Consider the following 56199-nt stretch of genomic DNA (forward strand, 5'->3'; position numbering starts at 1 on the left):
ACTGCCTGAGTCGACTGCGCCCGTCTCGACCTCTCGACGCGGGACCTCCACGACGTACCGGTCCCCCTCGTCGCGGATATCGGCACTGAACAGACACAGCAGTTGATCCGAGATTTCCAATGTGATAGACCTCCGTTCGGCCACAAAACGGCCCATTATTAAAGAACTGCCGGAGCGAGCGATCGCTGTCGTTCAAACTGCGAGGCGACGACGAGCAGCGATGGTGTTTCCCGCCTGTACCAACCGGGCTCCGCGTGGCCCAACTCGCGGCAGTATCCCCGCTTCGAGTGAGGGAAAACCGCCAGAAGGCGAGCCGTTAACCGTCTGTACCAAATCCAATAAGGGTGTCTCGGTACTGTTGATAACTGTACAATGAGCGCCACCGCACAAACCCCCAACAGTCCGCTCTCGGACAAGCAGCGACGTATTCTGGAGTATCTCCGTTCCAATGCTGACGACCAGACGTATTTCAAATCGCGACTCATCGGCGACGAACTCGGCCTTTCGGCCAAAGAAGTGGGCACGAACATGACCGCCATCGCCGACGGCGACCACGATCTGGCCGTCGAGAAGTGGGGCTACTCTTCCTCGACGACATGGATGGTCGAGGCCTGAACCGGCGCTGACTCCGACGCGGATATATCGGGACTCCCACCTGACCGTCCCCACGGGCCCGTGATGTAGGGCTACGTAGAGAACAGTCGGTGTCGTCGCTCACTCTTCGTTTCAGCCCCTTCACGTTGATTTTTCAGGATATATTGGAAAAACCGAATGTCTATATTGATAACCGTTGAGGCCATAGTCAATCGCATCAATGGGCGAGGCTGGTTCCGCCATCCGGGTGCTTCACGTCGACGACGACCGGCAGTACGCAGAGACGACAGCGGCGTTCCTCAAGCGAGAGCGGGTTGCGTTCGATATCGAGATCGCAACGAGTGCCCGAAAGGGCTTGCGTCTGCTTGAAACGGCAGCAGTCGACTGTATCGTTTCTGACTACGAAATGCCCGGCCAGAACGGTATCGACTTCCTCGAATCTGTCCGCGAAGACTATCCTGACCTCCCGTTTATCCTGTACACAGGCCGTGGTAGCGAAGCTGTCGCCAGTGATGCTATCTCCGCAGGTGTCACTGACTATCTACAGAAAGCGCCCGACACCAGCCACTACGCCCTTCTTTCGAACCGAATCGTCAACGCCGTCAAACAGTACCGGTCACAGCGCGCCCTCGAAGCGAGTAAAGACCGGCTCTCGCTGTTTATCGACCAGTCGCCGCTCGGGTTCGTCGAATATAATCAGGACTTCGAGATCGTCCGCGTCAACGAAACTCTCACAGAGATATTCGGCTACACCGAAACGGAACTGCTCGGGGAAACGTGGGAGATATTCGTGAGCTCGGAGAGCTACGACGATGTCGATGCGGTTACGTCCGCTCTCAGCGAGGCCAGTGGCGGCTACCACAGCGTCAATGAGAACGTCCGGAAAGACGGCGAGCGAATCGTGGTCGAGTGGCACAACCGCCTCGTTACCGACGATTCGGGCGATGTTGTCACCATCTTCTCACACTGTCAGGACGTTACGGAGCGCATTGAGCACGAACAGAACCTTGCCCAGTTACGGGATTTCTTCGCCGAGGCGGAGGAACTCGGCGCCCTCGGCGCTTGGGAGTACGACGAGAGCGGAATGTCGACCTGGACAGCGGGTACCCGCCGCATCCACGAGGTCGACGACGACTTTGACCCGACAGTCGAGGACGGGCTGTCGTTCTACCATCCAGAGGACAGAGAGACAGTTTCGGACGCCGTCGACGCGGCCCTCAATGATGGAGATCCGTACGACCTCGAGGTCAGGCTCATCACCGCCAGAGGAAACCACCGGTGGGTCCGGACCCGCGGCAAACGCGTCGAGGGCGCGGAGAAGCCGACCGTTCGGGGGTTCATTCAGGACATCACCGAACAGAAGGAGCGTGAACGCAGGCTCCGCGTTCAGAACGAGCGGCTGGATTCCTTCGCCAGTGTCGTCAGCCACGACCTGCAGGGACCACTGACAGTCGCACAGGGGCATCTGGAACTGGCCCAGCAGGACGTGGCCAACGACCACCTCGACAGTATCGATGCCGCTCACGAGCGGATGCAGACGCTCATTGACGATATCCTGACGCTGGCACGAGAGGGACGCGAGGCAACGACTACCGAGCCCGTCAACCTACGGACCGCCGCGACTGCGTGCTGGGAGACTATCGAGACGGAGAGTGCGGCTCTGGAGACTGATACCGACAGCGTCGTTCTTGCTGACCCCGGCCGGTTGCAGCGCCTGCTTTCGAACCTGTTTCGGAACTGCGTGGCACACGGGTCAGAATCTGCGCCTTCTCAGGTGCAGCAAGACAGCATGGAGCATGGCCAGATGGGGCAGCCGGGACAGTCCGGCGAGGCTGTCGAGAACGGCGGCGGGGTAACGGTCACTCTCGGAGATATCGACGACGCAAGCGGCTTCTACGTCGCTGATGACGGTCCGGGCATCCCCGAAGACGAACGAAACACAGTGTTCGAGGCCGGCTACTCGACCGCATCCGAAGGCACCGGCTTCGGCCTCGCAATCGTGGCTGATATCGCCGCCGTCCACGGCTGGGATGTCAGTGTGACCGACAGCGAATCGGGTGGTGCCAGGTTTGAAATCACCGGTGTCGACAAAGAAATGTAACGGCGACACAGACCCAAGTGGACCAATAGCGAGCGATCACCGGCGCAAGCGTCACGGATCGTATCGCAGTAGCGAATCGGCCTCGCCGGCCAGCGCGGCAACATCGTCACCGAACGAGTCGGCATACCGGATCAGCAGGGTCAGCACTGTCTCTGGCTCAGTAACTGCGTACCCGTTTTCTCTTGACAGGAGCCCGGCTGACTCCAGGTCAGCGGCGTAGTTGCTCACTGTCGGTCGTGAAACATCAAGTTCGCTTGCCAGTTCCGACGCCGTCACCTCCGGGCGGCGGAGGAGCGTGACGAGCATCCCGCGGGCCGTCGAGCGCCGCAGGTAACCAAGCGCCACCTGTTCGAACTCGGAGAACTGGTCGGCCGGGAAGTACCGTCGGTAGTCGCCGTCTTTCTGTGACGTGACGACGGCCTCGTTTTCCAGTCGGTGGAGGTGGTGCTGGGCCTCACCGGTCCCGAGTTTGAGGTCGTCACGAAGCTTCGAGAAGTGCGTTCCGGGGTGTGCCGAGACGTACCCGGCGATGGCATCGGGTGCATCGCTCTCGCTCCCGCTGTCGCCGAAGCGGGCAAACGGGCTCGCTGCACCGAGGGCGGCAAAGCGACGGAGCGTCGCTCGCTTGTCCTCGTCCACGTCGCCCTCACGTGTCATTGCTACCGAAAAGGTGGGTTGGTAATAAAACGTCTTCGCCTGATTCTCAGTTAATTGTCCTTGTCGACTTCCGACGTTCGCGTCGTGTCGTCTGGACCGCCGGCCACGTCAGTCGTGCCCGGGTCGTCGTCTATCTCGGCGTCCATCTCTTCGATGACGTCGTCAGCGTTGTCGAGGCCACTGTCCTGCCCCTGTTTGATTTTCTGGGCCTCCTCTTCCATCGCCTCGACATCGACCTCAGCTTCTTCATCGATCTGTCCGAGAATCTTCTCAATGTCGTCCAGACCGAGCATTTCGCGGGTCTCGTCGTCGAAGTCAAGCGCTTCCAGCGAGTGGCCGTTCTCCTTGACGTCCGACCCCTGGAGGTGCTTGCCGTAGCGGCCCACCAGCGAGGTGAGTTCCTGCGGGAGGATGAACTTCGTCGACTCGCCCTGCCCGATCTCGGCGAGCGTCTCCATTCCTTTGTCGATAACGGCGCGTTCACCCATCGATTCGGCGGATTTCGCACGCAGGACGGTCGAGATTGCGTCACCCTGGGCTTCCAGAATCTGGCTCTGCTTTTCACCCTGTGCGCGGATGATGTTCGATTGCTTGTCACCTTCCGCCGTCTCGATGGCGGAGCGCCGCTCACCCTGGGCTTCCAGAATCATGGCACGGCGTTTCCGCTCGGCGGAGGTCTGTTGCTCCATGGCCTGCTGGACGTCCTTGGACGGGTTGACCTCGCGGACCTCGACGCTCTCGACGCGGACACCCCACTCGTCGGTGGGTTCGTCGAGCTCTTTTCGGATGCGGGCGTTGATTTCGCCCCGCTTGTTCAGCGTGTCGTCCAGTTCCATGTCACCCAGCACGGCACGGAGGGTCGTCTGGGCGAGGTTGGAGACGGCACGCTCGTAGTTGTCGACTTCAAGGAACGCCTTCTTCGGGTCCATCACCTTGATGTAGACGACGGCGTCGGCGGTCACCGGCGAGTTGTCGCGGGTGATAGCCTCTTGCCGCGGCACGTCAAGCGTCTGGGTACGCATATCGAACCGCGTCACGTCGGAGACGAAGGGATAGATGAAATGAATCCCCTGGTCGAGGACGCCGCGATAGGTACCGAGGACCGTGTAGGCACCTTTCTGGTACGGGCGGATGATCACGACGCTGGAATACACCAGCGCGATGGCGATCAGGAGGAAGATGACGGTAACGAAACCGACGAGTCCTCCCAGACCTTGCAGCGGTGCTGTCGCGGGGAACATGACAATGAGAACTCCGGAGCGCGCAAAGAAAAGGCTTCGGTGTCCCTGTCACAAACTACCGAATTACACACCTACGCCCGCTCGGACTCTCGTTCTGGTTCAGTGTCCGCATCGCTCCGGTTTCGGTCACGTTCGAGCGCGCGGTCGATTTCATCAGCACCCGACTCAACCGCTTCGACTTCCAGAACGTTCCCACCGCCGGGGTCGATGACGATGACCTCCGCTCCCTCTTCGATGGGGTCGCCGGAACTGCGAGCCTGATAGTACGGATTGAACCCGCCGTCTTCCAGTTTGACCTCGCCGTCGCTCCGGGTCACGCGCTCGGTAACGGTTCCGAACTGGCCCGTAAGCGAGTCAGAACTGAGCGTCTGGCCGCGGCCCGGCGCAGCGAAATCGAGCTTTCGATATCCCCAGAGCGTGACCGCTGTCGTTGCAAGCACGACGACAGTAAGGATGAGTGGCGCGAGGATACCCAGGCTTGCAGGGATGAACAGCCCGACTAGCCCCGCCGTCAGCAGGGCCACGCCGAGCACGAAAAAGTGGGTCCCGGGAGCGAGCGCTTCGCCCACGATGAGGCCCGCGCCGGCCAGAAACAGCAGGATGGAGAGCGACATACCTAACAGTGGTTCGGCCTGCAGTGGGGCAACCGTCGCCAGCGGGTTTACCATGCACGGACTTAGTGTCGGAGCAGGATTAAGTGTCGGGGTGGAGAGCGCACCGCTTCCGTCATCGGTACAGCCTCACACGTCGCTCGTCCGGACGAAGAACCCGTACAGAACTGCGGTGCCGAGCGCAACGGACAGGACCACGCCGCCGAGTGTAGACGGCGTGTACATCTCCGCCCCAAGGAACATCCGCCCGAGCGCGAGAATCGCGATGCAGACTCCCAGCGCAACGAAAATCACATTTTCGGGCTTTGGCGCGTCGGGTGTCACCTCAAGATCCGGAGCAAAGGAGCCGGCGACTGCGCCCTCCTCGTCGGCGGCGTCACCGTCGGGGTCGTCTTCGACCTGAATCACGTCGGCGTCCGTCGCCAGTTCGTACTCCTCAGTGAACGTATTACCCGTAGCGGCCGCATCGTCCTGTGCGGCCCCGTCGTCATCCATGTTTCGCGGTACGTGCCGTGACTACAAAAGCGCTGGCGACTGTGGTTACTTGATTCGCGTCCCCAGCGGAGCGTCCTCGTGGGTCGTCAGCAGGTCCGCCTCGTCGCCGGCGGCCAGCACCATCCCGTTGGATTCGATGCCGAACAGCTCGGCTTTCTCCATGTTTGCAAGGAGGATAACGCGCGTTCCGGGAAGCTTCTCGGCGTCGTGGAGCTGTCGCAGGCCGGCGACGACCTGTCGGACCTCGTGGCCGATATCGACTTCCAGGCGCAGGAGCTTGTCCGCGCCCTCGACCGGCTCGGCGCTGCGAATCTCGCCGACGCGCATGTCGACGCCCTCGAAGTCCTCGAAGCTGATGCGGTCCTCGACGAGTGGCTGGAGGTCGGCGGTGTCCACGTCGCCGTCGTCCACTTCGTCTCCGGCGGCTTCGCCGTCTTCATTCGAGGCTTCTGCCGAAGCCTCGCTGGCCTCCTCGACCCGTTCCTGCAGTTCCTCGTTCAGCGCCTCGATGTGGTCGTCTTCGACCTGTTCGAATAGCTCCGCGGGCTCGCCGAACTCGGCCGGCGGCGCTTCGAGCGCGCTGTCGAGGGTCACGTCAGCGACGGAGCCCTGTTCGCCGAGCTGGCCCCAGAGGCGCTCGGCCTTGCCCGGCAGGACGGGCTGCATGAGCACCGCAACGGCCTTTGTTAGCTGGACGCAGTCGCGGATGACCTGTTCGGCGCGGTCGGGGTCGTCGTCGACGAGGTTCCACGGCTCGTTGCGCTGGATGTACTCGTTGCCGTAGTTCGAAAGCTCGATAGCGATTTCGGCCAGTTCGCGGATGTCGTACTCTCGGACGGCTGCCTCGAAGTCCGCAATCGCGTCCTCGATTCGCCCGCGCACGTCGTCGCTGACGGCAGCGTCGGGCGTCCCGTCGTAGTTGCGCTCGGCGAACAGCAGTGATCGGTAGATGAAGTTCCCGACGTTACCGACGAGTTCGCCGTTGACCCGCTCCTGGAAGCGGTCCCACGAGAAGTCCACGTCGGTGTCGATCTGTGCGCCGGTGGCGATGTAGTACCGGAACAGGTCGGGATGGAACCCGGCGTCGAGGTACTCGTCGGCCCAGACGGCGCGGTTACGCGAGGTCGACAGCGCGTTGCCGTCGATGCCGACGAACCCGGTGGCCAGAATCGACCGGGGCTCGTTGTACCCCGCGCCGCGAAGCATCGCGGGCCAGAACACCGCGTGGTGCTGGATGATATCCCGGCCGATGACGTGGATTATCTCGCCGCTGTCGTCGGCCCACTCGTCGTCCCACTCGGTGCCGTGGCGCTCCTCACTGTCGATCTTCCAGACCGCTTCCCAGTCGTACTCGTCGTCACCGACGCGCTCGGTGTACTGTTTCGTCGAGGCGACGTACTCGATTGGCGCGTCGACCCAGACGTACAGCACCAGCTCGTCGCCGCCGTCAACGTCTTCGGGATAGTCCACGCCCCAGTCCATGTCCCGCGTGATACAGAGGTCCTGCAGTTCGCCCTCGATCCACTCGCGGGGCTGATTCTGGGCGTTGTCGGTCCCTTCTAGACGGTCAAGGAAGCCCTGAAGGTACTCCTGGAAGTCAGCAAGCCGGAGGAACTTGTGTTCGCGGGTGCGGTACTCCGCGGGGTTCCCGGTCAGCGTCGATACCGGGGCCTCGATTTCGCCGGGTTCGAGGTGGCGCTGGCACCCTTCGTCGCACTCGTCGCCGCGGGCTTGCTCCCCGCAGTAGGGACAGGTCCCCTCAACGTAGCGGTCGGGGAGGGGCTGGTCCTCCTCAGTGTCCCAGGCGACCTCTATCTCCTTCTCGTGGACGTGGTCGTTTTCGACCCACGAGCGGACGAACTCCTGGGTGAGTTCGACGTTGGTCTCATCGTCGGTGTGTCCGTAGTTGTCGAACTCGATGTTGAACTGCGGGAACGTCTCGGCGTAGGTTTCGTGGAAGTCGAGTGCGAACTCCCGCGGTGCGACGCCCTCTTCGGCGGCGTTGACCGCGACTGGCGTGCCGTGCATGTCCGACCCCGAAACGAACGCCGTCTGCTGGCCGATTCGTCGGAGGGCGCGCGACAGCGCGTCCCCGTCGACGTACGTCCGGAGGTGGCCGACGTGCAAGTCACCGTTCGCGTAAGGCAACCCACAGGTCACGACCGCCGGCTGGTCCGTCGGAAACTCGTCGTTGCTCATACCTGTTCGTGTGCCACCGACGGGTCAAAAGGGGGTTGGTTTCGGCGCGCTCGGCCACGCTCCGGGTTACAGCAATGCCAGCGTGCCACCGGCAAGCCCGAGTGTCACGACAAGCCGCCCGGCACTGCCGAAGAATGTCGCTGCGCCGAACCGATAGTAGTCGCGTTCGAGAACGGTAAACGCGTAAATAGAGATGGTGTCGGGGAAGAAGGGCACACAGAGCGCAAGCGCCAGTCCAACGTAGCCGTACTTCCGTGCAAGCTGTACCGTCTTTCTTTCAGACCACTCGATGAGATTGAACCGTGAGCGCTTGATCCAGCGCACGAGTGGGCCGTACTCCTTTGCCTCCTGACCGATATGGAAGGCAACAAGACTGCCGAACGCCTTCCCGAGACCACTGACGAGGATAATCGCCACCAGATTTCCGTTCGTTGATAGCCCGAGTCGAAGGGTTTCGGCCGGAACCAGTACGACTTCGCTCGGGAGTGGGAGAATAAACGCGATCAAAAACGAGTACACCGCGATAATACCCAGCCCGGTGGGACCGGTGGCCGTACAGACCCCCTCTTCCAGTGGTGACAGTGGTGTGCCGGCGGTTGTACAGTCGCCGAGGAAGGCAATGAACGATGCGGTCGGTACTACCAAGTCCACGCCTGCCTGTAGCAAACAGGCACTTCTAAACCTTCGTATGTCTTCTCGGGAGCGCTCAATACTAGTATGTTCGAGAGCGGAGACCGTGATTCAGTACTAACCGATATCTGCGACTCAGCGCCTGCCGAGGGCAGCGACTCAGTACCAGTCGAGATCCGCGACGAACGACCGTAGCATCGACCGCGTGACGTGGGGCATACACACGACGCGCATCTCGCCGGCACCGGTCTTTGAGACTCGCCAGCCGCGGTCCCTGAGTTCGTCTGTCATCGGCATCGAGAGGTCAGCCGCAACGAGGGGGAGTTCCGGGCCAACAACGTCGTGGCCCCGCGCAGATAGCTGGTCGGCCAGCCAGTCGGCGTTGGCCATTGACGTTTCGTACTGCTGTCTGTAGCCCGCCGGCCACAGCGACTCCATCGCCGCGACAGCCGAGGCCACGCCGGCACCCGACCGCGTGCCTGTCAGCGTAAGCTGGTCCGTCGATTCCAGATACGGCGTTTCGACAGCGAGCTCATCGAGCAGCGTGCGGTCACGAGCGAGTAGTCCGCCGGCAGGAACCGCCGCCTGCCCGACCTTGTGGGGGTCGATGGTCATCGTGTCGATGTCCGCGTGGCCGAAGTGCCAGTCGTGGTCGGTGAAGGGGAGGTAGAAGCCGCCCCACGCGGCGTCAACGTGACAGAGGGCGTCGACCGTCTCGGCGAGGTCGGCGATGGCCGGAATCGGGTCGACGTAGCCGTACTCGGTCGAGCCGGCGACGCCGACGACACACACCGTGTCCTCGTCGACGAGTTCGGCCATCGCCGCCATGTTGGCGCGGTAATCCGTCGCCGGCGCGGTCCGCAGTTCCACACCGAGTACGTCAGCGGCCTTGGTAAAGGAGAAGTGTGCGTGGACGGGCGCAACTATGTTCGGGTCGTCCGTATTGGCGCGGTTACGGGCAATACGTATCGCCTGGAGGTTGGCCTCTGTCCCACCCGAGGCGACGTAGCCCGCGGGGTCCGAGAGGCCGGTGATCTCGCCGAGATAGTCGACGGCCTCGCGTTCCAGATCGGCGATGGTCTCGTACGTGCCCGGGTCTCCGGGGTTCGTCGCGAGGAAGCGTTCCGCCGCTTCGCGTGCCGACGGATGTGGCACGGTACACATCGACGAGAGGACGCGCTCGAAGTCCTGTGGCTCTGCCCGCTGGAGCATCTATCGCGAGTATAGAGGGGGAGCGGTTTAGCCGTTGTGCTCGGGCGTGTCCGTTGTCTGCTGTTTATTCGTCCTGACGGCGAAACGGTGGCCAGAACGGGGGCAGCCATCCGTAGTCGGTCCTGTAGCACTCGTACCGACCGAATTACCAGTTCGACGGCCCGATCTTCTTCGTCGCCTTCGCGCGAAAGCCCGTGGGACCGATCAGCGACTCGAAGACGGTCTGGCGCTCGGTGTCGAGCGCGCCGCCAAAGGAGCCGACTCGCATCGTCCGATACGTCTCGAACCCTTTGTCGTTCGAGTAGAAGTAGACGCTGCCGTGCAGCAGGCCATGGATGAGTTCGTCCGAGCGGACATCGCCCGCGGGTCGATTGAGCTTGACGAAGGCCACGTTCCCCCAGTTGACGACCGCCTCCCGAAGCCCCAGCAGGAACGCGACCTCGTGGTTCTGGGGCAGACCGAACTCCGTCGCCCGTTCGAGGTCGGTCAGGGAATCGACGACGATGAGCGTCTCCGCGGCGTCGCTCACCCGGTCGCTGATATCGGCAAGTAACTTCTCGAACGTCTCCTCGGTGGTCTCTCGCTCCGGCGGCTCGGCGTCGGGCTGTTCGATTTCGTCGTCGCTCCGTCGCGCATCGAACAGCGGCTCCGGAACCGGCAACAGCTCCATGAAACGCTGGGAGAAGTCCGCGACGGTCATGTTGTCCGTGAGCGTGTCGAACTGGTAGCCGTCGAGCACGGCGTCGAGTTCGCTGTAGACGTGTTCGCGGTCGTGCGAGAGCGTGATGTAGGTCACCGAGTCGGGAATCGCCTCGCTGCGCCGGGCAATGCCGTTCGGGACCATCTCGGGGCGGTGTTTCGCGAGCATCAGCGTCGCGAGACTCGTGTAGGTGAACGCATCGCCGCCCGCGTCCGACGCCCCGGCCAGCAGGACCGTGCTCCCGGTCGGAATCCCGCGGACCTGTCCGTCCAGTCCGGGGATACCGAAGGGAATGTAGGAAACACCGGAACTGATACTCTTGGCTTCCGGTGTCGATTCGGGTGCCATACCGCAACGAAGCGAACGGTGCAAAAAAATCTGCTGGCTACGTCAGCCGGCCGCGGCCTCAGCGGACCGATTCGAGCAGCAGCCGCTGCTCGACGCGCTTGACCTCGTGCTGGACGTCGCGGACGGCGTCGATGTTCGGCGAGATGGACGTGACCCCCTCGTCGACGAGGAAGTCGACCATCCGCGGCTTCGAGGCGGCCTGCCCGCAGATGCTCGTGGCGACGTCGTACTCGCGGCAGGTCCCGATGACCTGGCTCATGAGTTCGAGGACGGCCGGGTGCAGTTCGTCGAAGCGGTCGGCGACGTTGCCGTTGTTGCGGTCGACGGCGAGCGTGTACTGGGTGAGGTCGTTCGTCCCGAAGGAGACGAAGTCGATGCCCGTCTCACAGATGTCCTCGATGGAGAGTGCGCTCGCCGGCGTCTCGACCATGACGCCCCAGTCGCGTTTCTCGGGGTCGATGCCGACCTCCTGCATCAGCGCCTTCGCCCGCAGGATGTCCTCGGCGTCGGTGACAAGCGGGAGCATCAGTTCGACGTTGTCGTAGCCGAGGTCGTACAGACGTTCGAACGCCCGGAGTTCGAGCTTGAACTCGCCGGGGCGGTCGAGCGACCGCCGGATGCCACGGTAGCCCAGCATCGGGTTGTGCTCGCTGGGTTCGTCCTCGCCGCCCTGTAACTGGCGGAACTCGTCGGATGGGGCATCGAGGGTCCGGACGCGGACCGGGCGCGGGTAGAACGCCTCGGCAACCGAGCGGACGCCCTCGACGATTTCGTCGACGTAGGCGCGCTCGCCGTGGTCCTCGACGTAGCGCGAGGGCGTCTTGTCCGTCGAGAGAATCATGTGCTCGATGCGCAGGAGGCCTACGCCGTCGGCACCGGTCGCAGCCGCTCGCTCCGCGGCCTCCGGAATGGAGACGTTGACCTTGACTTCCGTTCCGGTCATCGGCTTGACCGGCGAGTGTCCCTCGACCGCCGCGGTGTCGCCCTCGTCCTCGCTCGTCTTCGGGACCTTGGCCCCTTTCTCGACTGTGCCCTTGTCACCGTCGAGCGTGACCGTTTCGCCGTCCCGGAGCTTCTGTGTCGCGTCCTCCGCGCCGACGACGGCCGGGACGCCGAGTTCGCGGGAGACGATGGCCGCGTGGCTTGTCATCCCGCCTTCGTCGGTGATGATGCCGTTTGCCCGTTTCATCGCCGGGACCATGTCCGGCGTGGTCATCTCGGCGACGATAATGTCGCCGTCCTCGACCTTGTCGAGGTTGTCGAGCTTGTCGACGATGCGGACGACGCCGGTGACCCGGCCCGGTGCGGAGCCGATACCGGAGAGCCGAACCGCCTCCGACTGGCTCTCCATCGCTCCACCATCGGCGACACCCGATTTTGCCCCCGGCGGTTGACTCTCGGCTTCGTTGGCCGAGCCAGCGCTTTCTTCAGGGTCGTCGATAGTAGTAATCGGTCGGGACTGTAGCAGATACACCTCGCCCTCGTAGACTGCCCACTCCACGTCCTGTGGGGTGTCGTAGTGGTCCTCAACGCGTTCGCCGACTTCGATGAGGCGGTGAATTTCTTCGTCTGAGAGAACGCGCTCGTTGCGCTTCTCCTCGGGGACGGAGCGCTCGATTGTCTCGCCGTCCTCGCCCCGAACACACATCACCTTCTTGTCGGCGACGGTCACCTCGTCGATAGTGCCCGTTTCGCGGTCGATAATGTAGTTGTCGGGCGAAACCGCACCGGAGACGACCGCTTCACCCAGCCCCCACGCGGCCTCGATGATGGCCGTCGGGCCACCGGTCGAGGGATGACTGGTGAACATGACGCCGGATTTCTCCGCGTCGACCATCTGCTGGACGACGACGGCGATGTCCACGGCGTCGTGGGCGAAGTCGTTCTCGTTGCGGTAGTAGATGGCCCGCTGTGTGAACAGCGACGCCCAGCACTCCTTGACCCGCTGCAGGAGGTCCGCACGCGAGACGTTCAGGTACGTGTCCTGCTGGCCGGCGAAGGAGGCGTCCGGGAGGTCCTCGGCAGTTGCCGAGGACCGCACCGCAACGTCCTCGTCGCCCATCTCGTCGTATGCAGCCAGCAGGTCCTCGCGAACCGACGGCGGGGTGTCGGTTTCCAGAATCAACTCCTGGGCGCGCTCGGCCGCTTCGGCCAGCGCATGCGAGTCGTCGCTGTCGACATCGACGGCCTCAAACAGCGGCTCGTCGATTCCAGTTGCTTCGATGAACGACCGATACGTGTCGGCGGTAACGACGAACGCCGACGGAACGGGCAGGCCCGCTCCGGTCAGTTCTCCGAGAGACGCCGCCTTGCCGCCGACCCGCGCCAGGTCGTCGGCACCGATTTCGTCGAGCCACAGTGTTGGCATGGACTCATTCGTACCATCTTCAACGACAATTAAGGAAGTTCCGGTTGCCATCAGTGAAAAACCGCTCTTCACTCGATTTCGAGTGAATTAGGCAGTCACGCCGCCGGTGCTGTTGTGCGGTCACGCCTCGATGATGTCGTCGTCGTCGACAGCAGGGACGGTCACTGTACCGTCCAGTGCAGTGACGGCGCGCCCGCCGACCCACACCTCGGTCCCGTCGGTATCAACTGACACCGTCCCGGGCCGGTCGCGGAAGTGCCCACCCTCGGCGATGATCTGTTCGATAGTGTCATCGAGCGCCCCGTAGCGACGAACGAACGCCGCGCAGGCCCCCGACGCCGTTGCTGTTACCGGCTCTTCTGCCCGACTCCCCACTCGGAAGGCGCGGCCGTGGAACGTCGACCGGCGCGTCGCGTCGGCACCGACGGTATCGAACGTGAACGGATATACGCCGGCCGCGTCCACGCGGTCACAGAGCGAGTCGACGGCAGCTACGTCCATGGTCAGCCCGCTCAGATGCTCGAAGTAGTTGACCGGGACCATGAGCCACGACTCGCCCACGCCGGCCGTCACGAGCGGGAGGTCAGCACCCACGTCTCTGAGCGTGGCCGCGTTGAGTCCGAGTGCGTCCGCAACATCGCTGTATGGGATATCTACTTCGGTGATGTCGGCCCGTCCTTGCTCGACCCAGACCATCCCGTTCTGTTTCGTCTCGACAGCGACGTCGCCCCTAGCGGTGGCGACCGTCCACTCGCTGTCGTCGATTTCACCACGCTCGTAGAGCGCCGCATGAGCCGCGACTGCGGCCGTCTCCGCCTGTGCCAGTTCCTTTGTTGGCGAGAAACAGCGAAGCCGGCGGTCGGCGTCTTCTGCCGGCAGGACGAACGCCGTCTCGGTGGCCCCCAGTTCGCTGGCGACAGCCTGCATCTGGTCGTCGGTCAGTCCGTCGGCTTCGGGCACGACGCCGGTCGGTGTGCCCGCCGTCGGCTCTGCGGCGAACGCGTCGACAAGCAACGCCTGTCGGGTATCCATGGCACGGAGTTGTGCTGACCCGCAGATAATCTTTTCCGGAGTCGTCGGTGGTGCCCGACGACGAGTTCCGATGAGATACGTGACGTTGACCGGGACACGCCCCTGACGGACGACTTTAGTACAGGGAGGTATCACTGGAACGTATGAGTGAGGACGTCGACCTCCCTGAAAGCCACCCCCGCTACGAGTCGCTTCTGACCCGCCACCGTATCGAAGCGGGCGTCGACCGCGGTATCACCTCCCGGCAGGGCCTCATCGCCCAGGGCCGCGGTGAGGCCTTCGACTACCTGCTGGGTGAGCGTACTATCGACAGCGCCGACGACGCCGAGCGCGCCGCTGCGGCACACCTTCTGTCCGCCGACCACGCCGTTGTCTCGGTCAACGGCAACGCTGCAGCCCTCGTCCCCAGGGAACTCGTCGAACTCGCCGAGGTGACCAGCGCTGACCTCGAAGTGAACCTGTTCAACCGGACCGAGGAGCGAATCGAGGCCATCGCCGAGTACCTCCGCGAGCACGGGGCGACAGACGTGAAGGGGCTCACCGCTGACGGACGCATCCCCGGCCTCGACCACGAGCGCGCCAAGGTCGACGCCGACGGCATCGGCGCGGCGGACGTGGTGCTCGTCCCGCTGGAGGACGGCGACCGCGCCGAGGCGCTGGGCGAGATGGGCAAGACCGAACTCGTCATCGACCTCAACCCTCGAAGCCGCTCGGCTGAGGTGGCAACAGTGCCCATCATCGACAACATCATTCGCGCGATACCGAACATTACCGAGCACGCCCGCGACCTCCGTGGCGACCCGGACGCCCAGCAGGATGCCATCGACACGTTCGACGCCGACAGCGCCCTGACCGCCGCCGAGCGGACGATTCGGGAGGGGGACCTCGAATGAGTCTGCCGCCGTACATCTACGCCGACCGCCGGGTACCCGACGAGGAAACCGTCAGAGAAACCCTTGACCAGCGGACGATGACGGCCTTCGGCGACACCGAGCAACTGGAACGCCTCCATCGGGTGTTCTATCCGGTGTTCAAGGTCGACTACGAGTACGAGACCGGGAAGGGGAAGCTGCTCGGGACGACGACGAAGTCTGAGACAGCGTTTCTCGACGGACTCTGGGCGGACAACGACCGGGCCGTCTCGCAGTACGTCGACGACACCGACGCGGTGGTTCGACGAGCGACCAGCGACTACGATTTCGGCCGCAGCGACCCGGTGCTTGGCCGCTCTGTCCTGCTGCAGTTTCAGGTCACTGACGACGACGCCCGGTCGCTACTGCCCCAGCGCGTTGCGGAGTACCGCGACCAGCAACAGGACGCCGCCTCTGGCACGGCCAACGTATTCCTCCGGAAACTGCGTGAGTCCTACGGCCTGCCCGGAGATTTCGACCCCGACGGGTTCGACGGCGTGACCGGTGTCGACCGCCTGTATCTCCCCTTCTGGCTCGCCGAGTACCACTCGCCCGACAGCACGGACGTCAAGCTCGTCACGTTCCGGGACCCAGACGCCTCGACCGAGGAGCTACAGCGCCACGGCTGGCTCGCGGAGTTTTTGAGCGCCGAACCCCGCCGGCTGGCCGAGTACGGCTACGAGGTCAACCCGGACCGCCTCGAACGGAACATCCGGGAGCGGATCGACCAGTCTGGCGAATCCGGCACGGCCGGGATGGGCGGCGATTCTGGCTCCGACAGCACCGACGGCGCGCCCTCGATAAACCGCGAGCGGCCCTCGGACGACGGGACGGTGGTCCAGCCCGACGGCGTCGACATGGAAGCCGACGGTCTGGTCGACCCGGACCCGTCCCGGAGCTTCGCCGACGTGGGCGGGATGTCCGAGCTACTGGAGACGCTCAACCACAAGGTCGTCCGGCCGTTGCAGGACCCGAGCGCCTTCGAGGAGTACGGCATCGGCGTCGTCAACGGCGTCCTGTTGCACGGCCCGCCCGGCTGTGGGAAGACCCACGTCGCCGGCGCGCTCGCGGGTGAGGTCGACCACGCCTTCATCGAGGTCACACCGGCCGACGTGACGAGCAAGTACATGGGCGAACCCGCACAGAAGGTCGAAGAACTGTTCCAGATTGCCCGCGCGAACGCGCCTTGTATCCTCTTTATCGACGAAATCGATGGCATCGCCGGCGCACGCGACGGTGACAGCAACATGAACAGCAGCGAGCAGCAGTTGGTCAATCAGTTGCTCACCGAACTCGAAGGAATCGCCGACGAGGACGTGGTGGTGCTGGGCGCGACGAACCTCGTCGAAGACGTGGACGACGCCATCCGCCGCTCGGGCCGGTTCGACGAGCGGGTGGAGGTGCCGCCGCCGGACCCGCAAGCTCGCAAGCAGATTCTGGAGATTCACCTCGCTGGCCGACCCACTGCGGACGACATCAACCTTGACCCCGCCGTCGAGGAGACGGCCGGCTTCGCGGCCAGCGACATCGAACTTCTCGCCGAGGACGCCGCCCGAAAGGCATTGCGGGCGGATGCCCCGATCGGGACGGACCATCTGCTGCAGGCTGCCACAGAGACCGACACCAGCATCCCGGACTGGGTGGACCCCGAGATGGTCGCCGAGAATGGCGTCGTCCAGCCCGACGGCGTCGACCTGCAGGCCAGTTCGCTGGTCGAGACTGACCCGGGACGCGACTTCGCCGACGTGGGCGGGATGGGCGAACTGAAGGACCGACTCGAAGACACGGTCCTCGACCCACTGGAGAACGCCGACGCCTACGCCGAGTACGGTATCGACGTGCTCTCCGGGCTGTTGCTGTATGGCCCGCCCGGCTGTGGGAAGACCCATCTCGCCGGCGCGCTCGCGGGTGAACTCGGGCATAGCTTCGTCGAAATCAGCCCCGCGGACGTGACGAGCAAGTGGATGGGCGAGCCGGCCCGCAACGTCGCCGAGGTGTTCGAGGTGGCCCGCGCGAACGCCCCCTGCGTGCTGTTCATCGACGAGATCGACGGTATCGCCGGCTCTCGGCGCGGCTCGATGAACACAAGCGAGCAACAGTTGGTCAATCAGCTGCTCACCGAACTCGAAGGCGCGGCGGCCGACGACATCGTCGTGGTTGCGGCGACGAACTTCGTCGAGGACATCGACACGGCACTACGGCGCTCGGGCCGCTTCGACGAGCGCGTGGAGGTCCCGCCGCCGGATGCCAAGGCTCGCAGGCAGATACTAGAGATCCACCTGCAGGACCGGCCCGTCGCCGGCGACATCGACTGGGATGCCATCGTCGAGCCGACGGCTGGCTACGCCGCCAGCGACCTCGAACTCGTCGCCGAGGACGCGGCTCGCCACGCCTTGCGAGACGGCTCGGAAATCACGCAGGAGCACCTCGAAATCGCCGTCTGGGAGACCCATTCGAGCATTGCCGACTGGGACGACCGCGACCGCTATCAGGGGGCTGAGGGCACCGCGGACCTGGGGCTTGGGTCCTGAGGACGGCTCACTCTAGCTCCTCGTCGAGGGCCACAGCAACCCGCTCGGTGAAGGCCGGTGACTCGACAAGCGCGCCCGCGGCCTCTATGTCCTCGTGGACCGGGCGGTCAGCCGTCAGCTTTGGGACCACCGCGCGGACAGCGTCGTAGGCCTCGGTAGACCCGACGCCCAGTTCGAGGTCGTTGTCGACGAAGTCGGCGGCCTGCGCCCCACAGCACAGCTCGACGCCGAGAATCGCGGCGGCGTTTCGCGCCGTTTTCCGGGCCAGATAGGCCGACTGCGCGCTCATGCTGACGTGGTCCTCCTGATTGCCGCTGACAGGGGTGTTGTCCATCGAGGGCCGGCCGAAGGACCGACATTCGTTCAACAGCGCCGCAGCGGTATACTGGGCAATCATGTAGCCCGAGCGGACGCCGCTTCGCTCGGTGAGAAACGGTGGGAGGTGTGGCTCCTGCAGAGTGGGGTTGAGCATCCGGTCGGTCCGGCGCTCCGAGATGGCTGCGAGTTCGGTGAGCGCGTTCGTCAGATAGTCGAGACGCATAGCGAGTACCGCGCCGTGGAAGTTCCCACCGGACAGCACGCCCGCGCTATCGGAGCCGGAGGCCCGGTCGTCGACGCTCACAACGCCTGCCTCGCGGCCCGCCTCTCGTCGGTCGCTCCCGCTCGCTTGGTTCGAGGACTCACTACGCTCGGCCTCGCGGGGGAACACCAGCGGATTGTCGGTCGCGCTGTTGAGTTCCACCTCGACGGCCTCCCGGAGGTGGGCGACGGCGTCACGGACTGCGCCGTGGACCTGTGGCAGGCAGCGCATCGCATAGGCGTCTTGCACGCGGTCGCAGTTGCAGTGGGACTCGACCACATCGGAGTCGGCCGTCAGCCGCCGGATGTTTCGCGCGCTCGCGGCCTGGCCGGCGTGGGGCCGGACGGCGGTGATGGCTTCGTGGGATGGTGCTGTTGAGGAGAGGGTCACCTCCGTCGTGAGCGCGCCGGCGATGTCGGCGGCAGTGACCAGTCGCTCAGCGTCGTTGAGCAGGAGCGCGGCGACGCCGACGGTCAGTTGCGTCCCGTTGATGAGCGCCAACCCCTCCTTGGCCCGGAGCGTCACCGGTTCGAGGCCGGCCGCGTCGAGCGCCTCGTCGCCGGGGAGTCGGTCCCCTTCGACCTCGGCTTCCCCCTCCCCGATGAGCACCAGCGACATATGTGCGAGCGGGGCGAGGTCACCGCTCGCACCGAGGCTGCCCCGCGACGGGACGACCGGGTGGACACCCGCGTCGAGCATCGCCACTAGCAGATTGACGACGGACTCACGGATGCCTGAATACCCCTTCGCCAGCGTGTTCGCCCGGGTGACCATCATCGCCCGGACTTCCTCGGTCGTCAACTCCCGTCCGACCGCGGCGGCGTGGCTCCGGAGGAGGTTCCGCTGGAGGTCGTCGAGGTCCTCGCGCGGGATGCGCTCGTCGACGAGGTCGCCGAAACCGGTGGTGACGCCGTACACCGCCTCGCCGCTGTCCAGCACGCTCTCGACGCGCTCGCGGGACTCGCGGATTCGCTCGCGGGCGGTGTCGGCAACGGTGACGGTCGCGCCGTTCCGGGCGACGGCGACCACGTCAGCGGGTGTGAGAGATTCGCCGTTGAGGACGACTTCGGCGGTCATGGTTGCACCTCCCGGTCGTATGACTCATGTGTTGGGGTGCTGACGACCGAGCCGTCTTTCAGGACGGCGTCGACGACGTTGGTCCCGTACTGGTAGGGAATGTGGACGTGACTCGGCGCGGCAAGGACTACGGCGTCTCCGGGCGCGCCCTCCCGGAGCGTCCCCAGTCCGTCGGTCCTGTCCAGCGCAAGCGCGGCGTGTTTCGTTCCAGCGATTAGCGCTTCGGCCGGCGTCAGTCCCATCTCGACGCAGGCCAGCGACAGCGCAAAGCCCATGCTGTGGCTGTGGCAGTTCGGATTGAAATCCGTCGCTACCGCGACGGGCGCACCCCGGTCGCGGAACGCCGTCGCGTCCGCGTACGCTGCGCCGAGACCGAAGGCCGTTCCGGGGAGCAACACCGGCGTTACGGCAGCGTCGACAAGCGCGTCAATGTCTTCGCCGGTCGCGTGCAGGAGGTGGTCGGCACTGGCCGCGCCCACGTCCGCCGCCAGCTGCGTCCCGCCGATGTGGGCCAGTTCTTCGGCGTGGACCTTCGGCGTCAGCCCGGCGGCTGCGCCTGCTTCGAGGACCCGTCGGGACTGCGCGACCGAGAAGACCCCCTCCTCACAGAACACGTCGCAGAACTCGGCGATGCCCTGTGACTCGACCGCTGGAACCTGCTCGTCGACGACCGCCGCGGTGTAGTCGTCGGTGTCCCACCCCTCGGGGACCGCGTGTGCGCCCATGAACGTCGGGACCACGTCGACGGGATGGACCGCGTCAGCGCTGTCGATAACTCGGAGCATCTGTAGCTCTGTCTCCGTGTCGAGCCCGTAGCCGGACTTCACCTCGACTGTCGTCGTCCCGTGAGCGAGCATGGTGTCGAGATGGGCCAGCAGGTTCGACAGCAGCGTTTCCTCGTCGGCGTCCCTGACCGCTCGGACCGTTCTGAGAATGCCGCCGCCTTCGGCGAGGATGTCCTGATAGGACTTCCCGCGCAGTTTGGCGGCGAACTCGTCCGAGCGGTCGCCGGCGAACAGCGCGTGGGTGTGGGGGTCGACGAAGCCCGGAACGACGGCCTGACCGCCGGCGTCGACAGCGTGGTTGGCGCTCTCCGGCGGGTATTCGGCAGTCACCTCAGTGGTCGGACCGACAGCGGCGACCGTGCCGTCCACGATGGCGACTGCGCCGTCCTCATAGGTTTCTAGGCGGCGGCCGTCCGCCGCCGGGCCTGCGACGAGTTCGGCCGCGCCGTAGACCACGGCATCGGGGGCTGTCATCGGTCACCTCCCAGGCCGCTGAGGAAGTGCGCGATGGCGCGGGCCCCGACACGCGCGGTCCGGTTCTCAGCGTCAAGCGGCGGCGCGCACTCGACCACCTCAAACCCGGCGACACGGTCGTCGGACGCGATGCGGCCCAGCATCCGGAACAGGTCTCGCGTCGAGAGGCCGCCCGGTGTCGGTGCGCTCACGCCCGGTGCGGCCGCGGCACTGAGCACGTCGAGGTCCAGACTGACATAGACGGCGTCGATGTCGCCGAGCGTGGCAAGCGCATCGTCCACCGCGCCGGCAGGGTCGCCGGCCACCGACGCCGGCGGCAGGACCGTCCCGCCCTGCTCGGCGAGGTAGTCGTGGTACGCTGTCGAGGTTTCGAAGTGGCGCGCGCCGACGACGGCCAGTGCGTCGAGGCCTGCATCGTGGAGCTGTCGGTACGGCGTCCCGCTCGTCGGCTCGTCCCGAACGGCGCGGCAATCGAGGTGGGCGTCGAAGCTGACTGCGCCGACCGTTTCGTGAGCCAACAGTGGCGCGGCGTTCGGGAACGTCAGCGAGTTATCGCCACCGAGAAACACCGGTACTGCGCCCGTTGCGTGAATCTCGGCAGTCATCGAGCGGACAGCGCTCTGGACCCGTTCGACGCCGCCGGCCGGAATCTCGATGTCGCCGAGGTCGGCGACCGAGCGGACCGGTCCGCGTTCGATGTGATGGGTCTTCGTTCCGCCGAGTTCGCGCCGGAGGGCCGTCGGGCCGGCACGCGCGCCCGGCCGTCCGATGACGGCTCCGTCGTACGGCTCGCCCACCAGCACGACGTCGTACTCGTCAGCGGTCACGAGTGTGGCCGTTTCGACGACGTCACCGAACTGCTCGTCGTTCGGGTCGCCGGACGGCCCGGTCCACGGCGACGGGTCTGTCAGGTCGGTCATTGGTTGCGGTTGCGGTCACGCATCGGGACCGCGAGGTCGTTCTCGTCGGCCATCTCCCGTGCGATTTCGTAACCGGCGTCGGCGTGGCGAATGACGCCCATCCCGGGGTCGGTCGTGAACACGCGTCGTGCCTTCTCAGCCGCGAGGTCCGACCCGTCGAGGACGACGTGGTTGTTCGTGTGGAGGGAGTTGCCGATGCCGACGCCGCCGCCGTCGTGGACGCTGACGATGTCCGCGCCGGCGGCGCAGTTCAGCAGGGCGTTCAGAATCGGCCAGTCGGCGACGGCGTCGGTCCCGTCTTTCATCGCCTCGGTTTCGCGGTTCGGCGAGGCCACGCTCCCGGCGTCTAGGTGGTCTCGCGTGACGACGACCGGCGCGGAAATCTCGCCGTCGGCGACGAGTTCGTTGATGCGGAGCGCGAGGCGGGCGCGCTCGGTCAGCCCGTCTTCTGTCGCGTACCCAAGCCAGCACACTCGCGAGGGAAGCCCCTGGAAGGATACCTGCTCCTGGGCGAGGTCTATCCAGCGATGGAGGTCGTCTTTCTCCGGGAACAGCTCCTTGACCGCGTCGTCTGTCCGGTGGATGTCCGCGGGGTCGCCCGAGAGCGCGGCCCAGCGGAACGGTCCTTTGCCCTCACAGAACAGCGGGCGGATGTACGCGGGAACGAACCCCGGGAAGTCGAATGCTGTGTCGAGGTCGCGCTGGTCCTCGACCTGCCCCCGGATGTTGTTGCCGTACTCGAAGGCGATAGCACCCCTCTCCTGCAGTTCGAGAATGCCTTCGACGTGGCGCTTCATCGTATCAAGACTCTCTGCGACGTACGTCTCAGGGTCGCGTTCGCGGAGCCGGTCGGCTTCCTCGACGGTGTAGCCAGCGGGGTAGTACCCTTCGAGTTCGTCGTGCGCACTCGTCTGGTCGGTCACTACATCGGGAACGAACCCCATCTCAAGCATCTCTGCAAGCATATCCGCGGCGTTCATGTGGACGCCGACGCCGTAGGGCTCACCGTTCGCCGCGGCCTCCTGTGCCCGCTCGATAGCCGCTGCGAGGTCGTCGGCCTTCTCCTGACAGTACCCCGTTTCGATACGGCGGTCGATGCGCTCCTCGTCGACTTCGGCCGCGATGCAGACGCCGTGGTTCATGGTCACCGCGAGCGGTTGCGCACCGCCCATTCCCCCGAGGCCGCCGGTGACGACAATCTTCCCGCGGAGGCCGTCGTTGTCGGGGTAGTGTTTCCGGGCAAGCGCGGCCAGCGTCTCGTAGGTCCCCTGGATGATGCCCTGTGTGCCGATGTAGGCCCACGAGCCGGCAGTCATCTGGCCGTACATAATCTTCCCTTTCGCTTCGAGTTCGTGGAAGTGCTCCCAGGTGTCCCACTTGCCGACGAGGTTCGAGTTCGCGATGAGGACGCGCGGGGCCTTCTCGTGGGTCTCGAACCGACCGACTGGCTTGCCGCTCTGGACGAGGAGGGTTTCGGTGTCGCCGAGTTCACGGAGTTCGTCGACGATAGTATCGTAGGCGTCCCACGACCGGGCCGCACGCCCGGTCCCGCCGTACACGACCAGCTCCTCCGGCTTTTCGGCGACTTCGGGGTCGAGGTTGTTGTTCAGCATCCGCAGCGCGGCCTCCTGTCGCCACCCTTCACATTCGATGTCGGTGCCGGTGGGCGCACCCTGGTATTCGCGCCACTGTTCCGAGGGCGTCCCGACGTCGTGGTCGGTGTCTGGGGCAGACTGCTGTGCCATACCCCCCTGTTCGCCCCCCGGCGTGATAGCGGAGACTTTCCGTGCGGAACTGTTTTTATATATGCATGTGAATTGGTTGCTATGTACGAGGCGGTGTTCCGGGTGGCCGGTGACGGGGCCTATGAGGCGGCGACCGACGGAACCGGCACGCGCATCGAACTGTGGTGTACCGACCACAGCGACCTCCTTCACCTCCGCGGTGGGGATGTCGAGCCGGTCATCGAACAGGTCTGCGGGACTGTCGGCGTCGCCGAGCGCCTCGAAACGAATGACGGGCAGGTTCTGGTCACCGAGGCGTGTCTGAAGGCCCACATAGCGGACACCGTCGAGCGCTATTTGGCCGACGAGGGGTGTCTGCTCGTGCCGCCACTTCGGTACGCGGAGGGGCACAAACTCGTTCGGGCGCTGGGGCTCAGTTCCGACGCGCTGTCGGCAGTGTACCGGTCGTTAGCGTCGGATTTCGACGTCACTGTCGAGTCGAAACGCGAGGTTGGGTCAGTGACGCCCGACGCGCCGCTGGTGACTGTTGGAGACGTGGTACCGTCTCTCTCGCCACGCCAGCGCGAGGTGTTCCTGACAGCGCACGAGGAAGGGTACTACGAACTGCCGCGCGGGACGACGACGGCGGCTATCGCGGACCGCGTTGGTGTCCAGCGCCGAACCGCGGAGGACCACCTGCGGCGCGCCGAAAAGAAACTGGCTGACGCGCTGGTAGCGTACCTGTAGCTGCGGTGGTCGTGACTGGTACGCTGCCCTAACAGCACCCAGTTCGGGGCTGGTGTCGATGCCCGCAGTCCGGACACGTCGCACTGAACGCCGTCGCATCATACTCGAACCCGGTGTCACACTGCTGGCAGACGAGTAGCTGTGCCATAGCGAGGACACAGGACTGCGCCCATATGAGTGTCCCGCCGCCGCTGGCGGGGTGTACTTCCGTGTCCGGGCTAAGGGCCGGGTATGGACCTCGACCGCTTTACCGACGAAACACCGGCCGACGACGCACCCGGTGGGGCCCGGGTCTGTGTCGTCGCCGCACAGACGGAGACGTTTGAACGTTGTCGACAGGGCTTCTATCCGTCGCCGGAGTCGTATGACCGAACGACAGAACCGTTCGACTACATGGCGTTCTACCGGACTGCGCCGGTGTCGGCAGTCACGCACTACGCCCCGGTGACTGCCCGAACGGACCAGACCCGTGGCGGTCCGGGGCCGATGGACGCGGATGACTGGGCGGCCCTCATTGACCCGTTCTCGGAGACAGACAACGTCGTGGTGTTCGAACTGGACGACCTCGTGCCGCTCGAAGCTCCTGTCGAAAACGACCAGCACGGCCTCCGAGGCGCGTGGTACTGCGCTATCGACGACCTTCGGACCGCCGATACGCTCTCGGCACTGGCCGCGACCGCGACTACCTGAACAGGGGCCGATAGCCCACGCAGCGTCCCGGTATCGGTGCCGAGGGTTCAAACGGGAAGCGCCCGTACAGATGACGAATGCCGATCTACCCCTCGGTCCGAGATCACGGCGTCTCGCTGTGCGAGCGGGCCGGCTACGATGTGGCGGTACATGACGACAGCGGCGGACCGTCTGCGCTCGCGACGCCGAACGACGACGCGGTCGGCCTCGTAGATGCGACAGACCCGCGGCCAGTCGCTGTCGAACCGCTGACCGAAGCCAACGTCGGCCCCGATGGACTCATCCCCCGGTTTGTCAACGCGGTTCGAGAGGGCCGGGACTGCCTGTTCGTGGTCCCGTCGACGGAGGCGATGGGAACGACACTGACCCAGATGGTCGCCACCGTTCTGGGTGAGCCCGCCTGTCTGGCCGCCGACGGCCCCGACGGGCGACAGTTCTACAACGGCCCCGACCGCGTCCCGCTCTCTGATGGTACATACGCCTGTGCGCGAGCACCGGCAAGTGACCTCCAGTGGCGCGAGGTCAGAGTCGACCAGGGCCGACCCAGACTCGAACTCGGTGTCGGGACGGAGGTGGTCGCCGTTCTCGAACACGTCGACTCGCTCGCCGATGCCGGCCGCCACGCCTTCCAGCACGCCTATCGCCGAGCGGATAACGGGCAGTTCGAGGTGACAGCCGGCGGCGACGTAATCGAACGGTTCCCCGGCCCGACGGCCATGCGGCGCGGCGGCTACCCACCCGTGCCGATGCCGCTGGTCCCTGAGCACCTGTTTCCCGAAGACGCGGACCACTCCCGGTGGGCTGTCTGCCAACCCGATGGCGGCACGGACGTACTGACCGCCAATGGACTGAGCGCCTGGGGCTGACGGCCGTCATTTCTCTGTGATACTGTGCGAACAGCGACTGGTCTCTGCATCAGAACGACTATGTACCACCAGGAGATATTACTAGGTGGTATGAGCGATTCCGATTCATTCGAACAGTTCAGTGATGTCGGCGAAGCAGAGGTCACACGCGCAATCGGACAGGAATGGACCGAGGAGTTCATGGATTTCTCGGACTCCGATGTCATCATCGTCGGCGGTGGCCCATCGGGGCTGATGGCCGCGAAGGAACTCGCCGAGCGCGGTGTGCAGGTGATGGTCGTCGAGAAGAACAACTACCTCGGCGGCGGCTTCTGGCTTGGCGGCTTCCTGATGAACAAGGTTACCGTCCGCGACCCAGCACAGCAGGTGCTGGACGAACTCGAAGTCGACCACAAGCGGTCCAAAGACAGCGAGGGCCTCTACGTCGCTAACGGGCCGGAGGCCTGTTCCGGGCTCATCAAGGCCGCCTGCGACGCCGGCGCGAAGATGCAGAACATGACCGAGTTCACGGATATCGTCATCCGCGAGGACCACCGCGTCGGCGGCATCGTCATGAACTGGACGCCGGTCCATGCGCTACCCCGCGAAATCACCTGCGTCGACCCGATTGCCGTCGAGGCCGACCTCGTCATCGACGCGACGGGCCACGACGCGATGGCGGTCAAGAAACTCGACGAGCGCGGCGTTCTCAATGCGCCGGGCCTCGAAGACGAAGCCAGCGGCATGGACCAGACCGACGACGACACCTACGGCGCGCCCGGCCACGACTCGCCCGGCCACGACTCCATGTGGGTCGGCGAGAGCGAGGACGCTGTCGTCGAACACACCGGTCTCGCCCACGACGGCCTCGTCGTCACCGGCATGGCGACGGCGACCACCTACGGCCTCCCGCGCATGGGCCCGACGTTCGGTGCCATGCTCGTCTCCGGCAAGCGCGCCGCGCAGGTCGCGCTGGATGAACTCGAGGTCGACGCCGAGCCGGTCGACGTCACGAGTCGCGACGCAACCCCCGCTGACGACTGAACTCCTCCCCACATCCCTCTGGTTTTAGTCAACCGCTTTTTACCGCTTTAGCTGCTCATTCAGGCTAGAATATCGCACTAATACAAACAATTATACAAGAGTATGGTGGATATGTTAGTGATTGCCAAACAATGTCCGAAGAGATGCAGCGGAGCGACAACCACAAGTCCGACGAGTCAGTTGGCGGTGAAATTGCGGTCCACCTCTGGAGTCGGCGGCCGGTCTGTGGCCCCCGAACAACAGCCATTGACCGGTTCACCGAACTCGCCGCAACGGGCGTTATCGATGACTTTGATATCCAGACGTGGCCCGAGGAAATTCCCGTGTCCCAGCGAAGCGAGCACGGCGAGGTGCTGGCGACTGTCGACCGGTACGAACAGTGGGCAACGGAGCGCGGGCTGAGTCTCCGACCGCCGTTCGAGACGCGGACCTCGTCGCTACTCGTCGGCGGCAGTACGGAGGTGCTGCGACTCCCGATGATAGCCGTCGCCGTCTACGCGGACGACGACTTGGTCGGGGTGTACCCGTGTACAGACGGCACCACGACGTGGTCCGTCACCGATTGTATCGACGCACTCACGACGGAACCGGCTGGGCTTCCCCACCAGTCCGAGTCCTGACACACCCCTTCGGAAAACACACTCTGTCGCCGATGGCAGCCGATATCGCACTGCTTTGCCGATACCGTCCCTGATTCTGGAGCGCCAGATTGACCCGTCTGTTTTGATTCTCTACTCCGGCGACCTCTCAACAGGGAAGAGTCCCCGAGACACAAATTGTATTACCTGCCGATACCACTGACGAATACAATGGAGTCCGTGACGCTGTACCGCGCTCCGACAGCGGTCGCCGACACCGACGCCATCGCCGACTGGCTCGACGCGCGGATTGAGGCTACCGTCTCCGTCCGGGACCGGTTTCTCTCGCTGCACGGCGACTCGGAACTGGCGGAGTCGTTCGCCGAAGCGCGGGTACTCTCGCCGTACGACCGCGAGACCGGGAACACGATGCTGGGTATCGTCCGGTACGAGGAACGAGCGCTGGAGTCGCCCGAGCGGGCCGGCGGCGTCATCTACGACGGGCTGGCGGTCCAGCAGGCGCTCCACGAGCGAATCCCCGAATCCGAGCGGTCGCTGGACCACCTTCACGTCCCACTGCTGGACCGCGTCGTCGGAACCTGGGGCGACCACGACGGTCGCTGGCACAAGCGCGTGAACGTCCTCGGCCAGCCCGCTATCGTCTCGGTCCCGGGGCTGTACGAAGCGCCTGCAAAGCCCGAACAGTACTACAAGGAACAGCAGAAACACGCCCTGCTCGGCGGCGGCGCACCGCCCCGGGAAGTGCTAGAAAACGAGGTCGAAGGCGAGTTCCTCGTTGAGGACGACCCGCGGACGACCGAGGCTATCAAGGGGTATGTCCTGCAGGCCTACCACTACCTCGACACCGGCGAGGCGTTCTGCGACGAGGACACCTGTAGGCTCCACAATCCGCACCGCCAGCCCGGCGTGGTCGCCGCGCAGCTACGAGCGCCCGAATTCTGTCCTGAGCACGCCGAACGGTATTGCCCATAGCAGCCCGACGCACCACTCCCGTTACCGCACAGTTCCACTCAGCAGGCCGACGAACCCGCCGGCCATCGTCTCGTAGCGCCGCGCGACCGTCCGCTCTGTGAGTCGCTCGCGGGCCGCCCGAACCCGCTGCTTGAACGCGCTGGCGTGTGACCGTCTGGACAGGCGCGTCCCCGGCGCGGAGAGGCGGACGAACCCCTCGAACGCGAGGTTCAGCGGTGCGGCGAGGGCGCTGGGGCTCCGCTGGAAGTTCAGCAGGGCGACGCGGCCGCCGGGGCCGACGCTGTCACACCACGCGTCGACCGCCGCCGCAGGGTCCTCGAAGATGCCGGCGACGAACGTCGCCAGAACGGCATCGGCCTCTCGAATCGGCGGACGGGCGGCATCGGCCTGCACGTAGTGTACGGCTCCCCCGGTTCTGGCGGGCCGTTCGCGTGCACGATCGAGCATCTCCCGTGTCACGTCGACGCCGACCACTCGGCCTGCCGGCCCGACGCGCTCGCGGAGGGCCGGCACGTTCGCCCCGGTCCCACAGCCCATTTCGACGACGGTATCGCCGGGCGCGAGCGCCAGCGAGTCCGCCGTCCGGTCGCGCCAGGACGCCACGCCGGGGGCATTCGCTACCCAGTCGTACACTCGCGCCCACCGGCCGTAGAATGATTGCGCGTCGGTCACAGGATTTCGCGCGCCGTTTCAGCGACCGACACAGCGTCGTCCCCGAGCAGGTACACCACCGGCTCGATACCCATCGCGCCGGTGTGGTAGAGCACGTCGGCCGCTGGGTCGTCAGCCAGCGCGGCCGCGACGGCGGGCTCGACGCTCTCCTCGGCGTCGAACTCGACCACGGTCCGACCGGCATCTCGTAGCGCGGTCACGACGCCGTCGTCGTACCGGACGTTCAACACTGCGCGGGCGTCGCTCCCGGCGGCCCGCGCCGCCAGCAACAGCGACGCGACGTGCTCGCTGACGCCGAACTCCGGGTCCGCCGGAATCGTTGCCCGTCCTTTCACGTCGAGAATCCGCCCCGGGACGGCGGCCACGTCCTCGATGCTATCGGCCTCGGGGAGACACTGGACGAGGTTCGACCCGACCGCCGGAATGAGCGTCGCGAACCCACTAGTGTTTTCCAGCACGCTGAGTCCGCGCCGCACCGACGCGAGCGTCCGTTCGGCCGACCGGAGCTGTGAGTCCGGGTCGTGGACAGCGAACTCGTCGTCGTAGTCGCCCAGCTCTGGGACCGCGTCCTCGTGTAACTGCGCGAGGACGCCGCCCTGTTCGAGTTCGCGGATGAACACTTCCGTTTCGACCAGCGCCTGAACGGAACTCATATCGCCGTCGGCCAGCCCGTCAGCCAGTCGCTCGACCAGTTCCTCCAGCCCGCGGTGGGCCAGCAGGTCCTCCTGACGCGCCACGTCGCCGTGGACGTACTTCGAGACCGCACTCTGGCTGATGCCCAGCAGGTCAGCGACTTCAGACTGTGTCAGCCCGCGCTCCCTGAGGGCGTCGGCCAGCAGCGAGCGAAACGTCGGCAGGAAGTCGTCGACGACGATTTCCTCGATGAACCGCATCTATTGGTCGCCTCCAAATTCTCTGTCTCCCTGTATCTTGCTCGCCTGCGGCCCGGACTGACCCTGGTACTTCGAGCCGCGCTCGGCCCCGTACGGGCGGTCAGCAGGTGTCTTGAGTTCCGTGAACGTAAGCTGTGAGATTCGCATTCCGGGTGTGAGTGCAACGGGTGCGGTGCCGAGGTTCGACAGTTCGAGCGTGATCTGCCCCTCGTAACCGGGGTCACACAGGCCGGCTGTCGCGTGTACCACAATCGCCAGGCGGCCCAGCGATGAGCGGCCTTCGACGTGGGCGATGAGGTCGTCGGGGATGGCGACGCGCTCGTGGGTCGTTCCCAGCACGAAGTCGCCGGGGTGGAGGATGAACTCGCCGCCTTCCTCGATGACCGTCTCCTCGACGTAGTCGGCGACTTCGTCCTCGGAGTTCGGGTGGATACAGGGGATGTTGGCGTGCTGGAACTCCAGAAACTCACGGCCGAGACGGAGATCAACGCTGGCCGGCTGAATCTGGATGTCCGGGTCGTCAAGCGGTTCGACGACGAGGTCACCCTGCTCCAGCCGTCGGAGAATATCCGCATCTGAGAGTATCATGAGAGTGGCGTGTGCGGCCGGAAGCCTAAACTCCCCGATTCTCAGGAGGCAATCACGGGGAGCGTCGCGGCGATAACAGCGATGGCGACCGCCGCATACCTGCTAATCTCGTGGACGACCCGGAGGCCGCCAGCCCAGACGTACGCCTGCCAGGCTGCGGTTCCGACCTGTATTGCGAGAAAGACGAATCCTGAAAGCCCATTCTGTAGACGCCGAACCTGTTCGAGCAGCAGTTCCGGAGAGGACGCGGAGAGGTCTGTGCTGGCCGCGAAAAAGACGAGCGCAGCACCGCCGGCGACAACGCCGACAACAGACGGGAGCAGTCCCCAGGCGGTGATTTCCGCTGTCTCGCCGAACCGACCAGATCCACCGGCTAGCTTCGCACCCACGTACAGACCGAGCATCAATCCGACCCAGACGATGATGAAGCCGATAAACAGCCCTGGAAGGATCTCAGTCGCATAGTCCCAGATGAGCGAGCCGACTTCGACAGTTCTCGTCGCCGGTTCGTCACAGCCGGAGACGGTTATGCCGCCGACACCGCCGTCTTCGCACATCTGTTCCGAGGGTCGAGCGGGATTGTCTCTCTCAACAGTGCCGGTGAACTGCACGGCGAACAGCCGGAGCGCGAGTCCGAGAACCACTGTGACGACGATGGCGATGCCGAAAGCGAGGCCGCCGCCGCGGTATCCGTTCAGTTGGTCACGTCGCTGTTCGAAGAACGCGCCCGGTCGCAGGAGTAGCGTTCGGATGGTGGAGGGCATCTCCGGGGTGTGCTCGGCCACGGCGTATGTACTCTGTGGTATGTGCAACCGTGGAGGGAGTCCGACGGGAGTTTAAGTACGGGTGGCCATGTAATCGTATGAAGCAGGCTATCGTCGCGCGGGCCGACATCGGTATGGGCGAGGGCAAACTCGCCGCCCAGGTTGCCCACGCCTCGCTGTCGGCCTACGAGGACGCCGGCCCGAAACCCCGCAAAGCCTGGAAGGGTGCGGGGCAGAAGAAAGTCGTCCTGAAGGCCACCAGCGAGTCCGAGCTGTTCGAACTCGCGGATGTGGCCGAGCGCGAAGGCCTGCCGCATGCGGTCGTCCGAGACGCCGGCCACACACAGCTCGACCCGGGAACCGTCACGGCCCTCGCCGTCGGCCCCGCCGAGGACGAGCTGGTGGACCGCGTCACCGGCGACCTGCCGCTGTTCTGAGGGCAGCGGCCCGCGATACGGTTATATAAGAGCAACCCTAACCTCAGGTGAACAACAACACGATACATTATGCAAGGAAACGAACAACAGGCCTACGACCGCGGGATTACCATCTTCTCCCCGGACGGACGCCTCTATCAGGTCGAGTACGCACGAGAAGCCGTCAAGCGCGGAACCGCCAGCGTGGGGGTCCGCACCGAGGACGGCGTGGTCATCGCCGCCGACCGCCACGCCCGGTCGCCGCTCATCGAGCGCGACAGCATCGAGAAGATCCACGAGATCGACTCTCACGTCGGCGTCGCCAGTGCGGGTCACGTAGCCGACGCGCGCCAGCTTATCGACGTGGCGCGCCGGCAGTCACAGGTCAACCGCCTGCGCTACGACGAGCCCGCCTCCGTCGAGTCCCTGACAAAGGAGATCACGGACTACATCCAGCAGTACACGCAGACCGGCGGCGCACGCCCGTTCGGTGTCGCGCTGCTGGTCGCCGGTATCGAGGACGGCGAACCGCGCCTCTTCGAGACGGACCCCTCGGGGACGCCCTACGAGTGGCAGGCAGTCGCCATCGGCGGCTCCCGCGAGGACATCCAGTCGTTCCTCGAAGAGGAGTACGCCGAGGGGATGGACCTCGAAGGCGGCATCGAACTCGCGCTCCGGGCGCTGGCCTCGGTCAACGAGGAGGGCCTCGACGCGACCGGTGTCGACATCGCCACCATCGACGTGGAAAGCGAGCAGTTCGAAAAGCTCGCCGAGGACGACATCGCCGAGCGACTTGAAGAGTTCGAACTCGGAGGTGAGGAATAATGTACGACCCTGAGAACCGACTGACTGACGCCTACCAACCCGAGGTCGGCACGCTCCCGAACGAGGACAACGGCCGCGACGAGGAGAACGTCGTCAAGACCGGCACGACGACCGTCGGCCTCTCGACGGAGGACGGCGTCATCATCGCGACAGACCGGCGCGCCTCCCTCGGTGGCCGCTTCGTCTCGAATAAGCAGGTCCAGAAGGTTGAGCAGATTCACCCGACAGCCGCGATGACGCTGGTCGGCAGCGTCGGCGGGGCGCAGTCGTTCATCCGCTCGCTACGCGCCGAGGCTGACCTCTACGAGGTCCGCCGCGACGAACCGCTCTCGATTCACGCGCTGGCGACGCTTGCGGGCAACTTCGCCCGCGGTGGCCCGTACTTCGCGATCAACCCCATCGTGGGCGGCGTCGACGAAGAGGGCAGCCACGTCTACAGCGTCGACCCCGCTGGCGGCGTGCTTGAAGACGACTACACCGTCACCGGCTCCGGGACGATGGTCGCAACAGGGACCATCGAAGGCCAGTACGACCACGGGATGAGCCTCTCCGAGGCCCGTGACCTGGCGATCCGCGCGGTCAACGCCGCGGCCGAACGCGACACCGGGTCCGGTAACGGCGTCGTGCTCGCCGAAATCACTGACGAGGGCGTCGAAATCGACGCCTTCGACGACTACGAGTCGGCCGAATAACCCGGCTGTCTCGGTTTTCGCTTTCTTTGCGGTTTGTTGTCCCCGGTCAGTTGCTGCTCAGTCTCGCGGCACGACCCGCATCGGATAGTCGGACTGCCGCATGATATCTTGGGCGACGCTGCCGAAGATGAGCCGGTCGGTCTGGCTCCGCTTGCGGACGCCGATGACGAGTTCGTCCGCATCGACCTCTTCGGCGATGTCGAAGATATCTTCAGCCGGGCTGTTCCCCCGGATTATCTGGTAGGTCTCGACGGACACCTGGTCGCCCAGACGGTCCGAGACGACTTCGAGTGCGGCCTTCCCGTCGGCAACCGCATCCGGTGGCGTCCTGTCTCCACCCGGCTGTGAATTAACTGCGTACACACTGTCTTCCGGGTCGAGAACGCCTTCGAGGTACGAACACAGTGTCTGTCTGACTGTCTCGGAGTTCGTCGCGAGCACGAAGGTCTGCATATAAGATGTCCGTCACCCATCATGATAAGTATGTGTACTGTTACCACGAACCATTTTATATTCACATTCTCAGGCCGTCGGGTTACTCGGTCAGGACCAGCCAGCCGACGGCGAGAAAGACGGCGAGCACGAGCAGAATCGACCCCCAGGCCAGCGCCGCGAACGCGGTTGACCCGAGCGCGGCGAGGGGGAGGACGGCTGGTAGAGTCATTGCTCGGACCCCCCATCAGCCACCGGATCGTCAAGCGCGCGGACCTCCCGCCCGAGGCTGTCGAGGTCGGCGTCGGCTCCACCGAGAACGGTCGCCGCGACGGTGAGAGCGGCCGAGACGAGCGTCGCGCCGGCGAAGGCGAGCAGGAACGACGGGGTCGGCAACAGACTCCCGACGCCTGGCACGGCGGCGACGAGGCCACGCAGCGACGGGAAGTAGGCGAAGCCGACGAGGAGCCCTGCAATGCCCGAGACTACCGCGCCCGGACCGGTGAGGCGCTCAGTGTAGAGACCGGCGAGGAAGGGCACGAAGACGCCAGCGGCCAGCAGGTCGGCAGTCAGGAACAACTGGAGGACGCTGTACCCCTGCGCGCCGATGAACATCGCGGCGAGCGCGACAGCGACTGTCAGCCCGCGGCCGCCGAGCCACAGGGTCCGCTGGTCGGGGTCGTCGAGCAGTCGAGCGAGGTCGGCGGTGACGACGCTGGCGATGGCGTTGAACATCGTGTCGGCCGAACTCATCACCAGCAGGACGGCGAGGACGACGACAGCGAGGGTCACCCACGTCGGGAACGCCTCTGCAAGCACGAGGAAGAAGGCAATACTTGCGGACCCAGACTCAGTGAGTCCTAGCCCCGCGGCGGCGATGCCGAACAGGCCTGACAGCAGAAGCATTGGGACGACGACGAGGGCAGCGATGCCCATTCCGCGCCGCAAGGTGCGCTCGCCGTCGGCGGCGTACACCCGCTGCCAGACGCCCTGATTCAGCATATTCGCGCCCAGAAGCGCGAAGGCCACGTACAGCCCGAACTGCAGGCCGGGACCGAACGTCGGGTCGAGCAGCGTCGGGTCGGCCGACACCACTGTCGCGTGGAACTCGCTTGTGCCACCAAGCGAGAGGAGTGCGCCGCCGAAGCCGACGGCTAGCAGTGGGAGGATGACCAGCGTCTGGACGGTGTCGGTGACGATGCTGGCGAGCAGCCCACCGTAGGTCGTGTAGACGAGGACGAAGCCGCCGATGAGTAGCGAGGTCTGCCAGAGCGGCACATCTGCGACGAGCGCGAGCGCGCCGGCGATTCCGGTCATCTCCGCGGCGAGGAAGATGAACATGTAGAACACCGAGACGAGCAGGACGAGCAGGTACATCCCGGAGCCAAAGCGAGCGTAGGCGAACTCCGTCAGCGAGTGGCCGGCGGGCATCACCTCGCGGATGCGAGCGCCGACCGGGATAAAGAGGACGAGCGGAATCGCGCTGCCGATGGCGTAGCCCAGCACGGCGGGGAGTCCGCCGAACGCGGCCCCGGCCTCGGCCGGGCTCAGCAGAATCCAGACGCCCATCATCGACGCGATGACCGTCGCAGCGAGGGTTCCGCTGCCGGCTGAGTCGCGGGCCGAGATGTACGTCTCCACCGAGTCGATGCGGCCCCGGGCGGCGAAGAGGCCAATGCCGGTGAACACGAGCACGGTCGCCGCGGTCAGGCCGAGGACCACAGCCGAGGAAACCATCTACGGACTCACCTCGTGGTCGGGCGTCTCGGTGGTTTCTCCGTAGGCCGCCTCGAAGAACTGTCGTTCGAGCGCGACCGTGCGGTCGAACAGCGACGCGACGCGGGCTTCCCGGCGGGGCGAGAGCGACGGCCCGATGGCGTCGAGTTCGCCCCGGAGCCAGTCGACGAACGCGACGAAGGAGTCGACGGCGTGGAGGTCGACCCACTCGGCGAAGTAGAACGGCAGGCCCATCCCCGCGCTGGGAAGCCCATCGCTGTCCGGGTCGCCGTGGGCCGCGGCAACCGCCGTCGCCCACGACTCGTATATCCACTCTGCCGGAACGAGGACCGCCAGCGTTTCGGCATACCCCCCCTCTCGGGCGGCACGACCCAGCAGGTCGATGAACGCCGCCGTCGCGTCCGTCGGCTCGGGGTCTTGCCAGCGTGAATCTTCGACGCCGAGTGCGGCAAAGGAGCGCTCGAAGTAGTCGTCTTCCTCGTCGGTCACGGTATCGAGGAACTCCACAAGCCGTTGTTTGGCGGCCATATCCGGTGCCTGTCCGACCGCGTGGCCGAACGTCCCGACGAGTTCGTCGACGAACGCGTAGTCCTGTACCAGATACTCGGCGAACGCGTCTTCGTCGAGCGTGCCGACCCCGAGTTCCTCGACAAACCGGTGTTCGACAGCGGCGTCCCAGTCCGGCTGACTCTGCTCCCGGAGCCAGTCGGTGAATCGGGGTTCGTCGGTTCGCTCGGCGTACGCAGAGTATGTTTCGGCCGTCGTCATAGCTCCCACCCCTCCTGCGTGTAGGCCATCTCCCAGAACCGGTGTTCGAGTTTCGCGCTCGTGCGGAACGCGTCTTCCATGGCGTCGTGCTGGCCGGAATAGCGCTCGCCACAGCGGTCGACGTACGCCCGACACCAGCCCGTCGCCTCGCGGAAGTCGTCGCTGGTGTACATCTCGATAAAGGGCGTGTACCGGTGCTCACCGTCGGCCAGGTCGGCCATGTGTTCGGCCACGTCGAGATAGCCCTGCATACAGGGGTACAGCGCCGCGGCAATCTCGGCCTCATGTCCCTCGTAGGCCGTCCGAACGAGGAAGTTCGTGTACGCCAGACACGTCGGTGCCTTCTCGGTCGACTCCAGCTCACGCTCTGAGATGCCGTAGTCCGATGCGAACTCCCGATGCAGGTCCATCTCGGTGTCGAGCACTTGGTGGGCGACCCCGAGCAGGTGCGTCATCGTCGACTCGTCGCCGGCCGTCGCCCCAGCGAGCGCGAACAACCGTGCGTAGTCTTGCAGGTATCGGTAGTCCTGTTTCACCCAGTGTTTGAACGCCGCCTCATCGAGCGTCCCGTCGGCCAGTTCGCGGACGAACGGGTGGTCCTTCTGTGCGTCCCAGATGTCCTCGCCGATGTCGAGCAGGTGGTCGCTGAATGCCATTGGTAGCCAAGACAACAAACTCCGACGTATTATATCCTGCTAATACAACTTGGTTGTATCTGGTCTGACGGTCGGGACCGAGCGAACGCCCCGGCCATGCATGACGCCATCACAATCTCATGCCTGTCGAACAGTCCAAACTGCTAAGCGCACTACGGCCCACATTCTCGGCAATGACACTGCAGTTACCGAGCGAAATCGTGGTCGAGCGGTTTCTCCCGACAGCCCGGGCGATGCTTGCCACGAGACTCGACGAGGAGGGATGGACGCAGCAGGAAATCGCCGACCAACTCGGCGTGACACAGGCTGCAGTAAGCAAGTACGGCAGCGGCTCGGTCAACATCGAGGAGCGGTTCCGCGCGGACGCCCGGATGCAACAGACCATCGAGCGGATCGCCGACGGGCTGGCTTCGGGTGAGATGGACGAGTACGCAGTGCTGGACGAACTGCTCGCTCTGGTGCGGGAATTCGAGGACCGGGGGCCCATCTGTGCGGTCCACGAGGAGGAAATGCCGGCGCTACAGGGGATGGGCTGTGACCTCTGTGTTCGGGGGACAGACACCGCGGTTCAGGCGGAACGGACCGTCCTGTCGTCGGTCCGGAGAGCCACGCGACTTCTAGCCGACAGCGACTTTGTCGCCGACGCCATCCCGAACGTGGGGATGAACGTCGGCATGGCACTGCCGGACGCCGAAGACGCGCTCGATGTGGCCGCAGTCCCCGGCCGGATTCACGACCTGCGGGGGCGGGTCAACGTCCCGTCGAACCCCGAGTTCGGCGCGTCGGAACACGTCGCGGGGACGATATTGGCTGCGATAGCGGTCGATTCCTCGCGCCGAGCGGCGCTCAATCTGACGACCGACGAGGCATTTCTCGATGCTGCTCAGGAACAGGGTATCGAGCCGCTGGAGTTCGACGCCGGCTACGAGGACCGGGACGAACGGCTCGAAGCCACCTTCCGCGAACGCGGCGAGGTCCCTCGCGTCATCTACCACAGCGGCGCGTTCGGCATCGAGCCGATAACCTATGTTTTCGGTGAATCGGCGGTCGAAGCTGCTGACCTCGCGATCGAACTCCTCGACGCAGCCGACACGTAAGGCCTCTCGGCCGCCGAGACCGTCAGAACCAGCCGGTCTCGGGGTCGATGGGATTCTCGGGCTCCTCGCCCCGCAGTACCCGGATGACATCTTCGGCCACGGTCTGTGTCAGCTCGACCCGGGACTCCTCGGAATACCACGCGACGTGGGGACTACAGACAACGCTGTCGAGGTCGTGTAGCGGTGAGTCTCCCGGCGGCTCTGGCTTGCGCACGTCCAGCCCGGCCCCGCCGAGATCGCCGCTGATGAGCGCGTCGTACAGCGCTGCTTCGTCGACGAGCCCGCCCCGGGCCGTGTTCACGAGCAGTGCGTCGTCGTGCATTCGGTCAAGCGCGTCGGCGTCGATCATCCCCCGCGTCTCATCGGTCAACGGGGCGTGCAGCGAGACGATATCGGAATCGCCCAGCAGCGTCTCGAGCGTGACCGATTCGACGCCGAGGTCACCCATCCGGTACTCGGGCGCGTACGGGTCGTAGGCGATAACATCGATATCGAACCCACGAAGCTTCGCGGCGAACCGGCTGGCGAGCTTGCCGAAGGCGACGAGGCCGACGGTGCTGCCGGCGAGGCGACGGATCGGCTGTCCGACAGCCCACTTCCACTCGCCACGCTTGACCGAGCGGTCGAACGTGGGTATCCTCCGCAGGCAAGCGAGCATGAGTGCGAACGTGTGGGTCGACACCTCCTCGACAGAGTAGTCCGGAACGTTGACGACCGTTACGCCGGCCGCAACCGCCGCCCGAACGGCGATGTTGTCCATGCCGATGCCGGCCCGGCCCACCACTTTGAGCGAGTCGGCGGCCTCGATGACCTCGGCCGTGACCTGCGTGCCGGCGTCGACGATCAATGCGTCCGCACCGTCTACTGCGCGTGCGACGGCCTCCGGCTCTTTCGCCGCTATCGTTTCGACGGTCGCATCAACCGCATCCAACACCGCCGCCCGTGTCTCCCCGTCCATCACTTTGGTGTCAGAGACGACGACTTTGTATGACATACGCTGGCTTGCCTCGGGCTCGAAATAAAATCATCCGTCAGGGTCGGTGCAGTCATCGGAACCGCGTCACAGGCCCGTGGCTGTGTAACGGTGACCGGCACAGAACTGACAAAATAATAGCAAACTTTTATGATATATTCGCGAGGAGGTGGCAACAGCATGTCAGCTAATAACACAGGCGAAACTGCCCTCGAACGTATCGGCTATCGACTCTCTGCGTGGGTGGAACGGTGGATGCCAAGCCCGTTCCTGTTCGCGCTCATCCTCAGTTACGTCGTATTTCTGGCCGGCGTCGGCCTCACCGGGGCCGGTCCCGTGGAGATGGTCGGGTTCTGGTACGACGGCTTCTGGGCCTTCCTGACGTTCTCGATGCAGATGGTCCTCATCCTGATGACGGGCTTCGTCGTCGCGTACCACCCGCGTGTCAACGCCGGCATCCGGCGGCTGACAGAGATTCCCAGCACCGGAAAACAGGCGGTTGTCCTCGTCGGCCTGTTGACGATGCTGCTTGGCTGGGTCCACTGGGGACTGAGCCTCATCCTCGGCGCGATTTTCGCCCGGGAGATGGGCAAGACCGCCCACGAGAACGGCATCGATGTCCACTATCCGGTCCTCTGCGTGGCGGGCTATCTCGGCCTCGGTCTCACCTGGCACTGGGGGCTGTCCGGGTCCGCGCCGCTCCTGCTTGCGACAGAGGGCAACGAGTTCATCCAGCAGGGCGTCATCGACGTCGTCGTCTCCGCCTCGGAGACCATCTTCCACCCCTACGGCCTCATTCTGACCGGCCTGTCGATAGCCTACGCGCTCGTCGTCCTCTACGTCATCACGCCGACTGGTGACCAGGCGCGGGGCATCACGCACTACATCCCCGAAGACGATTTGTTCGAGTCCGCGAGTGACGGCGGTGTTGAGACGACTGCGACCACCAAGCAGGTCCCGGCCGAGCGTCTCAACCACAGCCGCGTTCTCGGCGGGATTATCGGTCTGACCGGTATCGCGCTGGTCGCCTCGCAGTTCGTTCAGTCCGGCATCGACGCGCTCGGACTGAACATCGTCAATTTCGGCTTCCTGACGATTGGGATCTTCATCTACATGGACCCACAGACCTACCGGGAGAAGTTCGGCGAGGCGGCGACCGCCGCGTCGGGCATCGTGTTGCTCTTTCCGTTCTTCGCTGGCATTCAGGGGATGATGGCTACCTCCGGGCTGGCGCAGCTGATGGCCAACGCGCTCATCTCGGTCTCGACACCACAGACGTTCCCGGTCATCGCCTGGCTCACTGGTGCCACGGTCAACATTTTCGCACCGTCCGGCGGCGGTGAGTGGATCATCCTCGGGCCGCCGATTCTCGAAGCCGCGCAGAACCTCGGCGTCCCGGCCGGGCAGGCGACGATGGCCTACGCCGTCGGTGACGCCCACACGAACCTCCTGAACCCCTTCTGGGCGCTGCCGCTGCTCGCGATCACCCGCATCAAGGCCCGGGAGATGTTCGGCTACGCCATCGCAATGTTGCTCGCGCTCACGCCATTCCTGGCTGTCGTGCTGTTCGTCCTGCCGTACTGAACAGGGACTCGGGCGAGACAGTACGGCCGATTGCCCCTTCTTCGAGCGTTAAGTTGGTGGGGAAACTGCACTCCGATAATGGCAACTGAGACAGGGGTCGACGAGGACGTAGACCTGCTCGATTCCTTCCGGCAGTTCTTCGCGCTGGAGCGGGACGTACTCGTCCTGTCGCTGTCGATGTTGGCGTTCAGCCTCGCGTTCCAGATGACCAGCCGATATATTCCCGAGTATATGCGGATTCTGGGTGCCAGCGCCGGTGTTATCGGTCTCTACGGGAGTGTCGGGAACCTCATCAGCGCGGTGTACCCCTATCCCGGCGGCGCGGTGTCGGACCGCATCGGCTCGCGGCTGGCGCTGACCGCCTTCGCGACGCTGGCGACGGTCGGCTTCGGCATCTGGTATCTCGCCTCGGTCGTCGGCGACATCACGCTCGGCGCGACGACGCTGCCGGCCTGGACGCTCGTGTTCGTCGGCCTCTTTCTCGCACAGGCCTGGAAGTCCTTCGGGCTTGGCGCGACCTTCGCCATCGTCAAGCAGAGCGTCCCGCCACAGCGGCTGGCGATGGGGTTCGCCAGCACGGAGATGTTCCGCCGCATCGGCTTCCTGCTCGGACCGCTCGCCGCCGCGGCGTTGCTCGCGACGACCGCGACCTTCGTCGACGGCTTCCAGCGCGTGCTGCTGGTCGCCCTGGCCTGTGGTCTCGTCGCCACCGTTGCACAGCACTTCCTCTACGACGCCAGCGAGGACACGCTCGGAAAGTCCTTCGAGGGCATCGACCAGATACTCGCCGACCTGCGGACGATGCCGGCGACACTCCGCCCCCTTCTGGTCGCCGATACGTTCGTCCGCTTCGCCAACGGCATGGTGTACGTCTTCTTCGTCATCGTCGTCACCGAGTTCCTCTCTGTTGGGTTCACCGGCTTCGGTTTGCAACTGCGGCCCGACGCCTTCTTCGGCGTCCTGCTCGGCGTCGAGATGGTCGTCGCTATCCTTTCGATGGCTCCCGTCGCAAAGCTCACCGAGTGGGCCGGCCTCAAGCCCGCCGTCGCGCTCGGCTTTCTGGTCTACGCCGTGTTCCCGCTCTTGCTCATCTTCGCGCCGGGCAACCAGTGGGTGCTGGTGCTCCTGTTCGCGTTCTCCGGCCTGCGCTTTGCCGGCCTGCCCGCCCACAAGGCGCTCATCGTCGGCCCGGCAGAACAGGACGCTGGCGGCCGCGTCACCGGGACGTACTACCTGCTTCGGAACACGCTCGTCATCCCGAGCGCCGCGCTCGGTGGCTGGCTCTATGGCAGCGAGTGGGCAGTGGCTATCGGCGATGTCGTCATACAGGCCGGTCCGGAACTGGCCTTCGGCGTCGCGACGGTGGTCGGCCTCATCGGCGTCGTTTACTTCATCGTCTTCGGCCGGGAGTTCGAGGCGTACGAATGAACCGCTGTGCCGGCCTACCACTCCTCGCGTGGCGGGAACTCTTCGCCACAGCGCGGGCAGTACCGCATCGGTGCGCGGGACTCCTGGCCGTCCCTGTCGAACGTAATCTCTCGTCCGCAGCTCTTACATGCTAGCTTTGGCATCGTGGTGCTCTCCGGTCGCCCGCATAGCCACGACCTGTGGCTAAATAGAGTATGTCCCGTGATAACACTAGGTATCGGCTGAGAGACGGACCCACGCCGAGTCCGCAAACGCCAATCATAAGCGCCGAGCCGCGAACAGTCGACCAATGCAAGCGGCCCACCCAATCGAGCAGGCGGTCGGTATGGAGTATTACGTCAGCGACGCCGACGGGGTGGGCGGCCGCCTCCGCTCGTCGCCCGCGGACTTCCGGGTTCGGGAACTGGAGGCGTTCGACACCGAACCGGTCGACGCCGACACCGGCGCGTACCCGCATCTCGTCTTCCGGGCGGAGCTACGGAACTGGGAAACCAACGACTTCGCCAGCAAGCTCTCCGACCGCCTGGGCATCTCCCGCGAACGGGTGTCGTGGGCGGGGACGAAAGACAAGCGCGCGGTCACGACCCAGCTATTCTCGGTGAAAGGGGTCGCAGCCGGGGACCTGCCGGAAATCGGCGGCACGGACATCGAGGTCATCGGTCGCGCCGGCCGCCCGATTCTCTTCGGCGACCTGGCGGGCAACGCCTTCGAGATAGTCGTCAGAGACACGGAAAACACCGACAATGCCGCCAGCGTCGTAGCGGACCTCCGGGCGTTCGCCAACGGGGACGACTCAGTGACGAGCGAAGGCTGGTCCAGCGACGCCACGCTGCCTGACGGCGACACGACGGTCGGCGTGCCCAACTACTTCGGCCAGCAGCGGTTCGGGTCGCGCCGACCGGTCACCCACGAGGTCGGGCTAGCCATCGCCCGTGGCGAGTGGAAAGACGCGGTTCTCGCCTACGTCGGAAACCCGAACGAGCGCGAACCAGAGTCAACGCAGGAGGCGCGGGGATACGTCGACGAAACCCACGACTGGGCCGGCGCGCTGGACAGGCTGCCCGGCGCGCTGGGCTACGAGCGCTCTATCTGTCACCGGCTGGTCGAGAACGGGGCCAGCGAGCCGGCAGACTTCCGCGAGGCGCTGGAGGCGCTGCCGTCGAACCTCCAGTCGCTGTTCGTCAACGCCGCCCAGTCGTACGTCTTCAACCGCATCCTTTCCGAGCGGCTGGAACGGGGCCTCCCCTTCGACCGGCCCGTGGAAGGCGACGTAGTCTGTTTCCGTGACAGCGACGCGCCCGAGGACTTCCCGATTCCGGACGCCGACCGCACCCAGGAAGTCACTGCCAAGCGGCTGTCGACCGTTGAGCGCCACTGCGAGCGCGGGAGAGCGTTTGTCACCGCGCCGCTGGTCGGGACCGATACCGAGCTGGGCAGTGGCGAACCGGGCGATATCGCTCGTGAAGTCCTTGACGACGTGGGCCTCGAACAGGGCGACTTCGACCTCCCCGGCGCGTTCGACAGCGACGGGACGCGGCGGGCCATCCTGCTTCGGACTGAACTCGGTGTTGAGCGCGATAGCGCCGACCTGACGTTCTCGTTCTCCCTGCCAAAGGGGAGCTACGCGACGGTCCTCCTCCGGGAGTTCCGGAAAGGCGACCCGGACGCGTAGCGGTTCAACCGTGCTCGGCAACTGATGCGGAATATGCAACGGTTAAGTCCGGCCACACACGCCATCTCGTATGGGCGAGCTACCGGATGAGTTCTCGTGTACCATCACCGACTGGGAATACATCTACGGCCTCTGTCGAGACGTGGCTGACGACGTGAAGGCCGCCGAGTTCGAACCCGATGTGGTCGTCGCGCTGGCACGGGGCGGCTGGTTCGGCGGGCGCTGTCTCTGTGACTTCCTCGGGCTGGACGACCTGGCGAGCCTGAAAGTCGAACACTATGTCGGGACCGCGGCGAAAGGCGAGGAGGCACAGGTGAAATATCCGCTGGCCGACGGCGCGGTCGAGGGGAAGGACGTGCTGGTCGTCGATGACATCGCCGACACCGGCCAGTCCATCGAGACGGCTGCCGAGTGCGTGCGTGACCGAAACCCCAGCAGCGTCCGAACGGCGACGCTCCAGTTACTCCAGACCAGCGACCACGAACCGGAGTTCGTCGGCGAGTCCCTCGATGAGTGGACCTGGGTCGTCTACCCTTGGAACTTCGTCGAGGACATGGTCGAACTTGTGGCGGGCGTGATGGCAAAGAGCGACCAGCAGACCCACACCGAGGACGACATCCGCCGTTTGCTCCGGGAGTACCACGGCGTCAGCCGCACGAACCTAGAGATCGCACAGCCGAACCGACTGGGCGAGGTCACGACCGAGATGGAACGGCGGGGTGTCGTTGAATCGGCCGGCGACGGGTGGCAACTCACTGACGACTAAGCATGTCAACGGGAGTGCTCAACAGGTATCGCACAAATCCGCTAGTCTCGCCGCTCACCATCGCTAGACCCAGTACGCTCAGCCGCTAGCCACGATAAAAATGGGGTTAGCGACGCGTGCGACCGTCGTCCCGGACGTACTCTAACGCGCTGACGAACAGCTCTGTGTCGACCCGGTCCTCTGACTCTTCGAGTCGTTCACGAATTTTCGTTGGAGTCATGTGTATTGGTAACATTGTCCTACGCCGATATAACTCTTTCTCACCTGCTAACAGGTTCGGTGTGGGGTGGGTCTGAAATGAGCGGTAGGCTGCCCAGTAGACCGTTCAAACCGCTGTACCGGAGCGACACCCCCGTCGAGGGAATATATTTAAAACCCTGCTTACCCAATAGAAACTATGGCCGCTTACGGCCGGCCGTCACTTCGAGACCTGTTCGATGAATCACCGACGCCGCACATCGCGCATCCGCCGCGGAGTCACCATCGAGACTTCTACATCGCCACAGACGGGTCGTTCAGACCCCACAACGGCACGACATCACCCGGCAGCGAGTCGGATAGCCCGACGGGCGGGCTGGGTGTCGTCGTCGAAACGCTCGACGGTGAGCGCGTTGTCAGGCTCTCAGTCCCAGACACCTGCCCCGACAACAACGTCGCGGAGTATCGGGCGCTCCATCTGGGACTCGACGTGCTTGCGAGACGGGCCCCGCCCAATGCCCGCGTCGGCTTACTCATCGACCACGACCAGCTCGCTGAGAACGTGAACGCGGAGGTCCTTGCCTCGCACGGCTCCGCCTACGACCCGCCACACTCTGTGTCGGTTCCGGCGGCGACAGGGCTGCACTGGCGCGGGATTCAGGCACGCATCAATGGGTTCGGCGAGGTCCGTGCCGCGCGGATCTCCGGCGACCGCAACCCCGCTCACCCACTGGCAAACGCCCCTGACCAGTACGCACACGTCAACGGCGAGCCGGACCGGTGCGTTCTCCCTGACGCGCCGACCGTAAACGAACGCGTTCCACCGCCGTCACGCGCAGAGCGTGGCGGGGCGTCGGACTGACGGAACCCGTCCAGCAATCGGCGACCGGCGACATCATATTCTCTCACATCGCTGTCAGCAGTGGTACGTAGCTGTTGTAACGCCTTGCTCAGTACACGGCTATCGTGCTTGAAATATCACATACGACTGCGGTTCTGAGAGAATACTTGACTACAGATAGAAATACCTGTAGCCGGGGGCTACAAGGCTCTCCGTCAGTCGTCTTTCACAGGTAATAATCTCCATAAGTTATGAAAATAGTTGCACCTATTATCACGTACGTTTGGGCAACGTCACACAGACCAAATTTTATGTATTAGAAATAGGATAGTATACAGTGGGAGGTGAGCTACGTTGAGTACCAGAACTGACGGACCGGACGGTTTCAGCGGACAGTACGCCGAGCAACTGTTGCCGCATCAGTCGCCGACGCGGCACGACCTCGTACTCGCCGTTATCCCCGCGGTGTTCATCTTCACACTCGCCGCCGCGGTTGTTCTGGGCCTCTCGCTTCAGGCGGCAATCGCTGGCGGCGCACTCGTCGGCGCTGTGGCGGTCATCGATGCGCTCTTTATCCACCCACCGACTCGTGGTCGACGGCGAGACGGTACGTGACATCGCGTTCCGGCGACGGGCCCGAACGCTGGTTTTTCGAACTGGTTTCAGTGCGAAGCGCGCTCTCCGCGTTCCGCAGTAAACGCGTAAAAAAGACAGCTATATCGGTTACTCTTGCTGTGCGTCGACGACGGCGACGCCCGCAAGGTTCACGATATCTTTGACCTCGTCGCCACGCTGGAGGACGTGGACCGGCTTGTCCATGCCAACGAGCATCGGTCCGATGGCCTCAGCGCCGCCAAGTCGCTGGAGGAGTTTGTAGCCGATGTTCCCGGCTTCGAGGTTGGGGAACACGAGGACGTTCGCGGGGTCATCGAGTTCAGAGAACTCGTAGGTATCTTGCAGGATATCCTCGACGACGGCGGTGTCGGCCTGCATCTCGCCGTCGACGGGGAAGTCCACACGGTCGTCGTCCTGCAGGCGCGAAACCGCCCGGCGGATCTTCTTCGTTCCGGGGTTGTCGACGCTGCCGAAGTTTGAGTACGACAGCATCGCCGCTCGCGGTTCGACGTTGAACCGACGGGCCAGTTCCCCGGTGTGCCGGGTAACCTCCTCCAGCACGTCCGTGTCGGGGTCCTGATTAACCGTGGTGTCCGCACAGAAGATGACGCGGTTCTTGAACGTCAGCATGTACACGCCGGCCGCGTAGTCGGCGTCGTCGGCCGTCCCGATGACCTGCAGCGGCGGGCGCAGGGCCGAAGGGTAGTGATGGGTCAGGCCGGTCAGCATCGCGTCGGCATCGCCCATTTCGACCATCACGCTGCCGAGATAGTTCCCGTCCCGAATGAGTTCGTCGGCCTCGCGGCGTGTGACGCCTTTCCGCTGGCGGAGTTCGTACAACCGGTCGGCGTAGTCGGCCACGTCGGCTGTCTCGGGATCGACGACGACGGGGTCGAATTCCAGCCCGAACTTCCGACGCGTGGACTCGATGCGGTCGGCGTCGCCGATGAGTATTGGCTCGGCGATGCCCTGTTCGACCAGCTGGTAGGCCGCCCGGATCATCTTTTCGTCGTGACCCTCGGCGAGCACGACCCGCTGGGGGTCGCTCTTGGCCTTGTTGAGCACGACACGCATCATCTCGCGGGACTTGCCCAGCCGCGCTTCGAGTTCTTCGACGTAGGCCGCCGTGTCGAGTTCCGTCCGTGCCGCGCCGCTCTCGATGGCGGCTTCGGCGACTGCAGGCGTCACCTCGAACAGGACCCGCGGGTCTAGCGGTTTCGGAATGATGTAGTTGGGGCCGAACTGCAGCGGCTGGTCGCCGTAGGCCTTGACGACCTCGTCAGGCACGTCCTGCCTTGCGAGGTCGGCCAGTGCGCGGGCCGCTGCCACTTTCATCTCTTCGTTGATTTCGGTCGCCCGCACGTCGAGCGCACCACGGAAGATGAACGGGAACCCGAGGACGTTGTTGACCTGATTCGGATAGTCCGAACGGCCGGTCGCCATAATCACCGTGTCGTCGCGGGCGGCCTTGGCGTCCTCGTATGCGATTTCGGGGTCCGGGTTCGCCATCGCGAAGATGATGGGGTCGCTGGCCATCGACCGCACCATCTCCTGGTCGACGATGCCGCCGACTGAAAGGCCGACGAACACGTCCGCCCCGTCCATCGCGTCGGCGAGGCCACCCTCCGGGATGTCTCGGGCGAACTCCTGTTTGAATCGGTTGAGTTCCTCGTGGTTGGCTCGTTCCTCGGTGATAATGCCCGAGGAGTCACACATCGTGATGTTGTCCTTCGAGACGCCAAGGGAGACGTAGAACTTCGCCGAGGCGATAGCTGAGGCCCCGGCCCCGGAAAAGACAACCTCCAGTTCATCCAGCTCCTTGTCGGCGATGTCGGCCGCGTTGACGAGCGCCGCACCGGAGATTATTGCGGTCCCGTGTTGGTCATCGTGGAACACCGGGATGTCGAGTTTCTCGCTGAGTCGGCGCTCGACCTCGAAACACTCCGGAGCGGCGATATCTTCGAGGTTGATACCGCCGAAGGTCGGCTCCATCGCCTCCACTGTCTGTATCATCGCCTCGGCGTTGTCCGTGTCCAGTTCCACGTCGAACACGTCGATGTCGGCGAACCGCTTGAACAGCACGCCTTTTCCTTCCATGACCGGCTTCCCGGCTTCCGGACCGATGTCGCCGAGGCCGAGCACGGCGGACCCGTCGGAGACGACGCCCACGAGATTCCCTTTCGCGGTGTACTCGAAGGCCTTCTCAGGGTCTTTGTCGATCTCCTCACACGGCGCGGCCACGCCGGGCGAGTACGCCAGCGAAAGGTCCCGCTGTGTGTTTGTCGGCTTCGTTGTCGCAATCTCTATCTTCCCCGGCGGCTTGCTCCGGTGGTACTCCAGTGCATCCTCGTCAAGTCCCATACCCGGACGTCGAACCCAACTGTAAAAAAGACAAGTTTACCGTCAACGGACGAGCGGTACAACGACGGTTGTCGAACACTGCCCGGTTGCAGCGGGTTTTGCCCCGATCATATCCACTCAATTGGAAGACAGTCATCGCCGGGCACCTACCCGGATGGACTGGCCGCGGGCCTCAGTTCACGTCGGTGAGCTCGCCGACTCGGTCGGTCAGTTCGGTGACTGCCTCTTCCTGTCTGTCGGTGGCCTTGACAATTTCTTTCGTTGCCGTTTCAGCCTCTTGGGCGTGGTTCTGTGCGTCTTCGACCATCGAAGTCACGTTCTCGATAGCGCTCGCCTGGTCGTCGTTGGCGTCGGCGACCTCCTGGATGCCCCGTGTCGCTTCCTCGACGGCGTCGGAAATCTCGTCCAGTGCATCCAGCGCATCTGCGGTCTCGGTCTCCGCACGCTCGACCTGTTCGTGGGAGGTTTCGACCATTTCGGCCGTCTCGGTCGCCTGATCCTGAATCGTAGTGATGCTCGTCGAGATCTCGGAGGCGTACTCACTCGTCTCGTTAGCGAGTGTCTTCACCTCGTCGGCCACGACAGCGAACCCGCTCCCGCTTTCGCCGGCTCTGGCCGCCTCGATGTTGGCGTTCAGCGCGAGCATATTCGTCTGCTCCGCCACGTCAGCGATTATCTCAACGATCTCGCTCACCTCGTCCATCTGGTCGTCAAGGTCAGTGACAGTGTCCACGAGGTCTTCGCTCGTCTCGGCGAGCCCGTCGGTAACGTCCATAACTGCTTCACCGGCGTCTGACCCATCTTCTGCGGCCGCCTTCGCGCGCTGGGCCGCTGACGCCACTTCGCTAGACGTCGCGGCGACCTCCTCCATCCCGGCCCCGATTTCTTGGATGTTGTCGGCCGCCTCTGTGAGGGAGTCCGTCTGCTCGGTGACCCGGGTCTCGACATCCTCTGCGGACGAATTCGCTTGCTCGATAGTGACTGCGAGTTGCTGTGCCTGCTCGTCCACCTGATCCGCCAACTGCTCGACCTGTTCGGCCATATCGTTGAGCGAGCCGACGACCTCGTACAGCTGGTCATCAACGTACTGGCCACCGTCGGTCCGGTCGAACGACGCCCGGGCATCGAGGCGCCCGTTCTTGAGTGCAGCCATAGTCGATTTAACCTCATCAACCAGGCTCGTCACGGCCTCGTGACGGTTGGCCTCGTCAGTTCGGTCCTGAACCATTTCGACAACCGCGATGAGTTCGCCGTCGTCATCGTAAATCGGGGCAGCGCTGAACGAGATGTGGCGTTCGTTCCCGTGCTGGTCGGCCATCACGCTCGTGTCGCGATACAGTGTGAAGTCCTCGTCCTCGACTTTCGGCACATCGTACTCTGTGTGGGTCGTCTCAGGGGCGTCGAGAACCTTGTCAGCGAGCGTCTGTCCGCGCCGGCCGTCCGGATAGAACGCCATGCTCGCCATCTCCATCTCCTTTGCTTCGGCCTCGGAGACGCCCGTGAGGTTTTCGATCGAACTGTTCCAGCTGAGGATATCGCCGTCCGGATCCAGAACAAAGAGCGGCGTTCCAATATGCTGCAGTATGTCGTGATAATCGAATCCACCGCTGGAGTTGCTATCTGCCGTAGAATCGGTGAATGCGCTGACGCCAGCCTGAGAGACAGACTGCGTCGTTTGCAGCCCGTCGTGAAGCTCCGCCTCGACAGCGTCGATAGCGGCCTGTGCGTCCGGGCCGAGTTCGTCCCGGAGCTGGTCGAACGCACCTTCGACGAGTGATTCGGTAACAAAGCTCTGTGTTGCGACGAACTCGCGTTGGCTGATCCCGGCGGCTTCGTAGTCGCCGATCAGCGCCTGAAGTTCGTCAGGGCCGAGTTCGAACTGCCGCTCGACGTGCTGGGTCCCAATAGCGGCCTTATCTGGGTCCTCAAAGCAATCGTCGAGATGTGGCGAGTCTGGGTCAATGGCGTCGGTCAAAAAGCGAGTCCGTCCGTCACTCGCGACGAATCCCCCGTCCACCCGCCGGGCCGTAGCGTCCGAAGAACGGGACCCCTGGCCGTAGATGTAGGTGCGGATCTGTTCGAACATAAGCTAGCTATGTTCCATTCCAACACACCTGTAGATAAAGATGACTCCGGGAGTATCAGCAAAGATAATTGTACTCGTGGGTAGAGCGGGAAAAGAGAGCATAAGTACGTGCAACCGAAGTGCTAGATATGACCACCCGTTTCCGCCGACTGGTGGCGACGACGACGGTGCTGACGTTCGCACTCATCCTGCTCGGCGTGTACACCGGCGCTATTGGTGCCGGGCTGACCTGTGAGGCACGCTGGCCGTTCTGTGACGGCTGGATGGGGCTATTCCCCGCAAACTGGGCGAGTTTCGTCGAGTGGTTCCACCGTTTAGTCGCAATGGTTACCGGTTTCGGCATTCTCGGTTCGACGGTCGCCGCGTGGCGTGGTGAGTACAGCCGGCGGATCAAGCTCGCAACAGGCGTCGCCACGGTCGTGCTTCCGATGCAGATTCTCCTCGGCGCAAACACCATCTTCAACTTCGGTGCCACGGCGCAGGTGCTCCACCACGGTGCTGCACAGCTCATTTTCGGCGCGATGGTCGCGGCGACGGCGTGGGCCTACACCGATACGGCGGAGTCGCCGTCGGTGCAATCGGCCGATACCCAGCACACAGCACGCGCTGACGATTGAATACGAGTACCACCCCCGTGGTTAACACGTAAGATATATTCCGGTCTGTCGTGTGGTGAGGACTATGTCAGACGACGGCCTTTCACGACGCCAGTATCTCTCCACGGTCGGTGGAACCGCAGTAACCGTCTCACTTGCCGGCTGTTTCGGCGGCGGTGGGGGTAACGGCGGCGACGGCAGTACCGAAATCACTGCCGGAACTGCACCGGGGTTCCCCCCGTTCGAGATGAAGCAGGACGGCGAACTCGTCGGATTCGACATCGACCTGCTCGAAGCGGTCATCGACGAAACCGACTACACCCTGGCCGGCTGGGAAGAGTTCGAGTTCAAGTCCCTGATTCCGGCGCTGACGAACGAGAACATCGACGTAGTCGCCGCAGGGATGACGATCAACGACGAGCGCGACGAGACCATCGACTTCACTGACCCGTACTACAGCTCGAATCAGGCGATTGTCGTCCGCGAGGACGGCGACTTCTCGCCGGCGTCTCTGTCGGACCTCTCCGGACGCCCTATCGGCGCACAGAAGGGGACAACTGGCGAGACGACGGTACAGGACGAACTCATCTCGCCGGGGAACCTTGATGAGTCGAACTACAACTCCTATGGCAACTACGTGCTGGCTGTCGAGGACCTCCAGAACGGCAACATCGACGCCGTCGTCATCGACGAGCCGGTCGCACAGACATTCGCCGCCCAGCGCCCGGTCACCATCGCCTTCACCTACGAGACGGGCGAGAACTTCGGCTTTGGCGTCCGCGATGGCGACGACGAGTTCACGCAGGCACTCAACGACGGCCTGTCCACCGTCAGGGATGGCAGCACCTACCAGGACCTGACGAACAAGTGGTTCGGCCAGCAGTAACCGATGCCACCCCTCCCGTTGCAGAGTGACTGGGCGTTCGTCATCGGGAACCTCGACCTGCTACTCGTCGGCACGGGTGTCACGGTCGCCCTGACAGCGACGAGCATCCTGCTTGGCTTTCTGCTCGGGTTTCCGGCGGGAGCCGTTGAGGTCTACGGGCGCGGCCCGCTCAAACGCGCCGTCGAGACGGCCGGCGTCGTCCTCCGCGGGACGCCGCTGCTCGTCATCATCATCCTGCTGTTCTTCGGCCTCTCGGTGTCGAGTAGCGCCTTCGTGACGGCGACTATCGCGCTCGGCCTCCGGAGCGCCGCCTATCAGTCACAGATATTCCGTGGCGCGCTCCAGAGCGTCGACGAGGGACAGCTGGAAGCCGCTCGTGCCGTCGGCATGGGCCGGCTTCAGGCGATCCGCAGCGTTGTTGTCCCGCAGGCGCTCCGCCGAAGCGTGCCCGGCTTCCAGAACGAGTTCACGATCGTCCTCAAAGACACGAGTATCGCCATCGTCATCGGCCTCGGCGAACTGCTGACCATCGGCCAGAACCTCTACCAGGGCGGCCAGAGCACGGCCGCGCTTGAGATTTTCCTGACTGTGAGCCTCATCTACTTCGTTCTCACGTTCGTGACGAACCGTTCGCTCGACTACGTCGACGACCACTTCAGCATTCCCGGTGGTGAGCGAGCGTGAGCGACCCGCTGCTGGAACTCGACGACGTGTACAAGTCATACGGTGAAGAGCAGGTGCTCTCCGGCGTCAGTTTCGAGATGGACGCCGGGGACGTGGACGTGGTTATCGGCCCCAGCGGGAGCGGCAAGTCAACGATGCTGCGCTGTGTGAACCGCCTCACCGAGATCAACGGCGGCGACATCTACCTCGACGGCGACTGTGTTACCGACGCCGACACCGACGTGAACGAACTCCGAAAACAGGTCGGGATGGTGTTCCAGGATTTCAACCTCTTTGCCCATCTCACGGCACTCGGAAACATCACGCTCGGCCTGCGGAAAGTCCGCGGCATGGACAAAGCGGCGGCACAGGAGAAGGGGTACGAACACCTCGAACAGGTCGGGCTTCTGGACCAGGCTGACTCTTACCCCGCCGAACTCTCAGGCGGCCAGAAGCAGCGCGTCGGTATCGCTCGCGCGCTCGCCATGGACCCGAAACTCCTCCTGTTCGACGAGCCGACCAGCGCGCTTGACCCCGAACTCGTCGGCGAAGTCGTCGAGGTGATGCGCGACCTCGCCGCCGAAGGCATCACGATGCTCGTCGTCAGCCACGAGATGGGGTTCGCGCGGTCGGCGGCATCGGACATCATTTTCCTCGACGACGGGCGTATTGTCGAACACGGCCCGCCGGAACAGCTGTTCGAGAACCCTCAGGCGGCCCGGACCGGGGAATTCCTCAGCCGCCTCGAGACGGCCCACGAGGAGGAGTGACCGATGGGGACGCCGGAGTCCACGACTGCCGGACGAACGCTCCGTGCCCGTGCCGCCGGGCTGACCGACCAGCCGCTGACGCTGCTGACTGTCGGGGCCTTCTGGACGTGGCTCGTCGTGCGCTGGACGAACGACTTCCTGCTAGACGGCGCGCTCATCGAGCGCAACACGTCGTTTTTCCCGACGGCACCGTTCGAGGCGGCCGCGTCGACACTTGGCGGTCTCGCGGCGAGTCTCGGTCCGGTCGGGGTCCCCGTCGGCTGGGTCGCCGGCTTCTTCGAGTTCCTGGCGGCGTCGATTCCGTACCTGCCGCCACTGGCGACCGGCGTGTGGGCGACCATACTGCTGACGCTGCTGGGTATCGCGCTCGGGTTCTTTATCGCCGTCCCACTCAGTGTGGCTCGGGTGTACGGCGGGACGCTCACCCGCTCGCTTGCACTGGGATACACCGAACTGTTCCGCGGGACGCCGCTGCTCGCCCAGTTATTCGTCCTCTACTTCGCGACGCCGCTGACGACGATTATCCGTGAACTGCCCACGGTCGGGGCTGGATTCATTCCCGCACAGGCGTTCTGGGTGGCCGTCATCGCGTTCACGCTTAACAGCGCCGCCTACCAGTCGGAGTACATTCGGTCAGCGCTGAACTCCGTCCCGGAAGGGCAACTCACCGCCGCCCGTTCAATTGGGCTCTCGAAAGTCGATGGGATACGGCACGTGGTCCTGCCGCAGGGCCTGCGCTACGCGATTCCGGGCTGGTCGAACGAACTGGTGTACCTCATCAAGTACTCGTCGCTGGCGAGTTTCATCACCGTCCGCGAACTGTTCGAGCGAACCGACGCGATCGCTAGCGAGACCTACCGGTACACGGAACTGTTCGTCCTCGCCGGCCTGCTGTACCTTGCGCTTGTTATCTCGGCGTCACTGGTGATGGAATACGTCGAAGACCGGGTCGCGATTCCCGGTCTCGGCACGACCAGCCGATGACTACATAAAGTCAGAAAGACCGGACTGCTGGTCGTCGTCTTCGGCGGCTTCGCTCGCTGTTTCCGTCTCGTCGTCGGTAGTGGTGCCGTCACTGGTGGCGTCGGATTCAGCGCCGTCGTCCGCCGCAAGGGTCACCTGCTGGTCACCGCTCTCCTCGCCAGCATCGGTATCTGGAGCATCGCCATCTGCATCGCTGTCCCCGTCGCCGCCGTTGGCACTCGCACCCTCGAAAACCCCGCCGGAGTGTTCGACGGCGGCTTCCTCCTTGAGTGCCTCGGCGTCGGCGACGATGTCCTGCACCTTGTTCGTGTCCTTCCCCGACCCGGTGACGAAGGACACGTGCTCGGCGTCCATATCGTAGGTCGCCGCCATTGCCACCGTTAGCTCTCGGTTCCGGCAGTGGTGCGTCATCGTTGCGAGGAACGGCATGATCTCCCGGCGGGCGGTCCGCATCGAGACGCCGTCGATAGCGGCTATCTGCTGGGCGACGTAGTCTCGTGTGTTCCGGGTCCCTTTCGACCGGCCGAGTTTCGACCAGTAGCTCGGCGGGCCGTAGCGGGTCCAGCCGCCCTTCGTTCCGTCTCGGGCCGCAGCGACGCCAGCGGTCATGTTGTCGCCAGCGTACCGCCAGAAGGAGTAGTTCTGCGTCTCGCGCACGCGGCCGAGCCACTGGTCAGCGTTCGAGAGGAACTCGTAGGCACGGACCAGTTCGGTCCCCTCGTAGTCCTTGGGCATATTGTCCTCGATCCAGTTGATGAGGTCGTCCGGCGTCTCGTCCACGTCGTAGCTGGCCTCAAGCGCGTCCTGCGCGCCGGCCTCCTTGAGCACCACGTCGAGGTACTCGAAGATGCCCTCGGTCGTATCCCGCTCGCCGGTCACCACGTCGTCGGCGGTCAGGCGCTCCGTCGTCTCGGCGATGGCCTGGAGGTCCTTGACCGCGCCCCGCAGGTCGCCGCTGTTTTGCTCGGCGAGTTCCTGTAGCGCGTCGGACTCGTACTCGACGCCTTCCTGGCGACAGAGGTCACGCAGGACGGGGACGATAGAGCGGGGCGAGACATCCCGGAACTCGATGTCCTGACAGTTGTTCCGCAGGCCGTTTGACATCTCGTAGTACTCGTTGGCGATGAGAATCATCGGCTGGCTGGCCTCCTTCACGAGGGCCGTTATCGCTCGTGCGCCCCCGCGGTCGGCGTTGCCGTGGATGTTGTCCGCCTCGTCCATGATGACGAGGCGACGGCCACCACCGCCAGCGGTCAGCGTCCCGGATTTGGCGGCTTCGCCGGCCACCCGATTGATTACGTCCTTGGTCCGGGAGTCGCTGGCGTTGAGTTCGATGGTCGGCCACTCCATGTCGTTTGCCAGCGCGTGGGCGGCCGAGGTCTTCCCGATGCCCGGGGACCCATAGAGGATGACCGCCTCGCGGTGGTCGTCCCACGTCTCCGCCCACTTTTTGAGTGCGTCGCGGGCCTTGTCGTTGCCCCGCACCTCCGACAGCGTCGTCGGGCGGTACTTCTCCGTCCAATCCATTTGATTGTGGTTGGCGCGACCGGCGTTTAGTGATTGCGGAGCAGTACCGGTCTACTGCTGAGGTTTTTATCGGAAGCAACGGGCAGTGTGTTCCACCAGTGGCCGGACGAGATCTCTCTCGTGACCCTCGTGGCGTCAGTCCCGTCATCGGCGTGGTCCTCATGCTCTCGATTACTGTCTTTCTGGCCGCGGCAGTCGGCGGATTTGTGGTCACTGCGAGCAACGACCTGAACAAGCGGACACCCACCATCGCCCGCTCAACCGGAGAGTTCGTGACTGGTCCATCGGGTGGATGCGGCGTCAACACGGTGTCGATTCGACACGCCGGCGGTGATCCGGTTCCGGCCGACGAACTGGAAGTCGCTGTTGCACTCCCCGACAGCGACGCTCGCATCGTCGACCTGCCAGTCTCCGGGACGGCGCTGGCAGCGAGCAACACTGACGACCCGGACAACCTCATCTACGACTACTGTGTCGGCGGTGTCATCGCCAATGGCGGTCAGCGGTGGTCAGCGGGCCGGGCCATCACGTTCCAGTTGAACGCCGGTGGCGGGACTGTCGGACCGGGCGACACCATCGAGGTACGCGTCGTTCACGTCCCCACAAACGGTGTCCTTGCTAC

55 protein-coding genes (2 of these 55 cut by a window edge) are annotated in these 56199 nt (G+C 64.5%); 26 read left to right on the forward strand and 29 right to left on the reverse strand.

Annotated elements, in window-relative coordinates; genetic code table 11:
• Nucleotides 1-120 carry the start of a TRAM domain-containing protein gene (locus tag G9C82_RS13200; protein ID WP_049938923.1) on the reverse strand. It extends 279 nt beyond the left edge of the window, so 120 of the gene's 399 nt are visible here — the first part of the coding sequence; the start codon lies at nt 118-120; the stop codon falls past the left edge of the window.
• 252 nt (nt 121-372) lie between these two features.
• Here G9C82_RS13200 and G9C82_RS13205 point away from each other — a divergent pair, with 252 nt between their 5' ends.
• Together G9C82_RS13205 and G9C82_RS13210 are read left to right on the forward strand one after the other, a co-directional pair.
• Nucleotides 373-615, forward strand: a complete 243-nt coding sequence (locus G9C82_RS13205) for a hypothetical protein (protein ID WP_004957888.1) — start codon at nt 373-375, stop codon at nt 613-615.
• Between the two features lie 199 nt (nt 616-814).
• Nucleotides 815-2695 carry a hybrid sensor histidine kinase/response regulator gene (locus tag G9C82_RS13210; protein WP_127014341.1) on the forward strand — a complete coding sequence of 627 codons (1881 nt, stop codon included), beginning with the start codon at nt 815-817 and terminating at the stop codon, nt 2693-2695.
• 51 nt (nt 2696-2746) lie between these two features.
• Here G9C82_RS13210 and G9C82_RS13215 read toward each other — a convergent pair whose 3' ends face one another.
• From G9C82_RS13215 to G9C82_RS13260, 10 genes are all read right to left on the reverse strand, one after another.
• Entirely contained in the window at nt 2747-3352 is a 606-nt protein-coding gene (locus G9C82_RS13215; protein ID WP_127014342.1) for a MarR family transcriptional regulator, read from the reverse strand.
• Nucleotides 3353-3402: 50 nt separating this feature from the next.
• Nucleotides 3403-4593 (reverse strand): SPFH domain-containing protein, encoded by a 1191-nt coding sequence (locus G9C82_RS13220; RefSeq protein WP_007188820.1) that lies wholly within the window; start codon nt 4591-4593, stop codon nt 3403-3405.
• Between the two features lie 71 nt (nt 4594-4664).
• The gene (locus tag G9C82_RS13225; RefSeq protein WP_004957882.1) at nt 4665-5261 is read right to left on the reverse strand and encodes an NfeD family protein; all 597 of its coding nucleotides are present in this window, start codon (nt 5259-5261) and stop codon (nt 4665-4667) included.
• A 72-nt stretch (nt 5262-5333) separates the two neighbouring features.
• Entirely contained in the window at nt 5334-5699 is a 366-nt protein-coding gene (locus tag G9C82_RS13230) for a hypothetical protein (RefSeq protein WP_004957880.1), read from the reverse strand.
• A 45-nt stretch (nt 5700-5744) separates the two neighbouring features.
• Nucleotides 5745-7898 (reverse strand): methionine--tRNA ligase, encoded by a 2154-nt coding sequence (metG, locus tag G9C82_RS13235; RefSeq protein WP_127014343.1) that lies wholly within the window; start codon nt 7896-7898, stop codon nt 5745-5747.
• 66 nt (nt 7899-7964) lie between these two features.
• Entirely contained in the window at nt 7965-8549 is a 585-nt protein-coding gene (locus G9C82_RS13240) for a YqaA family protein (protein ID WP_004957875.1), read from the reverse strand.
• Between the two features lie 138 nt (nt 8550-8687).
• On the reverse strand, nt 8688-9740 hold the full coding sequence (gene mfnA / locus G9C82_RS13245) for a tyrosine decarboxylase MfnA (RefSeq protein WP_127014344.1): 1053 nt from the start codon (nt 9738-9740) through the stop codon (nt 8688-8690).
• Nucleotides 9741-9885: 145 nt separating this feature from the next.
• Nucleotides 9886-10788: a chemotaxis protein CheY gene (locus G9C82_RS13250; protein ID WP_127014345.1), complete on the reverse strand. Its 903-nt coding sequence runs from the start codon at nt 10786-10788 to the stop codon at nt 9886-9888.
• A gap of 58 nt (nt 10789-10846) precedes the next feature.
• Nucleotides 10847-13156: a phosphoenolpyruvate synthase gene (ppsA, locus tag G9C82_RS13255; RefSeq protein WP_127014346.1), complete on the reverse strand. Its 2310-nt coding sequence runs from the start codon at nt 13154-13156 to the stop codon at nt 10847-10849.
• A 120-nt stretch (nt 13157-13276) separates the two neighbouring features.
• Entirely contained in the window at nt 13277-14188 is a 912-nt protein-coding gene (locus tag G9C82_RS13260; RefSeq protein WP_127014347.1) for a PhzF family phenazine biosynthesis protein, read from the reverse strand.
• A 143-nt stretch (nt 14189-14331) separates the two neighbouring features.
• On the opposite strand from G9C82_RS13260, the gene G9C82_RS13265 reads away from it, so the two are divergent.
• Nucleotides 14332-15081 carry a 4-phosphopantoate--beta-alanine ligase gene (locus G9C82_RS13265; protein WP_127014348.1) on the forward strand — a complete coding sequence of 250 codons (750 nt, stop codon included), beginning with the start codon at nt 14332-14334 and terminating at the stop codon, nt 15079-15081.
• The gene (locus tag G9C82_RS13270) at nt 15078-17630 is read left to right on the forward strand and encodes an AAA family ATPase (RefSeq protein WP_127014349.1); all 2553 of its coding nucleotides are present in this window, start codon (nt 15078-15080) and stop codon (nt 17628-17630) included. Before G9C82_RS13265 ends, G9C82_RS13270 begins: the two co-directional genes overlap by 4 nt.
• Before the next feature lie 7 nt (nt 17631-17637).
• Here the strand turns inward: G9C82_RS13270 and hutH are convergent, their stop codons facing one another.
• The 4 genes from hutH to hutU are packed head-to-tail and all read right to left on the reverse strand — an operon-like array spanning nt 17638 to nt 23211.
• Nucleotides 17638-19287, reverse strand: coding sequence for a histidine ammonia-lyase (hutH, locus tag G9C82_RS13275; RefSeq protein ID WP_127014350.1), 1650 nt, complete (start codon nt 19285-19287; stop codon nt 17638-17640).
• Nucleotides 19284-20546 (reverse strand): imidazolonepropionase, encoded by a 1263-nt coding sequence (gene hutI / locus G9C82_RS13280; protein WP_127014351.1) that lies wholly within the window; start codon nt 20544-20546, stop codon nt 19284-19286. Before hutI ends, hutH begins: the two co-directional genes overlap by 4 nt.
• Complete coding sequence (gene hutG / locus G9C82_RS13285; RefSeq protein ID WP_127014352.1) at nt 20543-21466, reverse strand: formimidoylglutamase; 924 nt, start codon at nt 21464-21466, stop codon at nt 20543-20545. Before hutG ends, hutI begins: the two co-directional genes overlap by 4 nt.
• Nucleotides 21463-23211 carry a urocanate hydratase gene (gene hutU / locus G9C82_RS13290; protein WP_127014353.1) on the reverse strand — a complete coding sequence of 583 codons (1749 nt, stop codon included), beginning with the start codon at nt 23209-23211 and terminating at the stop codon, nt 21463-21465. Before hutU ends, hutG begins: the two co-directional genes overlap by 4 nt.
• Nucleotides 23212-23292: 81 nt before the next feature.
• Here hutU and G9C82_RS13295 point away from each other — a divergent pair, with 81 nt between their 5' ends.
• The 6 genes from G9C82_RS13295 (at nt 23293) to G9C82_RS13320 (ending at nt 28087) form a co-directional block, all read left to right on the forward strand.
• The gene (locus tag G9C82_RS13295) at nt 23293-23937 is read left to right on the forward strand and encodes a helix-turn-helix domain-containing protein (protein ID WP_004957854.1); all 645 of its coding nucleotides are present in this window, start codon (nt 23293-23295) and stop codon (nt 23935-23937) included.
• 231 nt (nt 23938-24168) lie between these two features.
• Nucleotides 24169-24627, forward strand: coding sequence for a hypothetical protein (locus tag G9C82_RS13300; RefSeq protein WP_127014354.1), 459 nt, complete (start codon nt 24169-24171; stop codon nt 24625-24627).
• Nucleotides 24628-24704: 77 nt separating this feature from the next.
• Nucleotides 24705-25493 (forward strand): hypothetical protein, encoded by a 789-nt coding sequence (locus G9C82_RS13305; RefSeq protein ID WP_127014355.1) that lies wholly within the window; start codon nt 24705-24707, stop codon nt 25491-25493.
• A 90-nt stretch (nt 25494-25583) separates the two neighbouring features.
• Entirely contained in the window at nt 25584-26516 is a 933-nt protein-coding gene (locus G9C82_RS13310; RefSeq protein ID WP_004957848.1) for a sulfide-dependent adenosine diphosphate thiazole synthase, read from the forward strand.
• A gap of 131 nt (nt 26517-26647) precedes the next feature.
• Nucleotides 26648-27136, forward strand: a complete 489-nt coding sequence (locus G9C82_RS13315) for an HTH domain-containing protein (protein WP_127014356.1) — start codon at nt 26648-26650, stop codon at nt 27134-27136.
• A gap of 189 nt (nt 27137-27325) precedes the next feature.
• A complete protein-coding gene (locus tag G9C82_RS13320) occupies nt 27326-28087 on the forward strand; it encodes a DUF7001 family protein (RefSeq protein WP_127014357.1) in 762 nt (253 codons plus the stop codon).
• 21 nt (nt 28088-28108) lie between these two features.
• Here G9C82_RS13320 and G9C82_RS13325 read toward each other — a convergent pair whose 3' ends face one another.
• Genes G9C82_RS13325 through G9C82_RS13340 form a run of 4 tightly spaced genes read right to left on the reverse strand, consistent with a single transcriptional unit; the run spans nt 28109 to nt 31025 of the window.
• Nucleotides 28109-28759: a class I SAM-dependent methyltransferase gene (locus tag G9C82_RS13325; RefSeq protein ID WP_127014358.1), complete on the reverse strand. Its 651-nt coding sequence runs from the start codon at nt 28757-28759 to the stop codon at nt 28109-28111.
• Nucleotides 28756-29652, reverse strand: a complete 897-nt coding sequence (locus G9C82_RS13330; protein ID WP_127014359.1) for a thiamine-phosphate synthase family protein — start codon at nt 29650-29652, stop codon at nt 28756-28758. The genes G9C82_RS13325 and G9C82_RS13330 overlap by 4 nt, the downstream gene beginning before the upstream one ends.
• Nucleotides 29653-30240 (reverse strand): dCTP deaminase, encoded by a 588-nt coding sequence (gene dcd / locus G9C82_RS13335; RefSeq protein ID WP_004517118.1) that lies wholly within the window; start codon nt 30238-30240, stop codon nt 29653-29655. It lies immediately after the preceding gene.
• A 41-nt stretch (nt 30241-30281) separates the two neighbouring features.
• Complete coding sequence (locus G9C82_RS13340; protein WP_127014360.1) at nt 30282-31025, reverse strand: Yip1 family protein; 744 nt, start codon at nt 31023-31025, stop codon at nt 30282-30284.
• A gap of 77 nt (nt 31026-31102) precedes the next feature.
• Between G9C82_RS13340 and pth2 the strand changes: the two genes are divergently transcribed.
• The 3 genes from pth2 to psmB all read left to right on the forward strand — a co-directional run bounded on the left by pth2 (nt 31103) and on the right by psmB (nt 32937).
• Nucleotides 31103-31441: a peptidyl-tRNA hydrolase Pth2 gene (pth2, locus tag G9C82_RS13345; RefSeq protein WP_004591375.1), complete on the forward strand. Its 339-nt coding sequence runs from the start codon at nt 31103-31105 to the stop codon at nt 31439-31441.
• 69 nt (nt 31442-31510) lie between these two features.
• Nucleotides 31511-32245: an archaeal proteasome endopeptidase complex subunit alpha gene (psmA, locus tag G9C82_RS13350; RefSeq protein WP_127014361.1), complete on the forward strand. Its 735-nt coding sequence runs from the start codon at nt 31511-31513 to the stop codon at nt 32243-32245.
• A complete protein-coding gene (gene psmB, locus G9C82_RS13355; protein WP_127014362.1) occupies nt 32245-32937 on the forward strand; it encodes an archaeal proteasome endopeptidase complex subunit beta in 693 nt (230 codons plus the stop codon). The genes psmA and psmB overlap by 1 nt, the downstream gene beginning before the upstream one ends.
• 57 nt (nt 32938-32994) lie before the next feature.
• Here psmB and G9C82_RS13360 read toward each other — a convergent pair whose 3' ends face one another.
• The 5 genes from G9C82_RS13360 to tenA all read right to left on the reverse strand — a co-directional run bounded on the left by G9C82_RS13360 (nt 32995) and on the right by tenA (nt 36530).
• Nucleotides 32995-33390: a universal stress protein gene (locus G9C82_RS13360; RefSeq protein WP_127014363.1), complete on the reverse strand. Its 396-nt coding sequence runs from the start codon at nt 33388-33390 to the stop codon at nt 32995-32997.
• Nucleotides 33391-33472: 82 nt separating this feature from the next.
• The gene (locus tag G9C82_RS20920; RefSeq protein ID WP_004957827.1) at nt 33473-33601 is read right to left on the reverse strand and encodes a hypothetical protein; all 129 of its coding nucleotides are present in this window, start codon (nt 33599-33601) and stop codon (nt 33473-33475) included.
• Nucleotides 33598-35106: a sodium:proline symporter gene (locus tag G9C82_RS13365; protein WP_127014364.1), complete on the reverse strand. Its 1509-nt coding sequence runs from the start codon at nt 35104-35106 to the stop codon at nt 33598-33600. The genes G9C82_RS20920 and G9C82_RS13365 overlap by 4 nt, the downstream gene beginning before the upstream one ends.
• Nucleotides 35107-35874: a TenA family protein gene (locus tag G9C82_RS13370; RefSeq protein WP_127014365.1), complete on the reverse strand. Its 768-nt coding sequence runs from the start codon at nt 35872-35874 to the stop codon at nt 35107-35109. It lies immediately after the preceding gene.
• Nucleotides 35871-36530, reverse strand: a complete 660-nt coding sequence (gene tenA / locus G9C82_RS13375; protein ID WP_007188845.1) for a thiaminase II — start codon at nt 36528-36530, stop codon at nt 35871-35873. Before tenA ends, G9C82_RS13370 begins: the two co-directional genes overlap by 4 nt.
• A gap of 173 nt (nt 36531-36703) precedes the next feature.
• Here tenA and G9C82_RS13380 point away from each other — a divergent pair, with 173 nt between their 5' ends.
• Nucleotides 36704-37627 (forward strand): thiamine-phosphate synthase family protein, encoded by a 924-nt coding sequence (locus G9C82_RS13380; RefSeq protein WP_127014366.1) that lies wholly within the window; start codon nt 36704-36706, stop codon nt 37625-37627.
• Nucleotides 37628-37649: 22 nt separating this feature from the next.
• Here the strand turns inward: G9C82_RS13380 and G9C82_RS13385 are convergent, their stop codons facing one another.
• Nucleotides 37650-38621 carry a C-terminal binding protein gene (locus G9C82_RS13385; RefSeq protein ID WP_127014367.1) on the reverse strand — a complete coding sequence of 324 codons (972 nt, stop codon included), beginning with the start codon at nt 38619-38621 and terminating at the stop codon, nt 37650-37652.
• Nucleotides 38622-38780: 159 nt separating this feature from the next.
• On the opposite strand from G9C82_RS13385, the gene G9C82_RS13390 reads away from it, so the two are divergent.
• Together G9C82_RS13390 and G9C82_RS13395 are read left to right on the forward strand one after the other, a co-directional pair.
• Nucleotides 38781-40184 carry a short-chain fatty acid transporter gene (locus G9C82_RS13390; protein WP_011223824.1) on the forward strand — a complete coding sequence of 468 codons (1404 nt, stop codon included), beginning with the start codon at nt 38781-38783 and terminating at the stop codon, nt 40182-40184.
• Nucleotides 40185-40262: 78 nt separating this feature from the next.
• A complete protein-coding gene (locus tag G9C82_RS13395) occupies nt 40263-41612 on the forward strand; it encodes an MFS transporter (RefSeq protein WP_127014368.1) in 1350 nt (449 codons plus the stop codon).
• Between the two features lie 14 nt (nt 41613-41626).
• On the opposite strand, the gene G9C82_RS20925 is transcribed toward G9C82_RS13395, so the two are convergent.
• Complete coding sequence (locus tag G9C82_RS20925; RefSeq protein WP_255458621.1) at nt 41627-41755, reverse strand: hypothetical protein; 129 nt, start codon at nt 41753-41755, stop codon at nt 41627-41629.
• Nucleotides 41756-41901: 146 nt separating this feature from the next.
• On the opposite strand from G9C82_RS20925, the gene truD reads away from it, so the two are divergent.
• From truD to G9C82_RS13415, 4 genes are all read left to right on the forward strand, one after another.
• The gene (truD, locus tag G9C82_RS13400) at nt 41902-43284 is read left to right on the forward strand and encodes a tRNA pseudouridine(13) synthase TruD (RefSeq protein WP_127014369.1); all 1383 of its coding nucleotides are present in this window, start codon (nt 41902-41904) and stop codon (nt 43282-43284) included.
• A gap of 70 nt (nt 43285-43354) precedes the next feature.
• Entirely contained in the window at nt 43355-44050 is a 696-nt protein-coding gene (locus G9C82_RS13405; RefSeq protein WP_004957808.1) for a phosphoribosyltransferase, read from the forward strand.
• Between the two features lie 397 nt (nt 44051-44447).
• Nucleotides 44448-45110, forward strand: a complete 663-nt coding sequence (locus tag G9C82_RS13410) for a hypothetical protein (protein ID WP_004957803.1) — start codon at nt 44448-44450, stop codon at nt 45108-45110.
• Nucleotides 45111-45443: 333 nt separating this feature from the next.
• Nucleotides 45444-45704, forward strand: a complete 261-nt coding sequence (locus tag G9C82_RS13415) for a hypothetical protein (protein WP_007188851.1) — start codon at nt 45444-45446, stop codon at nt 45702-45704.
• 108 nt (nt 45705-45812) lie between these two features.
• Here the strand turns inward: G9C82_RS13415 and G9C82_RS13420 are convergent, their stop codons facing one another.
• The gene (locus G9C82_RS13420; protein WP_127014370.1) at nt 45813-48065 is read right to left on the reverse strand and encodes an NADP-dependent malic enzyme; all 2253 of its coding nucleotides are present in this window, start codon (nt 48063-48065) and stop codon (nt 45813-45815) included.
• Between the two features lie 172 nt (nt 48066-48237).
• Nucleotides 48238-50151 (reverse strand): methyl-accepting chemotaxis protein, encoded by a 1914-nt coding sequence (locus tag G9C82_RS13425; protein ID WP_127014371.1) that lies wholly within the window; start codon nt 50149-50151, stop codon nt 48238-48240.
• Nucleotides 50152-50279: 128 nt separating this feature from the next.
• On the opposite strand from G9C82_RS13425, the gene G9C82_RS13430 reads away from it, so the two are divergent.
• The 5 genes from G9C82_RS13430 (at nt 50280) to G9C82_RS13450 (ending at nt 54050) form a co-directional block, all read left to right on the forward strand.
• Nucleotides 50280-50768, forward strand: coding sequence for a COX15/CtaA family protein (locus tag G9C82_RS13430; protein ID WP_004957792.1), 489 nt, complete (start codon nt 50280-50282; stop codon nt 50766-50768).
• Nucleotides 50769-50832: 64 nt separating this feature from the next.
• Entirely contained in the window at nt 50833-51633 is an 801-nt protein-coding gene (locus G9C82_RS13435; RefSeq protein WP_004957786.1) for a basic amino acid ABC transporter substrate-binding protein, read from the forward strand.
• A 3-nt stretch (nt 51634-51636) separates the two neighbouring features.
• The gene (locus tag G9C82_RS13440; RefSeq protein ID WP_011223817.1) at nt 51637-52317 is read left to right on the forward strand and encodes an amino acid ABC transporter permease; all 681 of its coding nucleotides are present in this window, start codon (nt 51637-51639) and stop codon (nt 52315-52317) included.
• Complete coding sequence (locus G9C82_RS13445) at nt 52314-53066, forward strand: amino acid ABC transporter ATP-binding protein (RefSeq protein WP_007188855.1); 753 nt, start codon at nt 52314-52316, stop codon at nt 53064-53066. The genes G9C82_RS13440 and G9C82_RS13445 overlap by 4 nt, the downstream gene beginning before the upstream one ends.
• A 3-nt stretch (nt 53067-53069) precedes the next feature.
• A complete protein-coding gene (locus G9C82_RS13450; protein ID WP_004957776.1) occupies nt 53070-54050 on the forward strand; it encodes an amino acid ABC transporter permease in 981 nt (326 codons plus the stop codon).
• Here the strand turns inward: G9C82_RS13450 and G9C82_RS13455 are convergent, their stop codons facing one another.
• The gene (locus tag G9C82_RS13455; protein WP_127014372.1) at nt 54051-55577 is read right to left on the reverse strand and encodes a replication factor C large subunit; all 1527 of its coding nucleotides are present in this window, start codon (nt 55575-55577) and stop codon (nt 54051-54053) included.
• Between the two features lie 98 nt (nt 55578-55675).
• Here G9C82_RS13455 and G9C82_RS13460 point away from each other — a divergent pair, with 98 nt between their 5' ends.
• Nucleotides 55676-56199 carry the 5' portion of a type IV pilin gene (locus G9C82_RS13460; RefSeq protein ID WP_127014373.1) on the forward strand. It continues 25 nt past the right edge of the window, so 524 of the gene's 549 nt are visible here — the first part of the coding sequence; the start codon lies at nt 55676-55678; the stop codon falls past the right edge of the window.

This window comes from Haloarcula sp. R1-2, from assembly GCF_011627385.1.
GTDB lineage: Archaea > Halobacteriota > Halobacteria > Halobacteriales > Haloarculaceae > Haloarcula > Haloarcula marismortui.

What these genes read in the sequence shown, in the direction of transcription:
- G9C82_RS13205 (WP_004957888.1), top strand. Translation starts at nt 373, where the DNA reads ATGAGCGCCACCGCACAAACCCCCAACAGTCCGCTCTCGGACAAGCAG.
- G9C82_RS13210 (WP_127014341.1), top strand. Translation starts at nt 815, where the DNA reads ATGGGCGAGGCTGGTTCCGCCATCCGGGTGCTTCACGTCGACGACGAC.
- G9C82_RS13215 (WP_127014342.1), bottom strand. Translation starts at nt 3,352, where the DNA reads ATGACACGTGAGGGCGACGTGGACGAGGACAAGCGAGCGACGCTCCGT.
- G9C82_RS13220 (WP_007188820.1), bottom strand. Translation starts at nt 4,593, where the DNA reads ATGTTCCCCGCGACAGCACCGCTGCAAGGTCTGGGAGGACTCGTCGGT.
- G9C82_RS13225 (WP_004957882.1), bottom strand. Translation starts at nt 5,261, where the DNA reads ATGGTAAACCCGCTGGCGACGGTTGCCCCACTGCAGGCCGAACCACTG.
- G9C82_RS13230 (WP_004957880.1), bottom strand. Translation starts at nt 5,699, where the DNA reads ATGGATGACGACGGGGCCGCACAGGACGATGCGGCCGCTACGGGTAAT.
- metG (WP_127014343.1), bottom strand. Translation starts at nt 7,898, where the DNA reads ATGAGCAACGACGAGTTTCCGACGGACCAGCCGGCGGTCGTGACCTGT.
- mfnA (WP_127014344.1), bottom strand. Translation starts at nt 9,740, where the DNA reads ATGCTCCAGCGGGCAGAGCCACAGGACTTCGAGCGCGTCCTCTCGTCG.
- G9C82_RS13250 (WP_127014345.1), bottom strand. Translation starts at nt 10,788, where the DNA reads ATGGCACCCGAATCGACACCGGAAGCCAAGAGTATCAGTTCCGGTGTT.
- ppsA (WP_127014346.1), bottom strand. Translation starts at nt 13,156, where the DNA reads ATGCCAACACTGTGGCTCGACGAAATCGGTGCCGACGACCTGGCGCGG.
- G9C82_RS13260 (WP_127014347.1), bottom strand. Translation starts at nt 14,188, where the DNA reads ATGGATACCCGACAGGCGTTGCTTGTCGACGCGTTCGCCGCAGAGCCG.
- G9C82_RS13265 (WP_127014348.1), top strand. Translation starts at nt 14,332, where the DNA reads ATGAGTGAGGACGTCGACCTCCCTGAAAGCCACCCCCGCTACGAGTCG.
- G9C82_RS13270 (WP_127014349.1), top strand. Translation starts at nt 15,078, where the DNA reads ATGAGTCTGCCGCCGTACATCTACGCCGACCGCCGGGTACCCGACGAG.
- hutH (WP_127014350.1), bottom strand. Translation starts at nt 19,287, where the DNA reads ATGACCGCCGAAGTCGTCCTCAACGGCGAATCTCTCACACCCGCTGAC.
- hutI (WP_127014351.1), bottom strand. Translation starts at nt 20,546, where the DNA reads ATGACAGCCCCCGATGCCGTGGTCTACGGCGCGGCCGAACTCGTCGCA.
- hutG (WP_127014352.1), bottom strand. Translation starts at nt 21,466, where the DNA reads ATGACCGACCTGACAGACCCGTCGCCGTGGACCGGGCCGTCCGGCGAC.
- hutU (WP_127014353.1), bottom strand. Translation starts at nt 23,211, where the DNA reads ATGGCACAGCAGTCTGCCCCAGACACCGACCACGACGTCGGGACGCCC.
- G9C82_RS13295 (WP_004957854.1), top strand. Translation starts at nt 23,293, where the DNA reads ATGTACGAGGCGGTGTTCCGGGTGGCCGGTGACGGGGCCTATGAGGCG.
- G9C82_RS13300 (WP_127014354.1), top strand. Translation starts at nt 24,169, where the DNA reads ATGGACCTCGACCGCTTTACCGACGAAACACCGGCCGACGACGCACCC.
- G9C82_RS13305 (WP_127014355.1), top strand. Translation starts at nt 24,705, where the DNA reads ATGCCGATCTACCCCTCGGTCCGAGATCACGGCGTCTCGCTGTGCGAG.
- G9C82_RS13310 (WP_004957848.1), top strand. Translation starts at nt 25,584, where the DNA reads ATGAGCGATTCCGATTCATTCGAACAGTTCAGTGATGTCGGCGAAGCA.
- G9C82_RS13315 (WP_127014356.1), top strand. Translation starts at nt 26,648, where the DNA reads ATGTCCGAAGAGATGCAGCGGAGCGACAACCACAAGTCCGACGAGTCA.
- G9C82_RS13320 (WP_127014357.1), top strand. Translation starts at nt 27,326, where the DNA reads ATGGAGTCCGTGACGCTGTACCGCGCTCCGACAGCGGTCGCCGACACC.
- G9C82_RS13330 (WP_127014359.1), bottom strand. Translation starts at nt 29,652, where the DNA reads ATGCGGTTCATCGAGGAAATCGTCGTCGACGACTTCCTGCCGACGTTT.
- dcd (WP_004517118.1), bottom strand. Translation starts at nt 30,240, where the DNA reads ATGATACTCTCAGATGCGGATATTCTCCGACGGCTGGAGCAGGGTGAC.
- pth2 (WP_004591375.1), top strand. Translation starts at nt 31,103, where the DNA reads ATGAAGCAGGCTATCGTCGCGCGGGCCGACATCGGTATGGGCGAGGGC.
- psmA (WP_127014361.1), top strand. Translation starts at nt 31,511, where the DNA reads ATGCAAGGAAACGAACAACAGGCCTACGACCGCGGGATTACCATCTTC.
- psmB (WP_127014362.1), top strand. Translation starts at nt 32,245, where the DNA reads ATGTACGACCCTGAGAACCGACTGACTGACGCCTACCAACCCGAGGTC.
- G9C82_RS13360 (WP_127014363.1), bottom strand. Translation starts at nt 33,390, where the DNA reads ATGCAGACCTTCGTGCTCGCGACGAACTCCGAGACAGTCAGACAGACA.
- G9C82_RS20920 (WP_004957827.1), bottom strand. Translation starts at nt 33,601, where the DNA reads ATGACTCTACCAGCCGTCCTCCCCCTCGCCGCGCTCGGGTCAACCGCG.
- G9C82_RS13365 (WP_127014364.1), bottom strand. Translation starts at nt 35,106, where the DNA reads ATGGTTTCCTCGGCTGTGGTCCTCGGCCTGACCGCGGCGACCGTGCTC.
- G9C82_RS13370 (WP_127014365.1), bottom strand. Translation starts at nt 35,874, where the DNA reads ATGACGACGGCCGAAACATACTCTGCGTACGCCGAGCGAACCGACGAA.
- tenA (WP_007188845.1), bottom strand. Translation starts at nt 36,530, where the DNA reads ATGGCATTCAGCGACCACCTGCTCGACATCGGCGAGGACATCTGGGAC.
- G9C82_RS13380 (WP_127014366.1), top strand. Translation starts at nt 36,704, where the DNA reads ATGACACTGCAGTTACCGAGCGAAATCGTGGTCGAGCGGTTTCTCCCG.
- G9C82_RS13385 (WP_127014367.1), bottom strand. Translation starts at nt 38,621, where the DNA reads ATGTCATACAAAGTCGTCGTCTCTGACACCAAAGTGATGGACGGGGAG.
- G9C82_RS13390 (WP_011223824.1), top strand. Translation starts at nt 38,781, where the DNA reads ATGTCAGCTAATAACACAGGCGAAACTGCCCTCGAACGTATCGGCTAT.
- G9C82_RS13395 (WP_127014368.1), top strand. Translation starts at nt 40,263, where the DNA reads ATGGCAACTGAGACAGGGGTCGACGAGGACGTAGACCTGCTCGATTCC.
- G9C82_RS20925 (WP_255458621.1), bottom strand. Translation starts at nt 41,755, where the DNA reads ATGCCAAAGCTAGCATGTAAGAGCTGCGGACGAGAGATTACGTTCGAC.
- truD (WP_127014369.1), top strand. Translation starts at nt 41,902, where the DNA reads ATGCAAGCGGCCCACCCAATCGAGCAGGCGGTCGGTATGGAGTATTAC.
- G9C82_RS13405 (WP_004957808.1), top strand. Translation starts at nt 43,355, where the DNA reads ATGGGCGAGCTACCGGATGAGTTCTCGTGTACCATCACCGACTGGGAA.
- G9C82_RS13410 (WP_004957803.1), top strand. Translation starts at nt 44,448, where the DNA reads ATGGCCGCTTACGGCCGGCCGTCACTTCGAGACCTGTTCGATGAATCA.
- G9C82_RS13420 (WP_127014370.1), bottom strand. Translation starts at nt 48,065, where the DNA reads ATGGGACTTGACGAGGATGCACTGGAGTACCACCGGAGCAAGCCGCCG.
- G9C82_RS13425 (WP_127014371.1), bottom strand. Translation starts at nt 50,151, where the DNA reads ATGTTCGAACAGATCCGCACCTACATCTACGGCCAGGGGTCCCGTTCT.
- G9C82_RS13430 (WP_004957792.1), top strand. Translation starts at nt 50,280, where the DNA reads ATGACCACCCGTTTCCGCCGACTGGTGGCGACGACGACGGTGCTGACG.
- G9C82_RS13435 (WP_004957786.1), top strand. Translation starts at nt 50,833, where the DNA reads ATGTCAGACGACGGCCTTTCACGACGCCAGTATCTCTCCACGGTCGGT.
- G9C82_RS13440 (WP_011223817.1), top strand. Translation starts at nt 51,637, where the DNA reads ATGCCACCCCTCCCGTTGCAGAGTGACTGGGCGTTCGTCATCGGGAAC.
- G9C82_RS13450 (WP_004957776.1), top strand. Translation starts at nt 53,070, where the DNA reads ATGGGGACGCCGGAGTCCACGACTGCCGGACGAACGCTCCGTGCCCGT.
- G9C82_RS13455 (WP_127014372.1), bottom strand. Translation starts at nt 55,577, where the DNA reads ATGGATTGGACGGAGAAGTACCGCCCGACGACGCTGTCGGAGGTGCGG.